Here is a 53,833-nt window from a genome sequence, read left to right as displayed (position 1 = left end):
ACTGGATCGCTTCATCATCGGGCAAAGGGATGCCAAGCGCGCCGTGGCCGTGGCCTTGCGCAACCGCTGGCGGCGCCGGCAGCTGGGCGACGACCTGCGCGACGAGGTCTATCCCAAGAACATCCTGATGATCGGCCCCACCGGCGTCGGCAAGACCGAGATCAGCCGGCGCCTGGCCAGGCTGGCCCGCGCGCCCTTCCTGAAGGTCGAGGCCACCAAGTTCACCGAGGTCGGCTATGTCGGCCGCGACGTCGAGCAGATCATCCGCGACCTGGCCGATGCCGCCGTCATCGAGACCCGCGAGCGCATGCGCGAGGAGGTCAAGGCGCGGGCGCATAAATCGGCCGAGGACCGCGTGGTCGCCGCCCTGGCCGGCGAGGGCGCGCGCGAGCAGACCCGCGAGATGTTCCGCGACAAGCTCAAGCGCGGCGAGCTGGACGACACGGTGATCGAGCTGGAGGTGCAGGACAATTCCAACCCCTTCGGCATGATGGAGATCCCCGGCCAGCCGGGGGCCATGGGCGGCATGATGGACCTGTCGGGGCTGATGAAGGCCTTTGGCGGCCGCCGGGTGCGGCGCAAGGTGACGGTGGCGGAAAGCTATGAGCTGCTGATCGCCGAGGAGGCCGACAAGCTTCTGGACGACGAGGCCGTCAAGGCTGCCGCGCTGGAGGCGGTGCAGGAAAACGGCATCGTCTTCATCGACGAGATCGACAAGGTGGCCGCGCGGACCGACGCCCGCGGCGGCGATGTCTCGCGCGAGGGGGTGCAGCGCGACCTCTTGCCGCTGATCGAGGGCACCACGGTTTCCACGAAATACGGGCCGGTCAGGACCGATCATATCCTGTTCATCGCCTCGGGCGCGTTCCACATCGCCAAGCCATCGGACCTCTTGCCGGAATTGCAGGGCCGGCTGCCGATCCGGGTCGAACTGCGCGCGCTGACCGAAGAGGACTTCGTCCGCATCCTGACCGAGACAGACAACGCCCTGACCCGGCAATATACCGCGCTGATGGCGACCGAGGGGGTGATGGTCCAGTTCACCGAGGACGGCATCCGGGCCTTGGCGCGCATCGCGGCCGAGGTGAACGGCTCGGTCGAGAATATCGGCGCGCGGCGGCTTTACACGGTGATGGAACGGGTGTTCGAGGAGCTGTCCTTCAGCGCGCCGGACCGTTCTGGCGAGACGGTGGTGGTGGACGGGGCCTTTGTCGAGAAGCACCTGGGCGACCTGGCGCGCTCGACCGACCTGTCGCGCTATGTGCTGTAGGGAACCCCGCCGCCTTCCCGCCGTTGTGGAATGACGCAACGGCGGGGGACGCGCATGAACTATCTTTTCGGCATCATCATCTTCGTGCTGGATGTCTGGGCCATCGCCTCGATCATCAACACCAACGAGACCATGACCACCAAGCTGATCTGGATCGCGCTGGTGGCGATCCTGCCGATCCTGGGCTTCATCATCTGGTGGTTCGCGGGGCCCAAGGCGAATTACGGCTGAGGGCTTTTCCCGCGCCTGCCGCGGTGGCATTGTCGCCCGCAAGACGAAGGGGCGGGGGACATGCCGGGGCGGATCCTTGTTTCGCTGTTGCTGCTGCTGGCGGCCTGCGCGCCGCGGGGCGAGATCACCATCGCCCGCGAGGCGGCGCGGCTTGGCCATGTCGAGCGCATCTATATCGCCACCAACCGCACCCCCGCGGGCAGCCGGCAGGAGGGGGTGAGCTTCGGCCGCGTCGATGTCTCGGTCCCGCCCGAGCGGCGGCCCGGCACCATCACCTATCCCCGCCAGGGCGCGGCACCCGATCCGCAGCGGGATTTCCTGGTCTCGGACTATGCCCGCTTCGCCCGGCCCGAGGATTTCCAGGCCGAGCTGCGCCGCGCCATTGCCGCCCGCCCGCCGGGCGACCGTGACGTGGTGCTGTTCGTGCATGGCTATAACAACACCTTCGCCGAGGGCTTGTATCGCTTTGCCCAGATCGAGCGCGACCTGCGCCTGCCCGGCGTGCCGCTGCATTTCTCGTGGCCGTCGCGCGGGCAGCCGCTGGCCTATGCCGCGGATCGCGACAGCGTGCTCTATTCCCGCGACGGGCTGGCGCGCAGCATCGAGATCGCCGCGCAGGCGGGGGGCGGCAGGGCGATCCTGGTCGCGCATTCCATGGGCGCGCTGCTGCTGATGGAAAGCCTGCGCCAGATGGCCATCGCCGGCGAGCGCCGCACCCTGGACCGGATCGGCGCGGTGGTGCTGCTGTCGCCCGACATCGACGTGGGCGTGTTTCGCACCCAGGTCCGGGCCATCGGCAGGCTGCCGCAGCCCTTCGTCATCTTCACATCGGGGCGGGACCGGGCGCTGAACCTGTCGGCGCTGATCTCGGCCGAGCCGGTGCGGCTGGGCAGCCTGACCGATGCCGGGCCGGTGGCGGACCTGCCGGTGATGCTGGTCGATGTCGGCGCCTTCTCGACCGGGGACGGGCATTTCAACGTGGCGACCTCGCCGGCGCTCTTGCGCATCCTGTCGCAGGCGCAGGAGCTGAACAGCGTGTTTTCCTCGGATGTGGGCGGCGGGGTCGGGCCGCTAACCCGCGCGGCCCTGCATGCCGAGCGGGCGGCGCAGATCGTGATCTCGCCGGCCTTCTAGCGGCGCAGGTAGACGTAATAGGCGCCCTCGCCGCCATGGCGGCGATGTGCGGGGCGGACCTGCAGCACCACGGCGTTCAGGGGCGGCATGTGCAGCCAATGCGGCACGTTGTGGCGCAGCGCGCCGGACCGCACCGGCAGCGGCGCGTCGGGCCCGCCCTCGCGTCCCTTGCCGGTGATGACCAGCACCAGCCGCCGCCCCTCGGCCTTGGCTTGCAGGATGAAGCGGGTCAGCACCGGCTGGGCCACGGCCAGGGTCATGCCGTGCAGGTCGATGCGCGCCTCGGGCGCCAGCTTGCCGCGCGTCATCTGGCGATGCGTCTTGTGGTCCATGCGCAGGGGCTGGGCATGCAGCGCCTCGCGCGGGGGCGGAGACAGGTCCAGGCGGGTCGAGCCCGAGCCGGGCTGCCCGCCGATGCGCAGCCCGGCCAAGGGCAGGGGCGCGGCCTGCGGCATGGCGGGCGGCTTTTTCAGCGGCTGGGGCGCAGGCGCGGGCTCGGCCTGCTTGCGGGCCGGGTGCATCGGCACCGCGGTCGCGGCGACGCGGGACCACAGGGCCTTGTCCTCGGCCGAGAGTCCCCGCCGCCGTGCCATGGTTCAGGCCGTGGCGACCAGCTGCCAGTTCGGGTCGTCCTGACCCATGCGGCGGGCGAAGGTCCAGGTGTCGCGCTGCTTGCGGGCGGCCTTGGGATCGCCCTCGACCACGTTGCCGTCAGCGTCGCGGGTGGCGATGATCATCTCGCCGACGAAGCGCACCGAAAGTTCGGCCATGCCGGTCGCCGGGGTGAACTCGGCGCCGGCCAGCGCGGTCTCGCGCGTGCCCAGGAACTGCGCCTCGGTGGTCAGGTTGCGGGCCTTGCGATCCTCGATCACCGATTCGAAGGCCTCGGCCACCGGCGGCGCCAGGAAGCCGCGCACCTCGGACAGGTCGCCGCGCTCGAAGGCCATCAGGATCATCTCATAGGCGGATTTCGCGCCGGACAGGAACGGGCCCACGGCGAAATCCGGCTCGACCCGCTTCATCTCGGCCAGGGCCTTGGCGGCGGGGCTGCCCGGTTCGGCATGGTCGGCGATGTCGCTGTCGCCCGCCTCGGCGGTGCCGTCGATCACGTCGAAGCGGCGGCGCTGCACCGGCTCCTCGGGGAGGCGCGGCGATTCGAAGCCGTCGCGGGTGCCAAGAACCCCGCGCAGGCGCAGGATCAGGAACACGGCGATCGCAGCGAGGACGAGCAGTTGCAGCAGGGGGTTGGACATCAACGGACCTAACGAGCTTTGTAACGGCGCTTTCGCATGCTTATGTAGGGTGGGGACCGGCCCAAGTCCAGTTTGGGTGCCGGAAATAGAAGTGCCGGAGGAAAAAGGCGTTATGTGGCTGTTGTTGCCCTTCGTGATCCTGCCGATCGTCGAGATCGCGCTGTTCATCCAGGTGGGGGGCGCGATCGGCGTTTTGCCCACCATCGCGCTGGTCCTGGCCTCGGCCGTGGCCGGCGTTGCGGTGATGCGCCACCAGGGTGCGCGGGCGGCGCTGGACGTGCAGCGCGCCATGCAGGATTTTCGCGATCCCGGCCGGCCGATGGCGCATGGCGCGCTGGTGATGATCGCCGGGCTGCTGATGGTGGTGCCGGGCCTGTTCACCAGCACGCTGGGGCTGTTGCTGCTGATCCCGGCGGTGCGCGGCCTGATCCTGCGGCAGATGGCCTCGCGCATGCGGGTGACGGGTACCGGCTTCAGCTATCGCCAAAGCTATGGCGCCGAGGGCGATTTCGGCGCCGATCCGGCGGGCTTTCGCCGCGGTCCGGGCTGGCGCCAAGGCGAGGACGGGGTGATCGACGGCGAATATTCGGTGCAGGACGACCCGCCCGGCCCGGTGCGCGAAGGGCTGACGGACCAGGGCGACACGACGCCTCCTCGGCGCGGCAATTCCGGCTGGACCCGGCATTGAGCGCCGGGCGGCGGGGTGCTAGAACCCCCTCAGATCCGAGGAGATTTCCATGAGCGACGAGAATAACAGCGACGCAGCCGCGCCCGAGGCCCAGAACGCCGCGCAGCCGGCCGTGCGGATGCAGATCCTGACGCAATATATCCGCGACCTGTCCTTTGAGAACGCGGTGGCGCAAAAGGGCCTGCCCTCGGGCGAGGTGCAGCCGGAAATCAGCGTGCAGGTCAGCCTGGATGCCCGCAAGCGCCCGACCGAGCACCAATACGAGGTGATCAGCAAGTTCCGCGTGCAATCCGCGAACGCCGCCGACAAGGCCCCCCTGTTCCTGTGCGAGCTGGATTACGGCGGCATCTTCCATGTCGAGGGCGTGCCCGAGGACCAGCTGCACCCCTTCCTGATGATCGAATGCCCGCGCATGATGTTCCCCTTCGTGCGGCGCATCGTGTCGGACATGACCCGCGACGGCGGCTTTCCGCCCTTCAACATGGACCCGGTGGATTTCGTGGCGCTGTACCGCCAGGAAATCGCGCGCCGGGCGCAGGCCCAGCGGCCGGCCGACCAGCCGCTGTCCTGAGCCGATCACTTCTGCGTGAGGCAGGCCGGTTTCGGCCCGCGGTCCCCCGGCCGCGGGCCTTTCGCTTGCCCGGCGCTGTCGCCCGTGCGGTGCTGGCGCGGCCGCCGGGATGGCGCTAGTTTCGCGCGGCACAAGACGGAGAGCGGCATGGCGAAAGGCGCGAAACGGGCCTGGCAGAGGATGCTGTCGGGGCGCAGGCTGGATCTTCTGGACCCGACGCCGATGGATGTCGAGATCGGCGACATCGCCCATGGGCTGGCCTTCGTCGCGCGCTGGAACGGCCAGACCCGCGGCGACTGGGCCTATAGCGTGGCCGAGCATTCACTGCTGGTCGAGGAGATCCACGCCCGCAGCAACCCCGATTGCGCGCCGCGCTGGCGGCTGGCGGCGCTGCTGCACGACGCGCCGGAATATGTCATTGGCGACATGATCTCGCCGGTGAAGGCGGCGCTTGGGCGGGAATACGGGGAAATGGATGCGCGGCTGGCGGCGGCGATCCACCGCCGCTTCGGCCTGCCCGCGCAATTGCCGGCGGCGGTCAAGCGCGCGATCAAGCGGGCCGACCGGATCTCGGCCTGGCTGGAGGCCGTGCAGATCGCCGGGTTTTCCAGGGCCGAGGCGGATCGCCTGTTTCCTGCGCCGCGGCCCGAATTGCTGCAGGGGCTGGAAATACGCCTGCGCCCGCCCCTGGAAACGCGCAATGCGTTTTTATCGCGCTTTTCCGAACTTATTGCGGAAATCGACCGCAAGCCGTGATCGCGATGGAAAAAGCCCCGCATCCGGGATACGGGGCTTTGGGTTCAGATTTCCATGGCGTCCAGTTTCTTGCCGGCATCCAGTGCCTCTTGCACCCAGCGCGGCTTGCGGCCGCGGCCGGTCCAGGTCTGCGAGGGATCGGCAGGATTGGCGTATTTCGGCGCCACCTTGCCGCGCGCCTGCTTGGCGACGGTCAGATCGGCAAGGTTGAAGCCATATTCGCGCGCCGCACTTTCGGCAGCCGCCAGCGCCTCGCGCTTGCGACGATCCTCGAAGGTGGAAATGGCGCGGTCGAGCTTGTTGCGCAGATCCCGAAGTTCCCGCAAGGACATTGCGTCCAGATCAATGCTCATATCGTTATCCCTGGTTTTGGCAGTATGTATTCTCACTATTTGCATTCCAATATGGATTGCAATCTTTTTTGAGAACCGGATTATTAACGCGGGCTGCGTTTGGCCAAAATCCGCTGGAGAGTCCGCCTGTGCATATGCAGGCGGCGCGCCGTTTCACTGACATTGCGGTCGCATTGCTCATAGACGCGCTGGATATGTTCCCAGCGTACCCGGTCGGCCGACATCGGCGTTTCGGGCGGAGGGGGCAAGGTCTCGCCCCGCGCCAGGAGCGCGTGGGTCACGTCGTCGGCATCCGCGGGTTTCGACAGGTAATCCGTCGCCCCCATCTTGACCGCAGCCACCGCCGTCGCGATGGCGCCATAGCCGGTCAGCACGACGATCCGGGCATCCGCGCGCGCCTCGCGCAGGGCATCCACCACATCAAGCCCGTTGCCATCCTCAAGCCGCAGATCGACCACCGCATAGGCCGGCGGGTGTTCGGCCACCGCCGTCCGCGCCTCGGCGACCGAGACGGCGCGGGCGACCGAGAAACCGCGTTTTTCCATCGCACGGGCCAAACGGTTCAGAAAGATCTCGTCGTCGTCGACCAGAAGCAGGCTGGGGTCGGGACCGATTTGGTAATCCTCTGCCATATTCACTTGCCCTTGAAAGTTCACTGTTGATTAGAGTGTTTTGTCCAGTCGGTCAAACCCCGTTGCCTGACGCTGCGTCAATGAAACAGGCGGTGCGTTCCGCCAGTTTCTGCGCGGAAAGCTCGCGGCCGAAGAGTTCGACAGTGCCGATACCGGGAATCACAAGATAGGTATTGGTCATGTGATCCACCAGATAGTTCTGCGGATCCTCCTGGTCATTCACCTTGTAATAGTTGCGCCAGGCTTTCGCGACCGCATCGATCTCGGCCGGGGTTCCGGTCAATCCGATCATGCGTTCATGCATGGTTTCGGCAAAATCGCCCAGAACCTCGGGGGTGTCGCGTTTGGGATCCACGGAAATGAAGACCGGCGTGACCATTATGCCCCGTTCCTCCAGCATCGCCACGGCCTCGGCATTGCGGGCGCTGTCCAGGGGGCAGACATCCGGGCAATAGGTATAGCCGAAATAAACCAGCGCCGGCTGCGCCAGCACCTGCCGGTCGCTGACCCGCCGCCCGTCCTGATCGGTCAACTCGAAAGGCGCGCCCAGGCTGTCCAGCCCGCCCTGGACGCCGCTCTGGCGGCAGGGGGCAAAGGGATCGGCCCCGCCGCGCGACAGCCACAGTCCGCCCGTCACCAGCATCAGGACTGCGGCCAGGCTGCCGAGGATCAGGATCGTTCCGTCTTTGCCCATCAGGCGCGTCTCCGTCCGCTTGGACGCATTGATCGCCCATCCGGCCATGGGTATCAATGCCAAAGCCCGTCCCCATCAGAAAGACCCCCGCGTGCCCTTCGGTCTTGTTTTCCGCCGCATCCACCCGCTGCCCGGCCAGCCCGCGCCCGAGCCGATCCGCCTGCGCACCCTGATCCTGCTGCGCTGGGTGGCGATCACCGGCCAGCTGGCCGCCGTGGGCGCGGCGCTGGCGATCGGGGCGGATTTCCCGCTGGCGGCGGTGCTGGCGGTGATCGGCCTGGCGGTGGCGCTGAACCTGGCGCTGACGACGCGGCCGGACCGGCGCATCTCGGCCCACGAGGCGGCCTGGCAGCTGGGCTTCGACCTGGGGCAGGTGGCGGCGCTGCTGGCGCTGACCGGCGGGCTTGCCAATCCCTTCGCGCTGCTTTTGCTGGCGCCGGTGACGGTCGCGGCCACCGCCCTGCCGCCGCGGCAGCTGCTGGCGCTGGGGGCCGCCACCTTCCTGATGGTCACGCTGTCGGCGATCTGTGCGCAGCCGCTGACCTTCGGCCCGGAGGGGCTGGTGGCGCTGCGCGAGCCGCTGCTGGTCGGGCATTGGTTCGCCATCGTGATCGGCGCGGTGTTCTTTGCCGGCTATGCCCGGCTGGTGGCGGCCCAGGTCAATGCCACCTCGGACGCGCTGTTCGCCGCCCGCCTTGCGCTTGAGCGCGAACAGAGGCTGCAACATCTGGGCGGGGTGGTCGCCGCCGCCGCGCATGAGCTGGGCACGCCGCTGGCCACGATCAAGCTGGTCGGCGCCGAGCTGGCCGACGAGCTGGCCGAGGCCCTGCCCGAACGCGAGGATCTGGCCGAGGATGTCGCCCTGCTGCGCCAATCCGCCGACCGCTGCCGCGACATCCTGAAATCCATGGGCAGCGCCGGGCGAGACGACCTGCTGATCCGCTCGGCCCCGCTGACCGAGGTGCTGGCCGAGGCCGCCGCCCCGCATCATGGCCGCGGCGCCGAGATCGTGGTCCAGCCCGCACCCGAGCCGCTGATCGTCCAGCGCGACGCCGCGGTGATCCACGGGCTGCGCAACCTGATCCAGAATGCCGTCGATTTCGCCGCCCGGCGCGTGACCATCGAAACCGGCGCGGACCGCCGCGACCTGTGGGTGCGGATCGCCGATGACGGGCCGGGCTTTCCGCCCGCGCTGCTGCCGCGCATCGGCAGCCCCTTCCTGACCACCCGCCCGCGGGCCGAGGATGGCCGCAGCTACGAAGGCATGGGGCTGGGCCTGTTCATCGCCAAGGCGCTGTTGGAACGCTCGGGCGCGCGGCTGCGCTTTGCCAATGGCGCCAAGGGCGGCGCCGAGATCCTGGTGACATGGCCGCGCGACATGATCGAGACCGGCAATCGCGCCGCCCTGGGGCCCAACCCCGAGATTCTGGCCTGATCCCCGGTTGCGTTAACCACTTCTTAAAACATCCCGTTATAGTTGTATCTGGCTGTATCGTTCGGGGATGCTTCGATGGTTGCGCAATTCCTTATCGCCTTTGCGGCGGCGGGGCTGGCGATCCTGCTGGCGCTGGCGGCGCTGCGCCTGGCGGACCGGCGTCTTGCCGCAGCGCCGGCGGCGCGCGGATTGGAGCGCGCGCTTGAACCCATCGCCTTCCTGTTCCGCAACGGGACGCTGGTCGATGCGACCGCGCCGGCGCGCACCCTGCTGGCCAGCCTGCCGGGCGACAGCGAATGGCAGCGGCTCAGCGCATGGCTGGGCATGCGCCTGCCGGAGTTCGGTGCGCTGCTGCCCGACCTGGGCGGAGCCGCGCGGGTCGAATTGCAAGAGCGCGGAGGCCACAGCCCGCTGCGGCTTCTGGCCGAGGATCTGGGCGAGGGGCTGCTGCGGCTGACGCTTGCCGACCCGGCGGCCGAGGATGCCGGCATCCTGGTCGATTCGCTGTCCCTGCATGCCATGGAGCAGGAGCTGGAAATCCTGCGCAGCGCCATGGACCATTCGCCGATGCTGGCCTGGCGGCAGGATGTGCAGGGCCAGGTCACCTGGGCCAATTCCGCCTATCTGAACCTGGCCGAGGCCAAGGCCCAGGGACAGACGGTCTGGCCCCTGCCGCGGATCATCGACCTCGCGGCCCGGCCGGCCCAGCCTGCCGCTCCCGGCGGGGCGCGGCGGATGCAGATCGAACATGACGGGCAGAGCCGCTGGTATGATTGCCACCTGCACGAGATCGGCGGGCAGACCGTCGCCATCGCCCTGCCCGCCGATGCGGCGGTGCGGGCCGAACGCTCGCTGCGCGAATTCGTCCAGACCCTGACCAAGACCTTTGCCGACCTGCCCATCGGGCTGGCGATCTTTGACCGCGAGCGCAACCTGCAGCTGTTCAACCCGGCGCTGATCGACCTGACCGGGCTTGCCACCGGCTTCCTGACCGCGCGGCCGACGCTTTACGCCTTCCTGGACCGGTTGCGCGAGGCGCGGATGGTGCCCGAGCCCAAGGACTATCGCAGCTGGCGCAACCAGATGAGCACGCTGGAGGCCGCGGCCTCCTCGGGGCACCATGTCGAGATGTGGTCGCTGCCCGGCGGGCAGACCTATCGCGTGACCGGCCGGCCGCATCCCGACGGCGCGGTGGCCTTCCTGTTCGAGGACATCACCTCGGAAATCTCGCTGACCCGCAAGTTCCGTGCCGACCTGTCGCTGGGCGCCGAGGTGCTGGACGCGCTTGAGGATGCGGTGGCGGTCTTTGCCGCCAATGGCGAGCTGCTGATCTCGAACCGCCGTTATGCCGAGCTTTGGGGCGCCGCCGCCCCCGGCACGCTGGAGGGCCATGTCCAGGTCTGGACCCAGGCCTGCGGTGCCAGCCCCGGCCTGGTCGCCCTGCGCGAGGCGCTGAACGCGGCGCTGCCGGAGGAACCGCTGCGCGGCGCCATGGCCGGGCCGGCGGGCGGGCTGTTGTCCTGGGGGCTGCGCGGACTGTCCGGCGCCCGCCTGCTGCTCAGCTTTGCCGCCCCGGTGCCCAGCCTGCCGGTCGGGCGCGAACTGCCCGGCGCGGCCGAGAAGCCCGAGCCGGCCGGAAATACGGCGATGCAGCGCGCCCTGACCGGCTGATCGGGTCTTGCCCCGCGGGCGCGGCTGCGCTTTTTTGGCCGAAACCTGTCGGAGAGGGGTCATGGCGGCAAGCGGGCGGATGGCGAATGCGGGGGAACGGCGGTGACTGCGGGGCCCGATCTTCTGGCCGGGCGGCGGGTGCTGTTCGTCATGGCCGTGGATGCCGAATACGGCCCGCAGCTGCGGGCGCGGATCTCGCCGCTGATGACCGGCGTCGGCCCGGTCGAGGCGGCGGTCGCGCTGACCGCGGCGCTCTCGGGCCTGGAGGCGCGGGGCGCGTTGCCGGATCTGGTGGTCTCGCTGGGCTCTGCCGGTTCGCGCCGGCTTGCGCAGCTGGGCGTCTACCAGGTCGCCTCGCTGGAATATCGCGACATGGATGCCTCGGCCCTGGGTTTCGCCAGGGGCGAGACGCCGCTTTCGGGCCTGCCGGTGCGCGTGGATTTGCCCTTGCAGATCCCCGGCCTCGCCTCGGCCAGCCTGGCGACCGGGGCCAGCATCGTCAGCGGTGCCGCCTATGACGCCATTGCCGCCGATATGGTCGATATGGAAAGCTTTGCGGTGCTGCGCGCCTGCCAGCGTTACGGCCTGCCGATGATCGGGTTGCGCGGCATTTCGGACGGGGCCGAGGAACTGGCGCAGCTCTCGGACTGGACACGCTATCTGCACCTGGTCGACGAGCGGCTGGCCGAAGCCGTGGACCGGCTGGCCGAGGCGCTGGAGCGGGGCGAACTGGCGCTGTAAGGCGCGCAGGCAGCCGTCGCATCGCGCCCCCGACATCCTCGCCGCGTCGCGGGGGCAATCATGGCGGGCGTCATCGGGGCAGGCCGGCTTGGGCCAAGATGCGCCGGCCGCCGCCCTGCAGGATGTCGCCATCGCCCGGCACCGGCGCGGCGATAGGGGCTATGGCATCGTCGCCGGCGATCCCGATCCCCGCCGGGCTGCGCATCATCGACCCGTCGACCGAAAGCGTGAAGGGTCTGAACAGCCTTCGCTGCCCCTGCCGGCGGGCAAGGCGCCTAGTCGCCGCCGATCAGCACCTGCCCCTCGGGCCAGCGCATCGTGGTGGTCAGGGTGATGTTGCGCTCCTCCCCCGCGCCGATCCGGCCGTTCCAGACCAGGAGCCCGCGCTTGCCGTCCGGGTCGGTTTCGTCGGGGTTGGGATCGGCGGACCAGTCGATGCGCAGGTTTTCCTGGGTCGAGACCGGCACGCGGTCGATCACCCGCAGCGGCCATTCTTCGCCCGTCAGGTTGCGCACCATCAGGATCGCGGTTTCCCGCCGCTCCGAGGATTTCGAGATCAGCCCGCGATTACCCTCGATCTCGTCGGGGACGCGGCGTTCCAGCTGGATGCCGGTCAGCGGGCCGAAACCCAGCTTCATGTCGTCCCCGGCGGCGGTCAGGTCCAGCGCGCCGCGCCCGACCATGGCGCCATCGGCATAGAAGCTCGCGTCGCCCGGCAGGATCACCGCCCCGGTGGAGTTCACCGTATCCGCCACCAGATAGGCGGTGTCGTCGCGTCGCGGCACCGCCTCGGCGACGATCTCGGGCGCCAGTTCGTGCCGATCCAGCGGCAGGCGCAGCGCATCGGCGCCGGTACGCATATCCACCGGCGTCGGATAGTCATAGACCACGGTTTCGCCCACCAGGCCGGTCAGGGCCGCGCCGGCCACGGGTGCCGGCGCGGCGGCGACGTGTTCCATCGAATCCATGGCGGCTTCGGCCATAGGCGCGGCTGAGCGGCTGTAAAGCTTGGCCTCGGGGTCGCCGATGCGCGGGAAATCCGGCTGCAACTCGCTGGGCGCCGACTGGTCCATCGGCCGGGCGGTGGACAGGACCAGATGCACGCCGCGCCAGTCCTCGCCGGTATCCTGCCGCACCAGCAAGCCGCGATCCAGCCGCAGCCTGCCCTCCTTGCGCTGCAGGGTGAGGTCGTAGACCGGCCTCCAGCTCGCCGCGCCGGTCAGGCTGGTGATGCGGATGCGGGCCGGCTGGCCCTGCCCCTGCACGGCGATCACCAGCGCGCCGCGATCCGCGTCCGGGCCGCGCAGCGCCGCGAGCCGGGCCTCGGCGCGGGCCAGGTCCTCGGCCAGTTCCTCGCGTCCCGCATCGGCGGCCTCGGCCTCGAGCCTGGCGCGGATGGCGGTCCGGCGCGCTTGCAGCAACTGCTCGCCCACCATGCGGGTCAGGGCGGCGATGTCGGTGGTGCTGGCGGCGTCGGATTCGGCCAGCTTCATCAGGAACGCGATGCTGTCCTCGGCCGCCTCGGCCCGTGCCTTGATCTCGGCCACGCCGGCATCGCGTTCGGCCAGCGCGGCCTTCAGGCGGCGGACCTCGTCCTCGGCGGCGCGCAGTTCGGGGGATTTCGCCGGGGTTTCCGGCAGGGCGCGTTCCTGCTGGAAGCCGGTTGCGCCGATCACCGCGCCCTCGGCCGAAATGCGCAGGCTGGCGGGGTCGAGACCCGCGGGCATGCCGGGGATCACCAGCTCATGCGCGCCGGCGGGCAGGTCCAGGTCGGCCTCGCGGGTGACGCCGGCGCCCCAGGGATAGACGGTGACCTCGGTGACGCGGGCCGTTGTCTCGATCCGGTCGGCCAGGGCGGGGCCGGCCAGCAGGATGGCGGTGGAAATCAGCAGATGGCGCATCGGACCCCCCTTGGCATGACCCGGCCAAGCTCTGCGAGGGGGCGCCGAAATGCAAGAGGGCGCCCCCGCGAAACCCGCGGGGGCGCCCTTGCATATTCCCTATCGGATCAACCCTTCTTCAGGCAGCGATTGCCCAGCAGCTCGGCGATTTGCACCGCGTTCAGCGCCGCGCCCTTGCGCAGGTTGTCGCTGACGATCCACATGTTCAGGCCGTTTTCCACCGTCACGTCCTGGCGGATGCGGCTGACGAAGGTGGCGAAATCGCCCACGCATTCCACCGGGGTCGAGTAGCCGCCCGGCTCGCGCTTGTCGATGACCAGCACGCCCGGCGCCTCGCGCAGGATGTCGCGGGCCTCGTCTTCGTCCAGGAAATCCTCGAACTCGATATTCACCGATTCCGAATGGCCGACGAAGACCGGCACGCGCACGCAGGTCGCCGTGACCTTGATCGCCGGATCAACGATCTTCTTGGTCTCGACCACCATCTTCCATTCTTCCTTGGTGTCGCCACTGTCCATGAACACGTCGATCTGCGGGATCACGTTGAAGGCGATCTGCTTCTGGAACTTCTTCGGCTCGACCTCCTGACCCGGGACATAGACGCCCTTGGTCTGGTTCCACAGCTCATCCATGCCCTCTTTGCCGGCGCCCGAGACCGACTGGTAGGTCGAGACGACGACGCGCTTGATCCGCGCCCGGTCATGCAGCGGCTTCAGCGCCACCACCATCTGCGCGGTCGAGCAGTTGGGATTGGCGATGATCATCTTGTTGCGGTAATCCTCGACCGCGTCGGGGTTCACTTCCGGCACGACCAGCGGGATCTCGGGGTCATAGCGGTAAAGCGACGAGTTGTCGATCACCACGCAGCCCTGCGAGGCGGCGATCGGCGCATAGGTCTTGGTCGCGTCCGAGCCGATGGCAAACAGCGCGATGTCGTAGCCGGTGAAGTCGAACCCCTCGATGTCCTTGCATTTCAGGGTCTTGTCGCCATAGCTGACCTCGGTGCCAATGCTCCGGCGCGAAGCCAGAGCGACAACCTCATCAGCAGGAAACTGGCGCTCGGCCAGGATGTTCAGCATTTCACGGCCCACGTTCCCCGTGGCGCCGGCGACAACGACCTTGTAGCCCATTGGGGTCTCCTTCAACAAAGGACGCCGCGATATAGGGGGTATCGCGGAAAAGGGAAAGCGAGATTTCGTCAAAACGCCTGCTGATCTGGCAGAATTTCGGCTTAATGCCGGAATATCCGGCGATCTGCCAGCATGATTTCCCGCACCCATGCGGATTCCCCTTGGAAATCATGGGGAACCTGCTCGGCGGTCCGCCGGCCGGAAAGCGAGAGCGAGGCGAAGAAATCGAAGCCGTAAAGGTCGAGCCGTGCCATTTTCGACCGCGCGATCAGGTCGATCATCATGGCGCCGGTGGTGGGCGGGGCGCCCAGCCGGGCCATCAGCGCCCGGTAATCCGCCAGCGGGTGCAGGTAGAAGCCGGGGCTGGTCACGGTCCGCCAGTCCAGCCGCTTGCGCTTGGGCGACATCCACAGGATGCGATCCGGCGCGATGCGGGCACGGTCGGCATCCGAAAGCCGCACGGCCAGCGCCAGCCAGTCGGTGCGGCTGCCGTGGCTTTCGGCCGAGGGCATCGGCGCGCGGTTGATGCGGATCACCAGGTCGGCCGCGTCGATCCGCGCGCCGTGATCGGTCTCGGCCAGCGCGCGGGCATTGCCGACCAGCGCGACGCGCATGCCGGCCAGATCGTCCAGAACCGCGGATTGCGGCGCCGAGAGGCGTTGCAGCGCGGATTCGTCCCGCAGGGTGCGGGCGACCAGGAAGCCCAGCCGATTCACGAAAGCAGCCTGCGATAGACCTCGGTGATGGCGCGGGCCTCGGTCTCGATGGCGTGGTTGGCCTCGACATGGGCGCGGGCCGCCTGCCCCGCCGCCTGCCGCGCGGCATCGTCGTCCAGCCAGCGCGCCAGCGCCGCGGCCAGTGCCTCGGCATCCTCGCGCGGGACCAGGCTGCCGGTCTCGCCGTCGCGGATCAGCGTCTCGTAGGCGCCGACACGGGCGGCGACGGTCGGCACGCCGCAGGCCGCGGCCTCCAGCGGGGTCAGGCCGAACCCTTCCCAGCGGGCCGGGGCCGCGAAAAGGTCGATGGCCTGATAGTTGCGCACCACCTGCTCCCAGGGCACTTCGCCAAGGAAGCGGATGCGGTCGGACAGGCCGGCGGCCTCGATCCGGGCCTTCAGGGCGTCGGCGAATGCCTGGTTGTCGGCGGTGATGCGGCCCGACAGGATCAGCCGGGCCCGCGGGCGCGAGGGAAACAGCCGCAGCGCCGCCTCGACCAGCAGGTCGATGCCTTTTTGCGCCCGGATGCGGCCGAAGCAGCCGATGACGATGTCGTCCGGGGCAAAGCCCAGTTCTGCCCGCAGCGCCGCGCGGTCGGATGCGGGGTGAAAGACCGACAGGTCCACGCCATGCAGGATCACGGTAGCGGGACGTTCCAGATAGCTGGCGGCCTGGGGCGAGGTCGCGATCAGCGCGTCCTGGCGACGGATCAGCCAGCGGGTAAAGCCGGTATGCCGCCGCTGCGCGGCCGAGGTGAAGAGCAGCCGATAGCGCCGCTGCAGCACATGCCGCAGGATCAGCCCCAGCGCCATCTCGGTATTGCGCCGGGCGTGCCAGACCCGCCAGCGGTCGCGCGGCAGGCTGGCGGCGCGGGCCAGCGAAATATGCGGCAGGCCGGGCGGCAGGCCGGGGCCGGTGGCGACGATGCCGATCATCCTGGCCTGCACCGGGATCAGCCGCACCACGGTCGCCGTCACGCCCGACAGGCGGCGTTTCAGGTTCGGGGCGACCACGTCGATCCGGTCGGGGGGTATCTCAGGCATCGGGCGTCTCGGGTGTCAGGAAATACAAAAGGAACCCCACCGTAAGCGGAATCAGGAAGAACAGGAACAGGGTCGAATAGGCCTCGGCCGGGCTGCCATGGGCACTGGCCCAACGATAGACCGGGCGCGAGGCGAATTGCAGCACCCCTGCCCCGCCGATCGAGAACAGGTTGAGGAAGGTGACGCCCCGCCCCACCAGATGCGGCGGCAGGAAGGCCCGGCCATGCGCCATCAGCACGGTATAGGTCGCGCCCGAGAGCCCGACCAGCGCCAGCAGCGCCACCGACAGCCCGATACCCTCGGCGGGAAACAGCCACAGCCCGGTCATCACCGCGACGCCCGCGCCATTGGCGATCAGCGCCAGCCGCCGGATCGAGCCGGCCAGCCGCGTCGCCGGCCCGACCAGGAAGCTGCCCACCACCATGGCCACCCCCATGGCCAGCGTCGCCCAGCCGATCAGCTGGTCCGAGGCGCCATGCACCTCGGCCATGTAGGGCCCGGCCCACAGCCCGCGGATCGCGGCCGAGGCGGCATAGTTCACGGAAAACAGCGGCAGGATGAACCACAGCGGCCGCAGCCGCAGGATCTCGGCCAGCGATCCGCGCGGCGCCGTGGCGGCCAGCCGCTCGGGGTCGCGGGTAAAGGCCAGGATCGCCAGCGCCACCGCCAGCGTGACCCCGGCCAGCGCCCAGAGCGTCTCGCGCCAGCCGAAGGCCTCGGTCGCCCAGACCAGCGGCGCGGCGCCCAGGATGTTGCCCATCGAGCCGAAACCGACCACCGCGCCCGCCAGGGTGCCGAACAGCGCCGCGGGATAGTTGCGGGCAAAGATGTAATAGCTGCCCATCAGCGCCGGCGCGCAGCCGACCCCCATCAGCGCCAGCGCGACATGCAGATGCCAGGGCGCCTGCGCCAGGGCAAAGACCGCCGCCCCGCCCGCGCCTCCCAGCGCCAGCAGCACGGCCACCGTGCGGCGCGGCCCGGCACGGTCCAGCGCCCCCCCGATGGGGATCTGCATCAGCGCGAAGGTCAGAAACCACATCCCCGAGGAGATCGCCAGATCCTCGGGCCCCGCCCCCAGCTCGGCTTGCAGCACCGGTGACAGCACCGCCAGGAAGGCGCGATAGAACTGGCTGAGCGTATAGGCCAGGATCAGGCTGATGATCCCCGCCGACAGCAATGCGCGCATGAACCGTCCCCCTCCGCTGCACCGGGCCGAGATTTGTCGATTGCCCGGCCGGAGGCAATGGCCCCCGCGGGCCGGATCAGGCGGTTTTCGCGGCGCTTTCCAACCGGGCCGGCGCCTCGCGCACCGGCAGGTGGATCAGCGCACTGAAGGCGCCGACGCCGACGCCGACCCACCACACCATCGTGTAGTCGCCATAGATGTCATAGAGCTTGCCGCCCAGCCACACGCCCAGGAACGAGCCGATCTGGTGGCTCAGGAACACGAAGCCGTAAAGCGTGCCCATGTAGCGCAGCCCGTAGATATAGGCGACGAGGCCGGAGGTCAGCGGCACCGTGGCCAGCCACAGCCCGCCCATCACCAGCGAGAAGATGATGACGCTGGCCGGCGTGATCGGCAGCAGGATGAAGGCGGCGGCGGCGATGGTGCGCAGCGTATAGATCCCGGCCAGCAGGTATTTCTTGGTATAGCGCTTGCCCAGCCAGCCGGCAAAGATCGAGCCGGCGATATTGGCCAGCCCGATCAGCGAGATGGCGGCCGCGCCCAGCGTCGAGGTGGTGGTGATGCCGATGCTGGCCAGCGTGCCCATCGGGCTGATCGGCCCGCACATCTCGGTCACCATGGCGGGGAAATGCGCGGTGATGAAGGCCAGTTGGTAGCCGCAGGAAAAGAAGCCGGCAAAGATCATCAGATAGGACGGGTCGGTGAAAGCGCGCTTGAGCACCGAGCCCATGCTCTCCTCCAGCTCGCTGCGGCTGGCGGGCTTGCCGCCGCCCAGCATGGGCAGGAAGAACAGGCAGGCCAGCACGATCACGCCGAAGATGACGAACACGCTCTGCCACGGGTAATGCATCAGCAGCACCTCGGCCAGGGGCGCGCCGAAGACCTGCCCGGCCGAGCCGGCGGCGGTGCCGATCCCCAGCGCCAGGCTGCGGTTCTCGTCGCTGGCGGCGCGGCCGATCACCGCCAGGATGACGCCGAAGCCGGTGCCGGCGATGCCGAAGCCGACCATGACCTCCAGAAGCTGCATGGCCAGCGGGTCGGTGGCATAGGCCGTCAGGATCAGCCCGGCGGAATAGAGCAAGGCGCCGATGATGACCGACCAGCGGTCGCCCCAGCGTTCGGCCAGGGCGCCGAAGATCGGCTGGCCGATGCCCCAGGCCAGGTTCTGGATGGCGATGGCCATGCTGAACTCGGCCCGCGGCCAGTCGAATTCCTGCGCGATCGGGATCTGGAAGACGCCGAAGCTGGCCCGCAGGGCAAAGTTGATCAGCAGGATGATCGAGCCGCCGATCAGCACCGGCGTGAACAGCGGCGCGCGCATTGCCTTGGTCATGTTGCCCTCCCTCTCGCGGCCCGCAATTCCTGCGCCCGGCCGGCGGCGGCGTCAATGGCGTCGATTGCCTGAATCGGGCGGCGGCGCTAGCCTTGGGTTTCAACGCCATGCGGGGAACTGGATGTATCAGGTGATCGGAACCGGCAAGAGCCGCGCCCTGCGCGTGCTCTGGATGCTCGAGGAACTCGGCCAGCCCTATGAACATGTCGCCGTCAACCCGCATAGCGAGGGCGTCCGGCCCTTCAACCCCGCGGGCAAGGTGCCGGTCCTGGTGGTGGACGGCGTGCCCATCACCGATTCCACCGCCATCCTGACCTATCTGGCCGACAAGCACGGCGCGCTGACCCATCCGGCCGGCACGCTGGACCGGGCGCGCCAGGACAGCCTGACCCAATTCGTGCTGGACGAATTCGACGCGGCGCTGTGGCTGGCGGCACGCCACAGCTTCGTGCTGCCCGAGGAGATGCGGCTGGCGGCGATCAAGAACACGCTGCGCTGGGAATTCGAGCGCAGCCAGCGCACCCTGGTGCATCGCATCGCCGAGGGCGGCTTCCTGATGGGCGACCGCATGACGGTGCCCGACATCATCCTGGCGCATTGCCTGACCTGGGCGCTGACGGCGCGCTTCCCGATCACCGAGCACCGGCTGACCGACTATCTCGAGATGATGCGCGCCCGCCCCGCCTATCTGCGCGCCGCGGCCAGATAGGCGGCGGCCCCCCGCCCGGCCAGCCGCCCGGTGGCCAGGCAGCCGGTCAGCAGGTAGCCGCCGGTCGGCGCCTCCCAGTCCAGCATCTCGCCGGCGGCAAAGACGCCGGGCAGCGCCTTCAGCTCCAGCGTATCGGCCAGGCCTTCGGCGGCGATCCCCCCGGCCGAGGAAATCGCCCGCTCGATGCCCATCGCGCCCTGGTGCTGCAGGTGCAGCGCCTTGGCGCGCGCGGCCAGCCGCTCGGGCTCGGCGGGCAGCGGCCGGCCCCATTCCATCAGCAGCGCCGCGCGGACCGGATCGCCCAGCACCCGCCGCAGCCGGTTGCCGACCGACAGCTTCGCCGGGGCCCTGGCAAAGCGCCGCGCCAGTTCCTCGGCGTCCAGGTCCGGCGCCAGGTCGACGAAAGCCTCGGCCCCGTCGCGTATCGCGGCCGAAACCTCGTAGATGCCGCCGCCCTCGACGCCTTCGGCGGTGACGACCCATTCGCCCCGGCTGACGCGGCCGGCGACATGCAGCGCGACGCCCTTGACCGCCTGGCCGAAATGCCGCGCCATCTGCGCCGACCAGGCGATGCGGAAGCCCATGTTCGCCGGCCGGAACGGCACCACCGCCACCCCGCGCCCGGCCAGCCAGGGCACCCAGGCCGCGTCCGAACCCAGCCGCGGCCAGCTCGCCCCACCCAGCGCCAGCACGGCCGCGCGAGGCGCCAGCACTTCGACCCCGCCCGGCATCTCGAAGCGCCAGCCTTCGCCCTGGAAACCCGTCCAGCGCCAGCGCGTCCGCAGCTCGATCCCCATCGCCGCAAGCCGCGCCAGCCAGGCCCGCAGCAGCGGCGAGGCCTTCATGCCGACCGGAAACACCCGCCCGGTCGAGCCGGTGAACAGCTCCACCCCCAGCCCGCGCGCCCAGGCCATCACCGCCTCGGGCCCGATTTCTTCGTTCTGCAAATACCCCGGGGGAGTCCGCAGGACGGGGGCAGAGCCCCCATAATGCGCGGCAAACTGCGTGAAGGGTTCGTCTTTGGTCAGGTTCAGCCCGGATTTCCCGGCCATAAGGAACTTGCGTGCCGGGGTCGGCATGGCCTCGGCCACCACCACCCGCGCGCCCTGCCCGGCCAGCACCTCGGCCGCCATCAGCCCGGCCGGCCCGGCGCCGATCACCAGGGCCTCGACCCTTTCGCTCACCGCCCGCCCCGCGGCATCATGCACAGCCGCAAGAGCATCCGCTCCATCAGCGCCATGGCCGGCGCGCGCGAGGAGGAGCGCAGCACCAGGTCGGTGTCGATCAGTTGGTGGATCGCATCCTCCAGCGCCCGCATGCCCCAGTCCTGCGCCTGCCGGATCATGCGGTCGCGGCGCGGGCCGAAGACCGGCGGCCGCAACCGCGAGAAACCCGCCCCGGGCCCGCCGGGGTCCGAGGCGCCGGCATGCAGCGCCCGGAAATGCCGCAGCGCCGCGATGCACAGCGTCACCGGGGCGATGCCCTGCCCCTCGATCCGCCGCATCAGCGCGCCGAATTCGCGCGCCCGGCCCTCGGCGACGCAGTCGATCAACTCATCGACCTCGGCCTCGATGGTGGCCGGCGCCAGCGCGGCGATCTCGGCGGGCGTCAGCGGTTCGGGGTCGCCATGCTTGTAAAGCCCGATCTTTTCCACCGTCTGCCGGAAATCGCCGGGATCCAGCGCGCGCGCCAGCGCCATCAGGTCGCGCATGGCGTCACGCGGCACCTCGCGCAGCCCGGCCTCATGCAGCCAGCGCCCGACCTCGTCCTCGCCCGGCGGGTCGTCATAGATCGGCGCGGTCACGGCGGCGGGATGCGGTTCGAAAAGCTTGCGCAGCGCCGAGGACTTGCCCAGGCTCCCCGCCGCGACCACGATCACCGCGTCGCCGGCCTTCCATTCCGCGATGGCCGCGGCGACGGCGGGTGTCGCCGCATCCGGCGCGTCATCGACCAGCACCACGCGCTGGCCGGGAAAGAACCCCACCGCCTTCACGGCATCCAGCAGCGCCGCCGGGTCCTTGCGCAGATCGGCGCCGGGGATGCGGGTCAGGCGCATCTCCTCCTCGGCGCCGGGGCCGACCAGCGCCTTGACCGCCTCGGCCCGCTTCAACGCCACCCGCATCGCGTCCTGGCCATGGATCAGCAGCGCCGGGCGCGTCGGATCGGGCCGCGCCAGATAGCGTCCGATCTCGGCGCCCTTCAGGATCATGGCACCGCGTCGGGCTGGACGGCCAAGAGCCGCGTCACCACCTGGTCGGCCAGCATCCGCGCCAGCCGCTCATGCGCGTCCTGCTCGGCGGCCATGGTGGCGATGGTGGTGCCGGTGGTCGAGTATGAGGTGAAGCTGCTGACCTGCCCGCGCGTGACCTCGCGGCCGGTGCCGGCCTCGGTCAGGGTGAAATCGGCAGTGCCGTTCAACGCATAGCGCGTCGTCACCTCGTCGGGGGTGATCGCCTGCGGCACCACCGCGATGCGCAGCCGGTAGTCGAGCAGGAAGCGCCCCCCGGCCTCGGAACCCAGCCGCTCGGCGATGCGGCCGGCAAAGCTGAAATCGTCGGGCGTACGCGGATCGGCGGCGCGGACCTGGCCGAAGAGCTTGCCGCCGGTGCCGCCCGGCCCGTAGACCGGGGAAAAGCCGCAGGCGGCCAGCGCCAGCGCGGCCAGGATCACGCTGCGCCTAGACCACGACATTGACGATCCGCCCCGGCACCACGATCAGCTTCTTGGGCGCCGCGCCTTCCATGAAACGCCGCACGGTCTCGTCGGCCAGCACGATGGCCTCGATCTGGTCCTTGGGCATGTCCTTGGGCACCTCGATCTCGGCCCGGCGCTTGCCGTTGATCTGGATCGGCAGCACCACGCTGTCGGAAACCAGCAGCGCCGGGTCCGCCTTGGGCCAGGCGGCATCGACCACCATGCCCTGCCCGCCGGCCTTCGCCCAGACCTCCTCGGCAAGATGCGGCACCATCGGCGCCATCAGCTGCGCCATGATGCGCAGCGCCTCGCGCCGGCTTTCGCCGCCAGCCTTCGATTTGCCGATGGCATTGGCCAGCTCATAGATCTTGGCCACCGCCTTGTTGAAGGCGAAGCCCTCGATGGATTTCGTCACCTCGTCGATGGCGCGATGCGCGGCGCGGGCCAGCTCGGGATCGGCCCCGCCCTCGGGGATCTCGTCGGCCAGCCGCCAGACGCGCGACAGGAAGCGGTTCGCGGCCTCGGCCCCGGCGGCGGTCCATTCCACGTCCCGCTCGGGCGGGCTGTCGGACAGCATGAACCAGCGCGCGGTATCGGCGCCGAAGCTTTCGACGATGTTCACCGGATCGACGACATTCTTCTTGGATTTCGACATCTTGGCCGAGGGGATCACCTCGACCTCGGTGCCGTCGGCCAGTTTGCCGTCGGTGACATCCTCGGGCAGGTGATAGACCGGGCGGCCGCGCTCGTCGCGGGTCATGTAGATCTCATGCGTGACCATGCCCTGGGTGAAGAGCGCGTCGAACGGCTCCTTGGCACTTTCGGACAGGTGGCCGGTCTTGACCATGGCGCGGGCGAAGAAGCGCGAATAGAGCAGGTGCAGGATCGCATGCTCGATGCCGCCGATATACTGGTCCACGTTCATCCAGTAGTCGGTCTCGGCGCGCTCGGTCGGCGTCGTCGCGTGCGGCGCGGTGAAGCGGGCGTAATACCAGGACGAATCGACGAAGGTGTCCATGGTGTCCGTCTCGCGCCGGGCCGGGCCGCCGCATTGCGGGCAGGCGGCGTCGCGCCAGGTCGGGTGCCGGTCCAGCGGGTTGCCGGGCACGTCGAATGTCACATCCTGCGGCAGCAGCACCGGCAGGTTCGCCTTGGCCTCGGGCACGGTGCCGCATGTCTCGCAATGCACCACCGGGATCGGGCAGCCCCAATACCGTTGGCGCGAGATGCCCCAGTCGCGCAGGCGGAACTTGGTCACGCCCTCGCCATAGCCGTTGGCCTCGGCGTGCAGGATGGCGGCATCCACCGCCGCCTCGCCGGTCTGGTCGGTCTCGCCGGCGAAGCCGCGCACATAGGTCACGGTTTCGGATTTCAGCGGCACATAGGGCGCTTTCGCCACCAGCGCGTCGGCCTGTTCCAGCGTCATGCCCTTTTCGCCGAAGGTGGCGCGGATCGGCAGGCCATATTTGCTGGCAAACTCGTGGTCGCGCTCGTCATGCGCCGGAGAGCCGAAGATCGCGCCGGTGCCGTAATCCATCAGCACGAAATTCGCGATCCAGATCGGCAATTGCCAATCCGGGTCCAGCGGGTGGCGCACGGTCAGCCCGGTGTCGAGGCCCATCTTGGGCGCGGTCTCGATCGCTTCCTCGGTGGTGCCGATCTTGCGGCATTCCTCGACGAAAGCCGCGACCTTGGGGTCCGACGCGGCCAGCGCCTTGACCAGCGGGTGATCCGGCGACAGCGCCACGAAGCTGGCGCCCAGCAGCGTGTCGGGCCGGGTGGTATAAACCTCGATCTGCGGGAAATCGGGCCGGTCGACGGTGTCGAAGCGGAACTGCAGCCCGCGCGACTTGCCGATCCAGTTGGCCTGCATCAGCCGCACCTTTTCCGGCCAGCCCTCCAGCCGGTCCAGCGCCGACAAAAGCTCGTCCGAATAGTCCGAGATCCTGAAGAACCACTGCGTCAGTTCCTTGCGCTCGACCACAGCGCCGGATCGCCAGCCCTTGCCGTCGATCACCTGCTCGTTGGCCAGCACCGTCATGTCGACCGGATCCCAGTTCACCTGCGCCGACTTGCGGGTGATCAGCCCGGCTTCCAGCATGTCCAGGAACAGCGCCTGCTGCTGGGCGACATAGGCGTCGTCGCAGGTGGCGAATTCGCGGCTCCAGTCGATGGACAAGCCCAAGGGCTTCAGCTGGCCGCGCATGGTGGCGATATTGCCATAGGTCCAGTCGCGCGGATGGCCGCCCTGCTCCATCGCCGCGTTCTCGGCCGGCATGCCGAAGGCGTCCCAGCCCATTGGGTGCAGCACGGAAAAGCCCTGCGCCCGCTTGAAGCGGGCCACCACGTCGCCCATCGTGTAGTTGCGCACATGGCCCATGTGGATGCGCCCCGAGGGATAGGGGAACATCTCCAGCACGTAATACTTGGGCCGCTCGTCCCGCACGGCGCGGAACGTGTCGGCCTGCTCCCACGCCTCTTGCCAGCGCGGTTCGCTGATTGCGGGATCATAGGGCATGGAAACCTCCGGGCGACAGATTGCCCGCAGGGTATTAGCCGCTTGCCCGATGCAGGTCCAGCGGGGTCGGGGGGATCAGAGGTTGCGGTCCTGCACCCGCAGCTGGCGGGCCCGCGTCAGGATCGCATCCTCGACCGCGCGCACGGTGTCGGGCGCCACGGCCGCCCCGCCCGCCCCCTGCAACGAGACCTTGAGCGCGCGCGCATCCAGCGCCGGGTCGCTGACCTTGATCGTGGCGCGATAGGACCGCCCGCCGCCCGGCGGCGTGCCGTAGCCGGTGACGATGACGCCGGTGAAGGGGTCGATGGACTGGATCGGCAGGAAGTTCAGCACGTCCAGGCTGGCGTTCCACAGGTATTTGTTCACCGCCACCGTGTCGTTCGGGTTGCGGCGGTCCGAGAACACGTCCCAGATCGTCTCGCGCCGTTCGGCGGCCTGCGGCTGGGCCTGGCGGTTCCCGCCGCCGCCCGGCAGCGAGGTGGCCGAACCGGCCGAGCCTGCCGAGCCCAAGCCCGAACCGCCCCCCGAACAGGCGGCAAGCCCGGCCGAGATCAGCAGGGCGGCGGTCAGCCGTGCGGCGCGTCTGGTCATCTGATGTCCCCCGGATCGTCCTTGCCGCGAGCCATAGCGCAATTCCGCCCCTTGCGACAAGAGAGGCCGCGCCCATGGCCCGCGATCCCCGTCGGGGTGATATGGCTCGCGCGCGCAAGGGCGCCTGCGCCGGGGGGTGCGGGCCGTTGCAACGGGGTGTGGCCCATGTGCATCACAGCAGGTCGGAATCGGGCTAAGCCGATGCGATTCCGTTGCAATGAGGGGGGGAAAGCGCGACACAACTGGCATACCCCAAACCGGCCCGCCGGGTGGGGCATACGAGAGAGACAAGAGGGAAACATCATGAAAAAGGCTCTTATCGCCTCCACCGCGCTGCTCCTGACCGCGGGCGTGGCCGCCGCCGAGGTTAGCATCTCGGGCTACGGCCGGACCGGTGTCGTGTACATCGAAGACCGTCCTGGCAACGAGACCCGCGTCGACTCGCGTCTGCGGATGAACATCGACGCCTCGACCTCGACCGATTCGGGTGTCGACTTCGGTGCCCGTTTCCGCCTCCAGTGGGATCAGGACGCCACCAATGGCCAGGGTGAAAGCGCTGCCACCAACGCGGGTAAGCTCTGGATCAGCGCCCAAGGCCTGACCGTCGAAGTGGGCAACGTCGATAACGCTTACGACAGCTCCACGCTGCTGTTCGCTCCCGAATTGGGCGTTTTTGATTTTAACGCCGGTGCGCGTAACGGCAGCTACTTCGCATACGAGTCGAACCCTTACGCTGACGTCAATCGTCAGGGCGTTGGCGTGCGGTACTCGTTCGACGCTCTGACCCTGCGCGCTTCGTACATCGATCCCGACCAGTCGGGCGTGAACGAAGTCCTGGAAGAAGAGTTCAGCATTCTGGCTCAGTACACCTGGAACGACCGTCTGGAACTGGAAGGCGCCTATACCGTCAATGGCGCAGGTGTGGACGAGAATGACATCTTCTTCGTCGGTGCCCGTTATGCCGTCATGGAGAATGCGCGTATCGGCCTGAACTATGTCGATGCCAGCAACGATTCCGCCGAAGATGATGGAAACACCATCACGCTCTACGGTGACTACACCCTGGCCGATGGCCGCACCAATCTGGAAGCCTTCATCGCCAACAACGATCATGACGCCAACGAAAGCGACAACGCTTTCGGTATCGGCGTGAACTACGATCTGGGCGGTGCCCGTCTGGGTGCGTCGATCCAGCGCGACTATGCAGAAAAGGTTCGCGCCGACATGGGCGTGCGCTTCGAGTTCTGATCCTTCGGGATACGGAAATCAGGAAGAGCGGGCCTTGCGCCCGCTCTTTTCTTTTGGAAATCATGCCGCCATGGGACTGGATGACATCAGGCGCCGCATTGCTGCGGCCGAGAAAGCCGCGGGCCGTGCCGAGGGCGCGGTCACGCTGATCGCCGTCAGCAAGGTGCAGCCCCCCGAACGGGTGGAATCGGTGCTGGCGGCCGGCCACCGTGTCTTCGGCGAAAACTACGTGCAGGAGGCGGCGGGAAAATGGCCCGGCTGGCGCGAGCGTTTCCCCGGCGTCGAGCTGCATATGATCGGCCCCCTGCAGACCAACAAGCTGAAGCCGGCGCTGGAGCTTTTCGACGCCATCCACACGCTCGACCGCCCCTCGCTGGCCGGCAAGCTGGCGCGGCAGGTGCAGGCGCGCGGGGCCTGCCCGCAGCTTTTCGTGCAGGTGAACACCGGGGCCGAGCCGCAGAAGGCCGGCGTTCTGCCCGACGAGGCCGATGCCTTCATCGCCCAGTGCCGGGCGCTGGACCTGGCGATTGCCGGGCTGATGTGCATCCCGCCCGAGGATCTGGACCCGGTGCCGCATTTTCGCGCCCTGCGCGATATGGCCGCACGCAACGGCCTGGCCGGCCTGTCCATGGGCATGAGCGCGGATTTCGAAACCGCCATCGCCGAGGGCGCGACCCATGTCCGCATCGGCAGCGCCATCTTTGGCGCGCGCGACTACGGCTGACCGCCGGATCGGCCGGGCCGTTAAGCCTTTATTAGCAATAAGGATGCGGGGCGGGCGGCGGCGGGATAAGGTGCTTTCGTGGGTTGCGTGATTCGCGTTGGGTTCCCGTCATGTTGTTGATCAGCAGTTTGCTCAGTTTGGTATTCGCCGGCCTTGCCGTGGATGCGACCGGCACCAGCCGCACGCCCGGCGGCGAGCATGACCCCGACGACCCGCAGCGCGAACCCTCAGATTCCGACCGGCCCAGGGGCGTGGCGACCGGGGGCAGCGAGGGTTCGGACTGGCTGGCCGGCGGCGATGGTGACGACCTGCTGACCGGCCATGGCGGCAATGACGACCTGCATGGCGGGCTGGGCAACGACACGCTGCTGGGCGGCGACGGCGACGACTGGATCTATGGCGACGGCGATTACGGGCCGGGCGGCGACGATTCCATCGAGGGCGGCGCGGGCGACGATTACCTGGCGGGGCAGGGCGGCAACGACACCCTGCATGGCGGCCCCGGCGACGACACGATCTTCGGCGGCGAGGGCGACGATCTGCTGACCGCCGGCGACGGCGACGACCTGCTCTGGGCCGGCTTCGGCAACGACACGCTGATCGCCGGCAGGGGCGAGGACGATCTGGACGGCGGCGATGGCGACGATCTGCTGATCGGCTCGGCCGAGCCCGGGCGGGCCTGGCTGCATGGCGGCGCCGGCCGCGACACGCTGCATCCCGGACCGGGCGATTTCGCCGAGGGCGGCGAGGGCGAGGATCTGTTCCTGCTCGACGCGCCGGGCGGCGACCTGGACGATCCGGGCGAGACGCTGCCGGTCATCGCCGATTTCGACCGGCAGCTGGACCGTATCGAGCTGCGCTATCACGGCGACGGCGCCGATCCCGTGGTCGCGCTGGAGCGCGAGGCCGACGGATCGGCGGTGATTCGCGTGGACGGGGTGGCCGTGGGCCGGGTGTTGCAGGCCGAAGGGCTGCGGGCGGCCGACATCGCCCTGACGCGGATCGCGCCGGGCGGCTGAGCCGCAGAAACCCCTTTCCTTTTCGGCCGATTTTGCCTATACGCCCGCATCCGACCGGGCGATTCCGGCGGATCTCTCCACGGGCCTGTGCTGGACGACATCCCGGCCTGCGCCATAACCCTTGATCCTGAAAGGAGACCCCGATGTCGATCACCGTCGAGGAAAAGAACCGCGTGATGACCGAATTCGCGACCAAGAAAGGCGACACCGGCTCGCCCGAAGTGCAGGTCGCCATCCTGTCGTCGCGCATCGCCACGCTGACCGAGCATTTCAAGACCCACAAGAAGGACAACCATTCGCGTCGGGGCCTGCTGAAGCTGGTCGCGCAGCGCCGCAAGCTGCTGGACTACCTGAAGCGCAAGGACGAAGCCCGCTATACCGACCTGATCGGCAAGCTGGGCCTGCGCCGCTGACCGTCCGGCTGCGACCCCGCGGCCCTTGGATTGCAGGAACGCCCGCGGCACAGGCCGCGGGCGTTTTGCGTTTCCCGCTTTCCGGCCGGCGCTGCGACAGCCATTAAAATCCAACGGATTGCTTTCTGGATTCCTAACGGATGGTCCTTATCCTGTGCCTGTCTTCAGACGGAGATCGCAAGATGGTAATCAGTTCACTTTTCAAGCCAATGTCCTCCTCTGCCCCTGCCGCCGCGTCGGGGGCCGGTTCGGCGCCCTTGCAGGCTGTCTCGAACGTTGTCGAGACGCTTGCCGGATTGCTGCCGGGCCGGGAGCCCGCAGGGAATGGCGGCGTCCGCTTCGACTTCTCGCCGCATGCGATGCAGGCCTCCGCCGGTGCCGCACATCCGGCCGCGGATGAGCCGGCGGCCCCTGTCATGCCGGTGGCCGAGGCGGCTGCCCCTGCCGCCGCCCCGACGCCGGTGCGGGTTCCGGTGGCGGCCGATGCCGCGGATCCGGCCGCCGCGGCTGGCGCTTCTGCCGCCGCGGTGCTGGCCCCGGCCAAGGCCGCGGGCGCGTCCGGCGGAGCCGATCCGGCCGCCCTGGACGAGGTCGCTGCCCCTGCCGCGCGCGCAGCCAGAAGCGCGGCCCGGCCTGCCGCCCCCGATGCCGAGGCGCAGGCCCGTGCCTGGGCGATCAAGGCCCAGGGCAGGGAAGGTGCGCAGACCATGGTCGAGCGCGTCGCGGCGCTCAGCAGCCGGCCCTGGCCGACCGATGCGGCCGCCGAAAGGACCGAGAAGGCCGTGCAGGCGCTCAAGACCGATCAGCAGGCCGCCGCGCCCAGGACGCTGGCCCTGGCCTGATCGCCGGATGCGCGGGACAGGACGGGCGGTTGCCGGCCGGCGCCGCCCGCCTTGTTTCGGGCAAGCGCGGGCGCCAAGCCACTTTCCATATGCCTTGATTTCCTGTATGGGGCGTCTCCATCTGTGACGTGACGCCAGGCCCCTGGGCACATGCGAAGGATAGGGGCGGCGGCAATGGGGCCGCCATTTGACACGGGACGCGACCGGAAGGGCCGGCGCGTCGCCAGAGGAAACCAGATGTTTGATGAAGTGAAGAAATCCATCCAGTGGGGCCAGGAAACGCTCACGCTGGAAACGGGCAAGGTTGCCCGTCAGGCCGACGGCTCGGTCATCGCCACCCTGGGCGAGACCAGCGTGATGGCCAACGTCACCTTCGCCAAGGAACCCAAGCCCGGCCAGGACTTCTTTCCCCTGACGGTGCATTACCAGGAAAAATACTATGCCGCCGGCAAGATTCCCGGCGGTTTCTTCAAGCGCGAGGCCCGGCCTTCGGAAAAGGAGACGCTGACCGCGCGCCTGATCGACCGCCCGATCCGCCCGCTTTTCGCCCCCGGCTTCAAGAACGAAGTGCTGGTCATGTGCACCGTGCTGTCGCATGATCTGGTCAACGATCCCGACATCGTCGCCATGATCGCCGCCTCGGCCGCGCTGACCATCTCGGGCGTGCCTTTCATGGGCCCGATCGGCGCCGCCCGCGTCGGCTTCGCCAATGGCGAATACGTGCTGAATCCCGAAGTGCAGGACATGGACCAGCTGCGCGGCAACCCCGAGCAGCGGCTGGACCTAGTCGTCGCCGGCACCCGCGACGCGGTGATGATGGTCGAATCGGAAGCCTATGAGCTGACCGAGGCCGAGATGCTGGGCGCGGTGAAATTCGGCCACGAAGCGATGCAGCCGGTGATCGACCTGATCATCGACCTGGCCGAGGCCGCCGCCAAGGAACCCTTCCAGTTCACCTCGCCCGATTACAGCGCCCTTTACGCCCGCGTGAAATCGCTGGGCGAGACCGAGATGCGCGCCGCTTATGCCATCCACGACAAGGGTGAGCGCCGCGATACCATCGAGGCCGTGAAGGTGAAGATCCTCGAAGGCCTGACCGAGGAAGAGCGGCTGGACCCGAACCTGGGCTCGGCGCTGAAGAAGCTGGAATCGGGTATCCTGCGCGGCGGCATCATCGACGGCCGCCCCCGCATCGATGGCCGCGACAACAAGACCGTGCGGCCCATCGACTGCGAAGTGGGCTTCCTGCCGCGCACCCACGGCTCGGCGCTGTTCACCCGCGGCGAGACGCAGGCGCTGGTCGTGACCACGCTGGGCACCGGCGACGACGAGCAGATCATCGACGCGCTGCACGGCAATTTCCGCTCGAACTTCCTGCTGCATTACAACTTCCCGCCCTATTCGGTGGGCGAGGTGGGCCGCGTCGGCAGCCCTGGCCGTCGCGAGATCGGCCATGGCAAGCTGGCCTGGCGGGCGCTGCAGGCGGTGCTGCCGGCGCCGACCGACTTCCCCTATACCATCCGCGTGGTCAGCGAGATCACCGAATCGAACGGCTCGTCCTCGATGGCCTCGGTCTGCGGCGGTTCGCTGTCGATGATGGATGCGGGCGTGCCGCTGAAGGCGCCGGTTGCCGGCGTCGCCATGGGCCTGATCCTGGAAGAGGACGGTCGCTGGGCGGTGCTGACCGACATCCTGGGCGACGAGGACCACCTGGGCGACATGGATTTCAAGGTCGCCGGGACGGAAAACGGCATCACCAGCCTGCAGATGGACATCAAGGTCGCGGGCATCACGCCCGAGATCATGGAACAGGCGCTGGCCCAGGCCAAGGACGGCCGGCTGCATATCCTGGGCGAGATGTCCAAGGCGCTGTCCGAGGGCCGGCGCGAGTTCAGCGCCCATGCTCCGCGCATCGAGACGATGACCATCCCGACCGACAAGATCCGCGAAGTGATCGGCTCGGGCGGCAAGGTGATCCGCGAGATCGTCGAGACCTCGGGTGCGAAAGTCGACATCAGCGACGACGGCACCATCAAGATCGCCTCGGCCAATGCCGATTCGATCAAGAAGGCCTATGACATGATCTATTCGATCGTGGCCGAGCCGGAAGAGGGCAAGGTCTATGTCGGCAAGGTGGTGAAGCTGGTCGATTTCGGCGCCTTCGTGAACTTCTTCGGCAAGCGCGACGGTCTGGTGCATGTCAGCCAGATCGCCAACAAGCGCCTGAACCACCCCAACGAGGTGCTGAAGGAGGGCCAGGAGGTCAAGGTCAAGCTGCTGGGCTTCGACGACCGCGGCAAGGTGCGCCTGGGCATGAAGATGGTCGACCAGGAAACCGGTGAAGAGATCACCGAGAAGAAAGAGGAATCGGCCGAGGGCTGAGGCTTTCGCTGCGATTCGACTGTTGGAGCCTCGGCGATGCCGGGGCTCTTCCATGTTCGGTGGAACGGGATATTAACGATGCGGGCAGATTGGCCGATTTTCATATTGACCCTGGAAGGCGATGAGGCGCGTCGTCAGCCATTGCTGGACCAACTTGCCGGAATGGGTTTGCAATGGCGCTTGATCTACGGAGTGGACGGGCGGCGGGGCTTGCCGGCTGAATATCTGTCGATGATCGACCGCGACGCCGCTCATGATCGACTGAAGCGGCCGATGACGGACTCGGAATTTGCCTGTGCCTTGTCGCATCGGCAGATTTACGAGACCATCATGGACGAAGGACTTGATGGGGCGCTCGTGCTTGAGGATGATGCAATCCTGACGCCGGACTTTCCCGACTTCATTCGTGCGGGGCATCATTTGACCGATACGTTGGCCTTGCTGGATCATTGTGGGGGTCGCGTACTGCCTTGGCAACGAAAGAAGGCCGGGCGGTGGTTAATGTATCGTCCGGCGCGACCGGCATGGCTTTGTACTGGTTACACGCTGTGCCGAAATACAGCGCAGGAACTCTTGCGTGCGACAATTCCGATCAATTTTGTGTCCGATTGGCCGGTGGATCTGTACCATCTGCGGGCTTGGCTAGTAGTCCCGCGCGTCGTGCATCACAATCCACAGGGGCAGGGACCGTCGCATTTAGCTCAGGATCGAGCCATCATGGAGATGCAGGTACCGTGCAAAAAGAAGAATTCAGCCCGCTTTCTCAAGGTAAACTATTACCGCGGACTTCTTCGGCGCAGGCTTGCGCGCCCCGTGGACTCTTAGCCTGACTTCTTCAGATTATATCATCGGTGCGAGCTTGCCCTTCCGGCCGGTGCCAGAGGCGCTGGCGGATACGCGGAGCAGGGTGATCCCCTCAAGGCGCGCCCTGGCATGAAGATGCTCGATCATGAAACCGATGACGAAATTACCAAGAAGAAAGAGGAATCAGCCAAGGCCTGAGATTTTCGTGCTCCTTTTCGAAACGCCCCCCAAAGGGGGGCTTCAGTTTCTGAGCCAATGCAGGATCGAGCGCAGCTGCCAGTCGAACTTGAGCAGTGCCCCGTGGCACGAGGCAAGTAGGCGGCGCTTCCGGTTCTTGCGTGCATCTTCCAGAGTCGAAACCGCATCGTTCATTTCGCAGATCAGTCGGGGTGCGGTGTATCGGACGGTCAATCCCAGTTCCCATGGATGAATGAAATCCTCATCCAGGGGACGAAAAACTTTCGATCTGGACAGCAACTTTCGTGCGCCATTCTGTGACAGCAGGTAGCCGACAGCGCCTGTCGCGCCGAAAAGATACTTCCGGAACGCAATTCCCTCATAGTAGAGGCTTCGGAACGGACCTTTGGCGCGGTGACTGCTGAGGCATATAATATCCCATGCCGGCAGTTGATCGACGGCTTGGGAAAATAGCGGGATCAAATCGGGTCGCGCAACTTTGAAGTCGTCCTCCAGAATCAATCGCGCGGGCTCCTTCCCTGCCGCAACAACCTGCCACGCTTGCCGGTGGCCATAGTAGCAGGCGATTTCTCCGGCAGTCATTGGGCGCTTACGCTTGCGCCGGTTCCACTTCGAATCATATAGTCGCGAGATTTCTGGGCTGGTCGTGTCGATGCTGCGTAGGAACAGAGGTGTCCAACCTTGTCGCTCTGCCTCTTGTCGGGCATGGTGCCGCCGCGGTCCGTTCTCATCCTCGATCGTGATGATCAGCGGTACTGAAATCATGGCCATGATGCCGAACCTTCTTCCTTCACTCTTGCATCGGATAACGGACTGTAGCGTATAAGCAAAACAATGTGCAGATACGGAGCCCCCTCTTGTCCCTACCCGTTTCCGCTTTCATCATCTGCCAAGACGAGGCACATGTGATAGAGAACTGCGTGCGCAGCGTCTCGTTCTGCACCGAAATTGTGGTCGTCGATTCTGGCTCTACTGATGGCACCTTGGAAATCCTGGAGCGATTGCAGGCCGAAGGCCTACCTTTGCGCGTCTTACGCGAACCTTGGCGCGGCTTCGGCGCGCAGAAGCAATTCGCGCTGGAGCAATGCACCCAACCCTGGTGCTTCAGCATCGACAGTGATGAAAGGGTCAGCCCAGCGCTCGGAGAGCGATTCCCCCAGCTTCTGGTTGATGAAGGCGTGAACGGTTGGAAAATCACGCGCTACGATTACCTGAATGGCTATGGCTATGTGCCGCCGTCGGCGCATGAACGCTACCACAACCGGCTGTTCCGCCGTGGCAAGGGCAGATTCAACACAACAGACCTGGTGCATGAAGGAATCGAAATCGACGGTGCTGTGAAAAAGGTGGCACCGGGCGGGCTTTTGCATTTCAGCCCCATCGTCCTGCATGACCAAATGCTGAAAGAAAACAAGTACTCCACCCTAAAAGCGAAGATGAAGACCGGACGTGGCAAGCCGCCTAGGCCTTGGAAGATGCTGGTCAGCCCTCCCGTGTTTTTCCTACGCTGGTATCTGGCACATGGTTTGTGGCGCTGCGGTTGGCCGGGTTTTATTCACTGTGCCAAAGGCGCGATCTATTCATTCCTCACCGAGGCGAAGCGTTACGAAAACGTGGCGATGGAGCGTATCCCGCCGGTTGAGCCTACTGATGTCCGTGGTTATTAGGCGGGGCAGAGCGCCCCGCCCGTGCTTGGTGATTTACGCCGGATCCTTGGCAAAGCGCAGATAGGGCAGGGCCTTGTTCAGTTGGCCGTATTCCGCCTCGGCCGCCGCGTCGTCCAGCGCCAGCGCCACGATCACGTCCTGGCCCGGCTCCCAGTTCGCCGGGGTGGCCAGCGGCACGCCGTCGGTCTTTTGCACCGCGTCCAGCGCGCGGATGATCTCGGCGAAGTTGCGGCCGACCGACATCGGATAGGTCATCGTCAGCCGCACCTTCTTGTCCGGCCCGATGATGAAGACGGTGCGCACCGTGGCCGAATGCTGCGGCGTGCGACCCTCGGTCGGCAGGTAGTAATCGGCCGGCAGCATGTCATAGGCCTTGGCGACCTTGAGGTCGGTGTCGTCGATGATGGCGAAATTCGCCGGGACGCCGGCCACCTTTTCGATGTCGGCCTTCCATTTGCCATGGTCTTCGGCCGAATCGACCGAGACGCCCAGAACCTTGGTGCCGCGCCTCTCGAATTCGGGAATCAGCTGCGCCACCACGCCGAACTCCGTGGTGCAGACGGGGGTGAAATCGCGCGGATGCGAGAACAGGATCGCATAGCTGTCGCCGATCCAGTCGTGGAAACTGATCTGGCCCTCGGTCGAATTGGCGGTGAAATCCGGGGCGGTGTCGTTGATGCGCAGGGACATTGCAGATCCTTTCGGTTGGCCTTTGGCGACAAGATAGGCATCTGCGGCAGATTGTCCAACTCGATCCGTTCAGTCGTGATAATTCGCGGGGCCGCTGCGGCTTGCAGCCCGGTCCCGCGGGTGCCAGTCTGCGGGCCAATCGCAGATCAAGGGAGGCTCTCATGAGCGGACTTGCCGACAAGCGGAAATTCTACATAGGCGGCCGATGGGTCGCGCCCAGCCAGCCCCATGACCTTGAGGTGATCGACCCCTCGACCGAAGAGCCGGTGGCGGTGATCAGCCTGGGCGGCCAGGCCGATACCGATGCGGCGGTGGCGGCGGCCAAGGCGGCCTTCCCGGCCTGGGCAGCGACGCCGCCGGCCGAGCGGCTGGCTTACGTCGAGAAGATCCTGGAGATCTACAAGCGCCGCGCCCCCGACATGGCCGCCGCCATCAGCGCCGAGATGGGCGCGCCGCAGGACATGGCGCTGAACGACCAGGCCGCCGCCGGCAGCTATCACATCGAGACCTTCATCGAGGCGTTCCGGGATTTCCAGTTCATCCGGCCCTTGGGTCCGCATGCGCCGACCAGCATGGTGGCATGGGAGCCGGTCGGCGTGGTCGGGCTGATCACGCCCTGGAACTGGCCGATGAACCAGGTCACGCTGAAGGTGATCCCGGCGCTGCTGGCCGGCGATACCGTGGTGCTGAAGCCCAGCGAGATCGCGCCGCTGTCCTCGGTCGTCTTTACCGAGATCGTGGACGAGGCCGGGTTGCCGCCGGGCGTCTACAACATGGTGAACGGCGACGGCGCGGGCGTGGGCACGCAGCTTTCGGTGCATCCCGACGTGGACATGATCAGCTTTACCGGCTCGACCCGCGCCGGCATCGCCATCACCAAGGCCGCGGCCGACACGCTGAAGAAGGTGGCGCTGGAACTGGGCGGCAAGGGCGCGAACCTGGTCTTTGCCGATGCCGACGAGAAGGCGGTGGTGCGCGGGGCGCGGCATTGCTTCTACAACAGCGGCCAAAGCTGCAACGCGCCGACGCGGATGCTGGTCGAGCGGTCCTTCTACGAGAACGCGGTCGAGCAGGCCCGCAAGGTGGCCGAGGAGACCGCGGTGGCGAGCGCGCACCAGCCCGGCCGCCATATCGGCCCGGTGGTCAGCAAGCCGCAATGGGACAAGATCCAGGACCTGATCCAGAAGGGCATCGACGAAGGCGCGCGCCTGGTCGCCGGCGGTCCCGGCCTGCCCGAGGGCGTCAATCGCGGCTATTTCGTGCGCCCGACGGTCTTTGCCGATGTCAGCAACGACATGACCATCGCCCGGCAGGAGATCTTTGGCCCGGTGCTGTCGATCATCCCCTTCGATAGCGAGGAGGAGGCGGTCGGGATCGCCAATGACACGATCTATGGCCTGACCAACTATGTCCAGACCCGGGACGGCGCGCGCCGCAACCGGCTGGCGCGGCAGCTGCGCGCGGGCATGGTCGAGATGAACGGGCAAGGCCGGGGCAGGGGCTCGGCCTTTGGCGGCGTCAAGGCGTCCGGCCGGGCGCGCGAGGGCGGCGTCTGGGGGCTGGAGGAGTTCATGGACAGCAAGCAGATCAGCGGCTGGGATCCGGAAGCCTGACACGCAGGGCCGCCTTGCGGGCGGCCCTTTTCCTTGCGGGGCCATGCCGCTAGCATCCGCGCCAGGAAAGGCGCGGGCGGAAAGGGCGAGGGGCGCGGAACATGAAGACGATCCTGATCACCGGCGGCGGCAGCGGCATCGGCCGGCTGACCGCGCGGCGGTTTCTTGACGCCGGCTGGCGCGTCGGGCTGATCGGCCGGCGCGAGGCGGCCCTGGCCGAGACTGCCGACGGCCATCCGCAGGCGCTGGTGCTGCCCTGCGACGTGACCGTGCCCGAGGCGGTGGATGCCGCCTTTGCCCGCGCGGTCGCGGAATGGGGCCGGCTGGACGTGCTGTTCAACAATGCCGGCGCCATCCTGATCTCGCGCCTGATCGACGAGATTTCCTGGGAGGAGTGGCAGGGCGTGGCGCGGGTGAATATCGACGGCATGTTCCTGTGCGCCCGCGCGGCCTTTCGCCAGATGCGGCGGCAGGATCCGATGGGCGGGCGGATCATCAACAACGGCTCGATCGCGGCCGAGGCGCCGCGGCCCGGCTCGGTGCCCTATACGGTCTCGAAACACGCGGTGACGGGGCTGACGCGCACGCTGGCGCTGGACGGGCGGCCCTATAACATCGCCTGCGGCCAGATCGACGCCGGCAATGCCGCGACCGAGATGATCGCCGCCGTGGCGATGCAGGGTGCGCCGCAGGCCGACGGTTCGATCCGGCCCGAGCCGGTGATGGACGCCGCGAACGTGGCCGAGGCGGTGCTGCACATGGCCAGCCTGCCCGAGGGCGCCAATGTGCTGCACATGACGGTGATGGCGACGAACATGCCCCTTGTCGGGCGCGGCTGAGCGGCCCGGCACATGCGAAAGGACAAGCGATGAAACTGCTGCGCTATGGCCCGCCGGGCCGGGAAAAGCCGGGGCTGCTGGACGGCGAGGGCCGCATCCGCGACCTGTCGGCCCATGTCGCCGATATTGCCGGCACGGTGCTGACCCCCGAGGGGCTGGCCGGGATCGCGGCGCTGGAGCTGGACGGGCTGCCCATCGTCTCGGGCCAGCCGCGGCTGGGGCCCTGCGTGGGCCATGTGCCGAAATTCGTCGCCATCGGGCTGAACTATGCCGACCATGCCGCCGAGGCCGGGCTGCCGGTGCCCTCCGAGCCGGTGGTGTTCAGCAAATGGACCAGCTGCATCATCGGCCCGGACGATGACGTGGTGATCCCGCCCGGCGCGCGGAAGACCGATTGGGAGGTCGAGCTGGGTGTGGTCATCGGTTCGCGCGCCAGCCAGGTGTCTGAAACGGCGGCGCTGGAGCATGTCGCCGGCTATTGCGTGGTCAACGACATCAGCGAGCGCGAATGGCAGGCCGAGCGCGGCGGCACCTGGGACAAGGGCAAGGGCTTCGACACTTTCGGCCCGATCGGTCCCTGGCTGGTGACGCGCGACGAGGTGCCCGACCCGCAGGCGCTGGATCTGTGGCTTGAGGTGGACGGTGTGCGCCGCCAGCAGGGCTCGACCGCGACGATGATCTTCGGCGTGGCCGAGATCGTCGCCTATTGCTCGCGGCTGATGACGCTGATGCCGGGGGACGTGATCACCACCGGCACGCCGCCCGGCGTCGGCATGGGGGCGACGCCGCCGGTCTTCCTGCGCGGGGGCGAGGTGATGCGGCTGGGCATCGAGGGGCTGGGCGAGCAGCGCCAGAGGGTGCGCAGCCGCGATTGACGGCGCGGGTGGACGAGTATTCCGGAAACGGTGAAGCGGAGAGGCCGCGCGCAAGCCGGCCAGGCCGCGCCGGGCGGCACGGGGGCATGGGTATTTGGAGAACGAAGAAGGCCGTCAGGCTTCGGCGGCCAGGGTTTCCGCCAGCGTGTCGGTCCTGGTGAAATAGTCCGGCGACAGCCGCAGCACGCCAGGCAGGTCCAGCAGCACGCGGCGCAGGTGCTGGCGGATGGCGGCCTCGGCCCGGTCGGGGTCGCGGGCGGCGATCGCCTCGGTCACGGCGCGGTGCTGGGACAGCATGATGTCCTTGGGCGTCATCGCCGTCAGCAGGTGGCGGGCGCGGTCGAGATGCATCTTCATCTGCTGCAGGTGGTTCCAGACCCTTGCCTTGCCGGCGATGCCGGCCAGGGTGGCGTGAAATTCCTCGTCCAGCTGGGCCAGGGCGGCGGGGTCGGCCTCGGCCTCTTGCCGGGCGATCTGGTCGAACAGGGCTTCGTGCTGCGCTTGCCGGGCGCAGGCGGCGGCCAGGCGCACGATGTCGGCCTCGACCGATTCGCGGATGAAGCGCGTGCACAGCACCCATTCCATGTCGATGCGGGTGACGAAGGTGCCGCGCTGCGGCCGCACCTCGAGCAGGCCCTCGCCGGCCAGGCGGATGAAGGCTTCGCGGACCGGCTGGCGCGACAGGGCGCATTGGTCGGCGATCTCCTGTTCGGAGAGGCGCGTGCCGGGCGGCAGCTCGCCGCGGATGATGCGCTGGCGCAGGCGGGCGTGCAATTGCGCCGCGAACGGGGGCGGGCCCCCGGCGGCGGAAAGGGTTTCGGTCGATGCGGGGTCCATGAATCCTCCCTGGAACCCGCATTAGTTCGGGACCGGACCTTGCGTCAACCTTTCGGGCGGCGGTGAAAGCTCATCACCGTGGTCTGGCGATAGAGCTGGCCCGGCTCCAGCCGCGCCGAGGGATAGCCGGCATGGTTGGGCGCGTCCGGCCAGAGCTGGGATTCCAGCGCGATGCCGGCATGGCGGCCATAGGGCCGGCCACAAAGGCCCGGTGCGCCGGGCGCCAGGTGGTCGCCGGCATAGATCTGGAGCCCCGGCTCGGTCGAGCGCAGGGTCATGGTCAGCCCGCCTGCCTGGAGCACCGCCACCTTGCGCGGCACGATGCGGCGCCGGTCCGAGAGGCAGAGGTTGTGGTCGATGCGCGGCCCGTCCAGCCGCTCGCCCAAGGGGACGGGATTGCGGAAATCCAGATGCGTGCCCTGGACCGTCGCGGGGCCGCCGCGCGGGATCATCTCCTCGTCCACCGGCAGGTAGGTCTCGGCCGGGACGGTCAGCCGGTGGCCGGCCACGGTCTCGGTGCCGTCCAGGTTGAAATAGCTGTGCTGGGCGAAGTTGCAGAAGGTGGTGTCGTCCGAGGTGGCCAGGATCGTCAGCATCAGGACCGGGCCGGGCAGGATGGACCAGGTCGCCCGGATCAGCATGGCGCCGGGAAAGCCCATGTGGCCCGCGGGCAGGTGGTCGGCCAGCGCCACCGAGCTTTCGTCCCAGTCGGCCAGCATCCAGTTGCGCGTGCCGCAGCCGTCATGGCCGCCATGCAGCATGTGGCGGCCGTCCTGGTTGCGGTCCAGTTGCAGCCTTTGCCCGTCCAGCACCGCGCGGCCGTGGGCGATGCGGTTGGCATGGCGCCCGATCACCGCGCCGAAATAGCGGCCCTCGTCCAGGTAGGGCGCGAGCCGCGGAAAGCCCAGCACCAGCGGATGCCCGACCCCGGCCAGCCGCAGATCCTGCAGCGAGGCCCCCAGCGTGATGACCGAGGCTGTCAGCCCATGGCCCGAGATCGTCGCCTGCATCACCGGCCGGCCGTCCGGCAGCAGGCCGAATGCACGTGGCATCATGCGCGGACCCGCGGTTCGGGCCGGCCCTGGGCGCCGGGGTCCAGCAGCCAGGTCCGGCCGTCCTGCGGCCCGTGCCTGCCCTCGGCGGCGCTGGTCACGATCAGCTGCGCAAGGCCGGGGCCGCCGAAGGCCGGGCAGCTGGGCTGGCTGGCGGGCAGGGACAGGCGGCGCAGCAGCCGGCCGTCCGGTGCATGGCAGACGACCGAGCCGTTGCCCCAGCGCGCGTTCCAGAACCGGCCCTGCGCATCGGTGACGGCGCCATCGGGGAATTGGTCGGTCCCGGCCAGGTCCAGGAAGACGCGGGCCTCGGCGCAGGGCCAGCCCTGTTCGTCCAAGTCTTGCGACCAGACGGTCTGGGCGGCGGTGTCGGCGAAATAGGCCAGGCGACCGTCGGGAGAAAAGCAGATCGCATTCGGGATGGACATGTTTCCCCGCAACAGGCGCAATTCTCCGTCAAGATACCGATAGATCGCGCCTGTTCCAGCCCTTCCGTTGCGTGCCATGGTACCGATCCAGAATCCGCCGAAAGGATCGGCCCGCCCGTCGTTCGAACGGTTGCCGGGCCGGTCGGCCTCCAGCGGTGCCAGCCGTTCCTGCCGGCCGTCGCGCAGGTCGAAGCGGATCAGCGCGGTTTCGCTGGCGATCAGCAGCCGGTCGCGGTCGATCCAGCCCGCGGCCGAGACCATTTCGCCGAACCGCCATTCCAGTTCGTTCCCGTCCTGCCGCGACAGCAGCCGGCGACCGAGGATGTCGAACCAGAAGGGCTGGGCGCGTTCGGGATGCCAGAAAGCGCCTTCGCCCAGTTCGCAGATGCGGGAGTCGAAGACCCGCGCGTTCATGCGCAGGCCCGCAGCGCCGCCACGATGTCGCGCGCGCGGGCGGCGACCGTCTCGGGCCCGTCGCCGGGGCGATAGAGCGCGCTGCCGATGCCGAAGCCCTGCGCCCCGGCATCCAGCCATTCGGCGAAATTCGCCGGGCCGGCGCCGCCCACGGCATAGACCGACAGGTCGGGCGGCAGCACGGCGCGCAGCGCCCTGAGCATGCCGGTGCCGGCCTGGTCGGCGGGAAACAGCTTCAGCCCGGTCGCGCCGGCACCGATGGCGGCGAAGCATTCGGTGGCGGTGAAGACGCCGGGCCAGGATTGCAGGCCGCGCGCCCGCGTCGCGCCGATCACCGCCGGATCGGTATTGGGCGAGACGATCAGCCGCCCGCCGGCATCGGCCACCTGCGCCACCTGATCCACCGTCAGCACGGTTCCGGCACCGATGGTCGCCTGCCCGGCCAGCGCCCCTGCCATCAGCCGGATGCTGTCCAGCGGGTCGGGCGAATTCAGCGGCACCTCGATGCGGTCGATGCCGGCATGGACCAGGGCGCGGGCGACGGGCAGGGCATCGGCCGGGGTCAGGCCGCGCAGGATGGCGATGATGGGCAAGGTCATGGATCCTCCGGCGAATCGAGGCGGGCGGCGGCAAGGCTCTCCGGGACCGGCGCCGTGCCGTTCTTGTGGCATGGCTGCGCGCCGGCCGCCAGCAGCGGGCTTTCGTGAAGCCGCGCCAGGTCGGGCGTGCCGACGATCATGGCCGGGCCGTCCTGCCGGAAGCCGCGCGCCGCGGCGCGTTCGGTGCCGATCAGTTCGTCCGGGATCAGCGGGTCGACCTTTTGCGACAGCGCCTTGGCGATCCCGATCGGCTGCCGCCCGCCCATGCCCGGGCCGCCGGCCTTGGTTTGCGGGCCCCGCGCAGCCCGGCCTGCGCCGGCAGGTCGGCGGGATGGCGGTTGGTCTTGCGGCGGTCGATGACGCCGCGCCGCGCGATCCCTTTGCCCGGGAGAATGTTCTCGGCCACCGACATCCGTCGCACCGGCGCCAGTTCCCCATGGGTGATGACGATGCCCGGTGCCTTGCCGTCCCTGATGGCGCGGAATGCCGTCGGCCGGCCGTCATGGAGGATCTCGCAGCGCCGGACGGCCATGTTGACCTCGTCCAGGGCCTTCACGCCGGGAAGTTCCTTGGCGATGCCCCGCATTTGCAGAATCGCGTCCATGGCCACCCCTGCGATGCCCGATGGCGCGGTCGCCACCGCCGGCGGCGGCGCATGGGAAGCTCGCTTCAACCGGTCCCCGGCGTAATGGCCCGAACCGATCAGCGCCTCGGCAAGGTATCTTTCGGTCACGGCCACCGGCTCCAGCAGGCATGAGGGCGCGGGCTCGAGGCTTTCGGTTTCGTTCACCTCGGGCATCTCGCCCTGCATCATGGCATCGACCATGGCGGCCGCCTTTGCGGTCGGGGCCGGCCGGCGCTTCCCCTTGCTGCATGGGATGCGGAAAATCCGGCTCCTGCCTCGATTTCGCGTGGCGGCGGTGGCCGACCGCCTGGCTCGCTGCGGGGGCCGTTCCGGCCGGCATGTCCGTCCATCCAGCGGAATGCGAATGTCCATACCATAGCTGGGATGCGGATGCCGGCCTGTATTGCCTCAGGCATCGGCGCAGAGGTCGGACCAATCGGGATGGCGCTCGAACTGGGCGCGCACATAGCTGCATGCCGGCACGATCAGCACGCCGCGCGCCCGCGCATCCGCAACCAGCCGCCGCACCATCGCGGCGGCCGCGCCCGAGCCGCGCATGGCGTCTGGCGCATAGGTGTGGTCGGCGACGATGATGCCGGGGCCCCCGGCATGCCAGGTCAGCTCGGCCTCGCCCTCGATTCCGGGCATGGCAACGGCATAGCGGCCGGAGCTGCCGTAATCCTCATGGGTGACATGGATGGTCGGTTGCACCATGGTTACCTCCGTCTCGTTGCCGCCATAACGCATGGCGCGCCCGATCCGGTCCATTCCCGGCGCTTGCGACGTTGCGGCAAGCGGCCTGCCGTCAGCCCGGCTGCGGGCGGGGCGATCCGTCCCGGTTCGGCGCCGGCCTGGGATCCAGCGTCAGGATGCGGCGCAATTCCGGCGAGAACGGCCCGGCAAGCTGTTCCAGCATGGCGATGTCGATCTGGATGCCGCCCATGCCGTCCTTGATGGCGCGCAGCCCGGTGCGGTGCCAACGCCCGCCCAGCCTGCGCTCGATTTCCAATGAGTTCGAGCCGCAGTCGAGCGGCAGGCGCAGATGCCGGTCAAGCCGCAGGTAAAGCGGCACCGGCCGGCCCTTTCGCGCGCTGCCGACCAGGCGCAGCCCCCGCTTGGCGCTGGGGTGCGCATGCAGAGGGGTTTCGCCCAGCCCGACGGCCAGCTCCACGAGCATGCGGCGCGAGATATAGCCGGGAACGGCGGCAGCTTCGGCCGTGCCGGTCCCGTCCTGCGGCCCGGCAGAGGTTTGCGATTCGGCGGTCGGCGGCGTATTGGCCAGGATCGCTGCCTGGGCGGCCGAGACCTCGGCCTCGGCGATGTCCTGCGGCGGGCCGGTGGCGATCAGGCCTTGGCCGCCGCCGACGGTGGGCGCGAGCCCGGCCCGGATCATCTCGCACATGACATCCTCGAGCCGGGAAAGTCGCTCGATCGCCTCGCCCATGGCGGCGCGAACCTCGTCCAGCCCGTCGGAAGGGCCGGAAACCTGACGCAGCGGAAGGGTCACGCCCTTACCGGGCCGGCCTTTCCCCGTCTTTCCGATTCCCTTTGCCATCGCGCTCCGCCGCCCTTCGACATTGCCTTGGCGGCAATCCTATGGCCCCGCGGCGCGCTTGGCCATATTTGTCTTGAGAGGCGGCGGGAACGGGCCGATGGCCCGGTCAGGCGCGTTCGGAATACTCGAAAAGCTCGGTATTGACGACGATGTCCTCGTCCACGCCGACAAAGGGCGGGATCATGACACGCAACCCGTTGTCCAGGATCGCCGGCTTGAAGCTTTTCGCGGCGGTCTGGCCGTTCAGCACCGGCTCGGTCTCGGCCACGCGGCAGATCACTTTCTGGGGAATGCGCACCGACAGCGCCTCGTCGCCGTAATATTCGACCGCTGCGATCATGCCGTCCTGCAGGAAGGGCCGCCGTTCACCCAGCAGGTCGGCGTCCAGTTCGGTCTGCTCGAAGGTCTCGCTGTCCATGAACACCAGCTTGCCGTCGGATTCGTACAGGAATTGCTGGTCCTTGGTTTCCAGCTGCACCTGTTCGACCTTGTCCTCGGAACGGAAGCGTTCGTTCAGCTTGCGCCCGTCGCGCAGGTTCTTCAGTTCGACCTGGGCAAAGGCGCCGCCCTTGCCGGGCTTGACGTGGTTCACCTTGACCGCCGCCCACAACCCGCCGTCATGGTCCAGCACGACACCGGGCTTGATTTCATTGCCATTGATCTTGGCCATTCAGGATCACCTTGAAAAATTTGGAAAATCGCCCAGGGTTCGGGGGTTGAACCGCGATTGCGCGCACCTATATCCATTGCCGTGCCTCATGGCAACCGAAACGCCTTTCAAGCGTTGTCAAGGGTGCCTTCGCATTTCTGCATGTCGCAAGATCGTTGCTTTTGGCGGCTATTCTGCGTATCTGCCGGGGCTTGCGCCCCGTGCATGGCGGTCATGCGGCTGGAGGCATACCGAATCACGGCGCGGATGGGCTAAGCCGGCCAGCGCCGCCTATGAGGCAAGATGATGCAGCAGCCTTGGCAAGGGCCGAGGTGCGGGGGCTCCGCAAGAAAAACAGGATAATGATGATGCGCGATTTCGTGGATGGCTCGGCTTTCAATTTCGAACAGGGACAGCGGGCCCGCAAGCTTTTTGCGGCCGTTGTGCTGGCTGCGCTGGACGATGCGATCGCCGATGACAAGAAATACGGCAACGGGCCCGATCAGATTGCACGTTGGGCACGCTCGCGCGATGGGCGCGAGGTGCTGTCCTGCGCCGGCATCGACCCGAACGAGCGTGTCGTGAAGGGGCTGATGGAATTCGTGGCCAAGGGCGTGCGCACCTCGGTCGCGCTGTCGCGCGAGGAAAGCGAACGCCGCCACGCCGCGGAAGAGGCCGACGCGGCGTAAGCGCGTCCGCCGCGCATTGGCTGGGCCGTCCCGAGGGGCGGCCTTTTCATGGGGCTGGGGGCGATGCGGCGGCAGCTTTGCGGGACGGAGCTGCCAATGATGGATATATCTCGTCCTCAGGGCCGGGAGGCGTGGAAAGCCTGTGCCACGCATCCCTAAACCGTGGCTGATCGTAGGCCTTGGGTTGGAGCCAGTATGACTGCACCCCGGCGCGGCTCTTTGCGGGATCGCTATGAAAACAAAGATCTATAACCTCCTGCCGGGTCATGATGAAGCAGGTCGGGGTGTCCGATTTCGCGTTGATCGTAATGATCCACCAATCCGACCGAAGGTTGCTTAGATTCGATCCCAGTCCAACCGGAGCTCTCTTAGACAGGCCCTTGCTTTGTACCCCGAAGATAATGGTCTCCGCATCGTTCGCGCAGTACAGGTCGCTTCCCTTCGCATTTCGCGTCGTCGGCATCACGTTCCAGCCCTTCTTCGAGAGCTGCCATGCGACATAATGCATGGCGGCATTTCCCGTTGCTTGCGATGATTTTACATCCACGTTGATGCCCTCCGCCTCTAATTGGCGGAAGATTAGTCTCAGCCTTTCCTATCGGACAAGTCCGACGCGGCTCGCGCTACGTCGCGCCCGAACAACGATTTGCAAGTATGTTGCACACCGACGAGATCTGTGCTTCATGGTCCACTTCGGGCCGCGCCTTCCTCTGCTCCAGAAAAGGCTGCGTCTTGCTGCTACCTGCCCGAATGTCTCTGATGGGCTCCCAACCACCCCTTACCCGAACAGATACAGCGCCAGCGGCGCGATGATCGAGGTCAGCACCGCGTTCAGCCCCATGCCGATGCCGGCGAAGGCGCCGGCGGTCTCGTTCACCTGGAAGGCGCGGGCCGTGCCGATGCCATGCGCGGCCACGCCCAGCGAAAAGCCGCGCGCCCGCCAGTCGCGGATCCCCAGCGCATTCAGCAGCGGCGTGGCGATGATCGCGCCGAAGATGCCGGTGATCAGCACCAGGACGGCGGTGATCGTGGGCTCTCCGCCCAACCCCTCGGCGATGCCGATGGCCACGGGCGCGGTGGTGGATTTCGGCGCCAGGCTGGCCAGCATCACCTCGGACAGCCCGAAAGCCTTGCCGATGGCCAGCGCCGAGACCACCGCCGTCGCCGAGCCCGCCAGCAGCGCCGCGACCAGCGGCAGCGCCGCTTTCCTGACCCGGCGCAGGTTGTCGTAAAGCGGCATTCCCAGTGCCACCGTGGCCGGGCCCAGCATGAAATGCACGAATTGCGCGCCCTCGAAATAGGTCTGGTAGCTGGTGCCGGTCAGCCCCAGCACGCAGGCCAGCAGGATCACCGCGCACAGCACCGGATTGGCCCAGCTTTGCCGGCCCATGGCGCGAAAGAAGCTGTCGCCCAGCCAATAGGCGATCAGCGTCGCCGTCAGCCACAGCAGCGGCCCTTGCGTCAGATAGCTCCAGATCAGCGCCGCGTCGGTCATTCCTCGGTCCCGCCCGTCCAGCGCACCACGGCGCGGAACACCAGCGCCCCCGCGGCGATGGCCAGCGCGGTCGAGACGGTCAGCGCCAGCGCCACCGCCAGCCCGTCGCTGCGAAACTGCCCCAGATGCGCCACCACGCCCACCCCCGCCGGCACGAAGAACAGCGACAGATGGCCCAGGATGCCGGTGATCACCGGGCGCAGCATCTCGGCCAGCGCCGGGCGCAGGCTGCAGGACAGCACCAGCAGCAGCAGGCCCAGCACCGGACCGGGCAGGGGCAGGCCAAGGCTGCGGGTGGCAACCTCGCCGATGAGCTGGAAGACCAGGATGATGGCAAGCGCGGGAATCATGCCGGCCAGATTAGCAGCGGATTTCTTGTGGTGAACCCTTAAATCTTGTGGATAACCGCCCAAGCCCCGCCATATCTTGGGGTTTGTGTTGACTTGAGCGCCCCGATGGCGAAAAATCCGGGGGATTTGAACGATCGTCGTGGACCCTTCGCATTGCGTTTCGACCGCCTGCGCCTCAATGGTTTCAAGAGCTTCGTGGACCCGACCGACCTGGTCATCCACGAGGGGCTGACCGGCGTGGTCGGCCCGAACGGCTGCGGCAAGTCGAACCTGCTCGAGGCGCTGCGCTGGGTCATGGGCGAAAACCGGCCTACCGCCATGCGCGGCGACGGGATGGAAGATGTGATCTTTGCCGGCACCGCGCGGCGTTCCGCCCGCGCCCATGCCGAGGTCACGCTGACCATCGACAACAAGGACCGCCTCGCCCCCGCCGGGCTGAACGATGCCGACGCGCTGGACATCACCCGCCGCATCACCCGCGACGCCGGTTCGGCCTATCGCATCAACGGCAAGGAAGTGCGGGCGCGCGACGTGCAGATGCTGTTCGCGGATGCCTCGACCGGGGCGCATTCGCCGGCGCTGGTGCGGCAAGGGCAGATTTCCGAGCTGATCAACGCCAAGCCCAAGGCAAGGCGGCGCGTGCTGGAGGAGGCGGCGGGGATTTCCGGCCTCTACCAGCGCCGGCACGAGGCCGAATTGCGGCTGAACGCGGCCGAGGCGAACCTGACCCGCGTCGACGACACGCTGGACCAGCTGTCCACGCAGGCGGCCAGCCTGGCGCGGCAGGCCCGCGCCGCCGCGCGCTATCGCGAGATCGGCGCCGCGCTGCGCCGGGCCGAGGGCGTGCTGCTGTATCGCCGCTGGGCCGAGGCCGACCAGGCCAAGGCCGCGACGGCCGAGGCGCTGCGGGCCGCGATCCGCGCCGCCACCGAGGCCGAGGCCCAGGCCCGCCACGCCATCGCCGCCCGCGAGGCGGCCGAGGCGAAGCTGCCGCCGCTGCGCGAGGAGGAGCAGGTCGCGAGCGCCATCCTGTCCCGCGCCACCGTGGAACGCGAGGCGCTGGACGAGGCCGAGGCCCGCGCCGCCCAGGCGATCCAGACGCTGCTGGCGCGCATCGCCCAGCTCGACCGCGACATCGAGCGCGAATCGGCGCTGAACCGCGATGCCGGCGAGGTGATCGAGCGGCTGGAATGGGAAAGGCGCGAGCTGGAAAAGGCCGGGCAGGGCCATGATGAGCGGCTGGAGGCCGCCGGCCATGCCGCCGAGGAGGCCACCGGGGCGCTGCGCGAGGTCGAGTCCAAGCTGGCCGAACTGACCGACGAATCCGCCCGCCTTGCCGCCCGTCACCAATCCGCCGAGCGGCTGGTCCACGACCTGCGGCAGATGCGGGACCGCGCCACCCGTGCCGCCGCCGAGGCCGAAGCCGCCGCCGCCCGCGCCGCCGATGCCGGCGCCGAGGCCGATGCCGCCCGCGAAGCTGCCGAGGAATCGCAGGAAGAGGCCCGCGAGCGCGTCGAGGCCGCCGAGGCGGCGCTGGCCGAGGCCGAGGAGGCCCGCGCCGCGCTGGAGGCCGAGGAATCCGCCGCCCGCGCGGCACGGGCCGAGGCGGAGGGCGAGGTTTCGGCGCTGAATGCCGAGATGGCGGCGCTGAAGCGGCTGGTGGAACGCGGGCAGGGCGGCGATTCGATCCTGGATCTGGTGCGGGTCGCACGCGGCTACGAGACGGCCTTCGGCGCGGCGCTGGGCGACGACCTGGGTGTCGGGCTGGCCGAGGACGGCTCGGGCTGGCACCGGCTGCCGGGCTACGGCTCGCCGCAGCCGCTGCCCGCGGGCGCCGAACCTTTGGCGCCGCATGTCGAGGCGCCAGAGGCGCTGGCGCGGCGGCTGTCGCAGGTCGGGCTGGTCGCGGATGCGGCCTTGGGCGCGGCGATGCAGCCTGCACTTGCCCCCGGCCAGCGGCTGGTCACGCGGGCGGGCGACCTGTTCCGCTGGGACGGCATGCGGGTGATGGCAGGCGAGGCGGCGTCCTCGGCCGCGCTGCATCTGCAAAAGGTCAACCAGCTGGCCGAGCTGGCCGAACAGGCCGAGGCGGCGCAGGCCCGCGCCGAGGATGCGCAGGCCGCGCATCAGGCGCTGCGCGACCGCCACCTGGCCGCGGCCGAGGCCGAGAAACGCGCCCGTGATGCCAGGCGCGAGGCCGAGCGCGGGCTGTCGGATGCCGTGCGCGCCGTCACCCGCGCCGAATCCGAGCTTTCCATGGCACAAAGCCGCGCCGAATCGGCCCGCGCCGAACTGGCCCGGCATCGCGAGGATGCGCTGGACGCCCGCGCCCGGCTGGCCGAGGCCGAGCAGGCGCTGGCCGAGCTGCCCGACCGCGGCGCGGCGGCCGCGGCGCTGGACCATGCCCGCATGGGCGTCGAGGCGGCGCGCATCGCCACCATGACCCGGCGCAGCGGGCTGGACGAGCTGCGGCGCGAGGCCAATGCGCGGGTCAAGCGCCTGCAAGAGATCGCCAAGGAGGAATCCGGCTGGCGGCTGCGGCTAGACCAGGCCGGCACCCGCGCCGCCGAACTGGCCGCCCGCCGCGATCAGGCCGCGGCCGATCTGGAGGAAGCCGAGGCCCAGCCCGAGATCCTGGCCGAGCGCCGCGGCGTGCTGACCGAGGCCGAGGCGCAGGCCGCCGCCCGCCTGGCCCGCGCCCGTGCCGCGCTGTCGGCCGCTGACCAGGCGCTGCGCATCGCCGCCGAGGCCGAGCGCGAGGCCGAGCGCGCCGCATCCGACGCGCGCGAGACCCGCGCCGCCCGCGAGGCCCGCGCCGAAGCCGCCATCGAGGCCGAATCCGCCGCCCGGTTGCGCATCCACGAAGAACTGGAGGCCACGCCCGAGGCGCTGCTGGACTCTCTGGGCGAGGTCGAGGAGATCGCCGCCGAGGCGCTGGAGGAGCAGATCGCCCGGCTGCGCCAGCAACGCGACGCGCTGGGGGCCGTGAACCTGCGCGCCGACGAGGACAAGCGCGAGCTGGAGACCGAGCGCGACCGGCTGGGCGCCGAGAAAGAGGATCTGACCGAGGCGATCCGCAAGCTGCGCCAGGGCATCGGCAGCCTGAACCGCGAGGGGCGCGAGCGGCTGCTCTCGGCCTTCGACACGGTGAACGCCAATTTCACCACCCTGTTCACGCATCTGTTCGGCGGCGGCGAGGCGCGGCTGGTGCTGGTCGAATCCGACGATCCGCTGGAGGCGGGGCTGGAGATCATGTGCCAGCCTCCGGGGAAAAAGCTCTCGACGCTCAGCCTGCTTTCGGGCGGCGAGCAGACGCTGACGGCGCTGGCGCTGATCTTTGCGGTGTTCCTGGCCAATCCGGCGCCGATCTGCGTGCTGGACGAGGTGGATGCGCCGCTGGACGACGCCAACGTCACCCGGTTCTGCGACCTGATGGACGAGATGACGCGGCGGACCGAGACCCGCTTTCTTGTGATCACGCACCACGCCGTCACCATGTCGCGCATGGACCGGCTGTTCGGCGTGACCATGGTGGAACAGGGCGTCAGCCAGCTGGTCAGCGTCGACCTGAAGCGCGCGGAGGCTCTGGTGGCCTGACGCGCAAAGCGGTAATCAGCGCGCGATTTCCGCAATGGAGAAGATGATGCGAACCCTGGTTCCCCTTGTGCTGGCGGCGCTGATCCAGGCGCCCGCGGCGCAGGCGCAGGTCATGGGCGATCCCGAGGTGATTCGCCTGCTGATGGCGGATTTCGGCCTGCCGGCCAAGCTGGTCACCGACGGCGCCGGCGATCCGCTGATCGAAAGCCGCATCGACGGCACCAGCTTTCAGGTCTATTTCTACCAATGCGAACAGACCTGCGCGGCGATCCAGTTCTCGGCCGGGTTCGACCTGGACGATGCGATGCCCGAGAGCATGGCGAATCGCTGGAACCGCGAGAAGCGTTTCGGCAAGGTCTGGCTGGACGAAACCGGCGATCCCTTCATCGAGATGGATATCGGGGTTGCGGGCGACGGCATCGGGCGCAAGAATTTCGACGACGCGCTGGACACCTGGCGCATCGTGCTGAGCGATTTCCGCGACTTCATCGACTGGTAGGAGGATAGCATGTCCATCGAGACGAAACTGGCAGAGCTGGGGATCACGCTGCCCGACGCGCCCGCGCCGGCGGCGAATTACGTGCCCTATGTGATGACGGGCAACCTGCTGTTCGTTTCCGGCCAGATCAGCCCGGCCAAGGGCCGCCTGGGCGCCGACCTGGCGGTCGAGGAGGGGGCCGAGGCGGCGCGCGGCTGCGGCCTGGCGCTCTTGGCGCAGGCGCGGGCGGCGCTGGGGTCGCTGGACCGGGTGGTGCGGGTGGTCAAGCTGACCGGCTTCGTCAACTCGACGCCCGAATTCACCGACCAGCCCGAGGTGATCAACGGCTGCTCGAACCTGATGGTCGAGGTCTTCGGCGACAAGGGCCGCCATGCCCGCGCCGCCGTCTCGGCCCCGGCGCTGCCGCGCGGCGTCGCGGTCGAGGTCGAGGCGATCTTCGAGTTCGCCTGATGGGTCTTCACCCGGATTTCCTGCGCCTGCCGATTGCCCATCGCGGGCTGCACGGGCCGGGCGTGCCGGAAAACAGCATGGCGGCGTTCCGCGCCGCCATTGCCGCGGGCTATGGCATCGAATGCGACATCCAGCGCGCCGCGGACGGCACGGCGCTGGTGTTTCACGACGACGACCTGCCGCGCCTGACCGGGGCCGAGGGGCTGGTCAGCGCCCTGGGCATCGACGCGCTGTCCATGTTGCGCATCATGGGCACCGAGGAGCATATCCCGACGCTCTCGGAACTGCTGGACGAGGTCGCGGGCCGGGTGCCCTTGCTGATCGAGATCAAGGACCAGAGCCTGCGCGTCTCGGCCGAGGTGGGTGATCTGCAGGCCGAGGTGGCGCGGCTGCTTTCCGGCTATGACGGCCCGGTCGCGGTCATGTCCTTCAACCCGCATGCGGTCGCGGCTTTCCACGCTGCCGCGCCGGGGGTGACGGTGGGGCTGACCACCTGCGGCTATGAGGCCGTGGACTGGCCGATGCTGGACGACGTCACCCGTGCGCATCTGGCGGCCATCGCCGATTTCGACCGGGTGGGGGCCGGCTTCATCTCGCATGACCGCCGCGACCTGGGCAATCCGGCGGTGGCGGCGCTGAAGGCGCGCGGCGTGCCGGTGCTGTGCTGGACCGTGCGCTCGGCCGCCATCGAGGCCGAGGCGCGCCGCGTCGCCGACAATATCACATTCGAGCATTACCTGCCTGCCAAGCCCTGACAATCGCCGCGCCCGCGCCTATGTTGCCCGCATGAGCGAGCTTGCCGTTTCCGTCCTGCCTGCGATTTCCGGGATCGACGCCGCCGAATGGGACGGCTGCGGGGCGGACGCCAACCCCTTCACCACGCATCGCTTCCTGTCGGCGCTGGAGCAATCGGGCTCGGTCGGCGAGGGGACGGGCTGGCACCCCAGCCACCTGGTCGCGCGGCTGGACGGGCAGGTGGCGGGCGCGGCACCCTGCTATGTCAAGACCGACAGCCAGGGCGAATACATCTTTGACCACGGTTGGGCGCAGGCCTATGCGCGGGCCGGCGGGCGCTATTACCCCAAGCTGCAATGCGCTGTGCCCTTTACCCCCGTCACCGGGCCGCGGCTGATCGCCTCCAGCCCGGCGGTGCAGCGCGCGCTGCTGGCGGCCATGGCGCAATTCGCGCAGCAATCGGGCCTGTCGGGCGCGCATGTCACCTTTTGCACCGAGGCCGAGGCGCGGCTGGGCGAGGCGGCCGGTTTCCTGCCCCGCGCCAGCGAGCAGTTCCACTGGCTGAACCGGGGCTATCGGACATTCGACGATTTCCTGGCCCAGCTGTCCTCGCGCAAGCGCAAGGCGATCCGCAGGGAGCGCGAGCGGGCGCAGGCTTTCGGCGGCAGCATCCACAGCCTGACCGGCGACCAGATCCGGCCCGGGCATTGGGACGCCTTCTGGCGCTTCTATCAGGATACCGGCGGGCGCAAATGGGGCCGGCCATACCTGACCCGGGCCTTCTTCGACATCCTGCACCACACCATGCGCGACGACTGCCTGCTGGTCCTGGCCGAGCGCGACGGCCGGCCCATCGCCGGTGCGCTGAACCTGATCGGCCGGGACGCGCTTTACGGCCGCTATTGGGGCTGTGTCGAGGACCACCCCTTCCTGCATTTCGAACTGTGCTATCACCAGGCCATCGACTGGGCCATCGCCCATGGCCTGTCCCGCGTCGAGGCGGGCGCGCAGGGCGAACACAAGCTGATGCGCGGCTATATGCCCAGCCAGACCCATTCGCTGCATTGGGTCGCCGACCGCGGCTTTCGCAAGGCCATCGCCGATTACCTGGAACGCGAACGCGAGGCGGTGGGCGAGGAAATGGCGATCCTGGCCGAGATGGGGCCGTTCCGCCGCGGCGCGGTCAGGGACGCTTGACCAGCCGGAACGCGGCCGAGGCGCCCCAGCCCGCCGCCACCGCGATGGCCAGCGACATGATGCCGTAGATGAAGGGTTGCTCCAGCGCCAGGCGATAG

General features: G+C 68.3%; 57 protein-coding genes (2 of these 57 cut by a window edge). 27 read left to right on the top strand and 30 right to left on the bottom strand.

Features of this window, described 5'->3' with window-relative positions; genetic code table 11:
* The 3 genes in view from hslU to ACNKFW_RS00525 are tightly spaced (at most 60 nt apart) and all read left to right on the top strand, a layout consistent with a single transcriptional unit that may run on beyond the window.
* Positions 1-1,270: the 3' portion of an ATP-dependent protease ATPase subunit HslU gene (hslU, locus tag ACNKFW_RS00535; RefSeq protein WP_147427422.1), read on the top strand. The gene continues 35 nt to the left of window position 1, outside the view; the window shows 1,270 of its 1,305 coding nt (coding positions 36-1,305); its start codon lies off the left edge, out of view; the stop codon is at positions 1,268-1,270.
* 54 nt (positions 1,271-1,324) lie between these two features.
* Positions 1,325-1,501: a PLD nuclease N-terminal domain-containing protein gene (locus ACNKFW_RS00530; RefSeq protein WP_074990552.1), complete on the top strand. Its 177-nt coding sequence runs from the start codon at positions 1,325-1,327 to the stop codon at positions 1,499-1,501.
* Positions 1,502-1,561: 60 nt separating this feature from the next.
* Entirely contained in the window at positions 1,562-2,635 is a 1,074-nt protein-coding gene (locus ACNKFW_RS00525) for an alpha/beta hydrolase (protein ID WP_147427421.1), read from the top strand.
* On the opposite strand, the gene ACNKFW_RS00520 is transcribed toward ACNKFW_RS00525, so the two are convergent.
* Positions 2,632-3,228, bottom strand: a complete 597-nt coding sequence (locus ACNKFW_RS00520; protein ID WP_024842779.1) for a Smr/MutS family protein — start codon at positions 3,226-3,228, stop codon at positions 2,632-2,634. The two genes, ACNKFW_RS00525 and ACNKFW_RS00520, sit on opposite strands and share 4 nt — an antisense overlap.
* A gap of 3 nt (positions 3,229-3,231) precedes the next feature.
* On the bottom strand, positions 3,232-3,888 hold the full coding sequence (locus ACNKFW_RS00515) for a Tim44/TimA family putative adaptor protein (RefSeq protein ID WP_024842778.1): 657 nt from the start codon (positions 3,886-3,888) through the stop codon (positions 3,232-3,234).
* Between the two features lie 112 nt (positions 3,889-4,000).
* Between ACNKFW_RS00515 and ACNKFW_RS00510 the strand changes: the two genes are divergently transcribed.
* The 3 genes from ACNKFW_RS00510 (at position 4,001) to ACNKFW_RS00500 (ending at position 5,903) form a co-directional block, all read left to right on the top strand.
* Positions 4,001-4,576 (top strand): FxsA family protein, encoded by a 576-nt coding sequence (locus ACNKFW_RS00510; protein WP_024842777.1) that lies wholly within the window; start codon positions 4,001-4,003, stop codon positions 4,574-4,576.
* 49 nt (positions 4,577-4,625) lie between these two features.
* Positions 4,626-5,147, top strand: coding sequence for a protein-export chaperone SecB (gene secB / locus ACNKFW_RS00505; RefSeq protein ID WP_024842776.1), 522 nt, complete (start codon positions 4,626-4,628; stop codon positions 5,145-5,147).
* Positions 5,148-5,294: 147 nt separating this feature from the next.
* Positions 5,295-5,903: an HD domain-containing protein gene (locus ACNKFW_RS00500; RefSeq protein ID WP_024842775.1), complete on the top strand. Its 609-nt coding sequence runs from the start codon at positions 5,295-5,297 to the stop codon at positions 5,901-5,903.
* 44 nt (positions 5,904-5,947) lie between these two features.
* Here the strand turns inward: ACNKFW_RS00500 and ACNKFW_RS00495 are convergent, their stop codons facing one another.
* The 3 genes from ACNKFW_RS00495 to ACNKFW_RS00485 form a co-directional block, all read right to left on the bottom strand.
* Positions 5,948-6,256 carry an H-NS family nucleoid-associated regulatory protein gene (locus ACNKFW_RS00495; RefSeq protein ID WP_024842774.1) on the bottom strand — a complete coding sequence of 103 codons (309 nt, stop codon included), beginning with the start codon at positions 6,254-6,256 and terminating at the stop codon, positions 5,948-5,950.
* An 83-nt stretch (positions 6,257-6,339) separates the two neighbouring features.
* On the bottom strand, positions 6,340-6,888 hold the full coding sequence (locus ACNKFW_RS00490) for an ActR/PrrA/RegA family redox response regulator transcription factor (protein ID WP_024842773.1): 549 nt from the start codon (positions 6,886-6,888) through the stop codon (positions 6,340-6,342).
* A gap of 52 nt (positions 6,889-6,940) precedes the next feature.
* Positions 6,941-7,582, bottom strand: coding sequence for an SCO family protein (locus tag ACNKFW_RS00485; protein ID WP_147427420.1), 642 nt, complete (start codon positions 7,580-7,582; stop codon positions 6,941-6,943).
* A 91-nt stretch (positions 7,583-7,673) separates the two neighbouring features.
* Between ACNKFW_RS00485 and ACNKFW_RS00480 the strand changes: the two genes are divergently transcribed.
* The 3 genes from ACNKFW_RS00480 to ACNKFW_RS00470 all read left to right on the top strand — a co-directional run bounded on the left by ACNKFW_RS00480 (position 7,674) and on the right by ACNKFW_RS00470 (position 11,429).
* On the top strand, positions 7,674-9,017 hold the full coding sequence (locus ACNKFW_RS00480; RefSeq protein WP_024842771.1) for an ActS/PrrB/RegB family redox-sensitive histidine kinase: 1,344 nt from the start codon (positions 7,674-7,676) through the stop codon (positions 9,015-9,017).
* A gap of 75 nt (positions 9,018-9,092) precedes the next feature.
* Positions 9,093-10,688 carry a PAS-domain containing protein gene (locus ACNKFW_RS00475; protein WP_024842770.1) on the top strand — a complete coding sequence of 532 codons (1,596 nt, stop codon included), beginning with the start codon at positions 9,093-9,095 and terminating at the stop codon, positions 10,686-10,688.
* A 102-nt stretch (positions 10,689-10,790) separates the two neighbouring features.
* Positions 10,791-11,429 (top strand): 5'-methylthioadenosine/S-adenosylhomocysteine nucleosidase, encoded by a 639-nt coding sequence (locus ACNKFW_RS00470; protein ID WP_147427419.1) that lies wholly within the window; start codon positions 10,791-10,793, stop codon positions 11,427-11,429.
* Positions 11,430-11,704: 275 nt separating this feature from the next.
* Here ACNKFW_RS00470 and ACNKFW_RS00465 read toward each other — a convergent pair whose 3' ends face one another.
* The 6 genes from ACNKFW_RS00465 to ACNKFW_RS00440 form a co-directional block, all read right to left on the bottom strand.
* Complete coding sequence (locus ACNKFW_RS00465; RefSeq protein ID WP_114668990.1) at positions 11,705-13,330, bottom strand: DUF4139 domain-containing protein; 1,626 nt, start codon at positions 13,328-13,330, stop codon at positions 11,705-11,707.
* Positions 13,331-13,437: 107 nt separating this feature from the next.
* Positions 13,438-14,460 (bottom strand): aspartate-semialdehyde dehydrogenase, encoded by a 1,023-nt coding sequence (locus tag ACNKFW_RS00460; RefSeq protein ID WP_024842767.1) that lies wholly within the window; start codon positions 14,458-14,460, stop codon positions 13,438-13,440.
* Between the two features lie 101 nt (positions 14,461-14,561).
* Positions 14,562-15,176: a glycosyltransferase family 29 protein gene (locus tag ACNKFW_RS00455; protein ID WP_147427418.1), complete on the bottom strand. Its 615-nt coding sequence runs from the start codon at positions 15,174-15,176 to the stop codon at positions 14,562-14,564.
* Positions 15,173-16,219 carry a glycosyltransferase family 4 protein gene (locus ACNKFW_RS00450; RefSeq protein ID WP_024842765.1) on the bottom strand — a complete coding sequence of 349 codons (1,047 nt, stop codon included), beginning with the start codon at positions 16,217-16,219 and terminating at the stop codon, positions 15,173-15,175. Before ACNKFW_RS00450 ends, ACNKFW_RS00455 begins: the two co-directional genes overlap by 4 nt.
* A complete protein-coding gene (locus tag ACNKFW_RS00445; RefSeq protein WP_036747083.1) occupies positions 16,212-17,405 on the bottom strand; it encodes an MFS transporter in 1,194 nt (397 codons plus the stop codon). Before ACNKFW_RS00445 ends, ACNKFW_RS00450 begins: the two co-directional genes overlap by 8 nt.
* 76 nt (positions 17,406-17,481) lie before the next feature.
* Entirely contained in the window at positions 17,482-18,738 is a 1,257-nt protein-coding gene (locus ACNKFW_RS00440; RefSeq protein WP_147427417.1) for an MFS transporter, read from the bottom strand.
* A gap of 121 nt (positions 18,739-18,859) precedes the next feature.
* Here ACNKFW_RS00440 and ACNKFW_RS00435 point away from each other — a divergent pair, with 121 nt between their 5' ends.
* Positions 18,860-19,447: a glutathione S-transferase family protein gene (locus ACNKFW_RS00435; protein WP_024842762.1), complete on the top strand. Its 588-nt coding sequence runs from the start codon at positions 18,860-18,862 to the stop codon at positions 19,445-19,447.
* Here ACNKFW_RS00435 and ACNKFW_RS00430 read toward each other — a convergent pair.
* The 5 genes from ACNKFW_RS00430 to ACNKFW_RS00410 form a co-directional block, all read right to left on the bottom strand.
* Positions 19,423-20,580, bottom strand: a complete 1,158-nt coding sequence (locus ACNKFW_RS00430) for a TIGR03862 family flavoprotein (protein WP_244314604.1) — start codon at positions 20,578-20,580, stop codon at positions 19,423-19,425. The two genes, ACNKFW_RS00435 and ACNKFW_RS00430, sit on opposite strands and share 25 nt — an antisense overlap.
* Before the next feature lie 47 nt (positions 20,581-20,627).
* Entirely contained in the window at positions 20,628-21,656 is a 1,029-nt protein-coding gene (gene holA / locus ACNKFW_RS00425) for a DNA polymerase III subunit delta (protein WP_024842760.1), read from the bottom strand.
* Positions 21,653-22,138 carry an LPS assembly lipoprotein LptE gene (gene lptE / locus ACNKFW_RS00420; protein ID WP_024842759.1) on the bottom strand — a complete coding sequence of 162 codons (486 nt, stop codon included), beginning with the start codon at positions 22,136-22,138 and terminating at the stop codon, positions 21,653-21,655. The genes holA and lptE overlap by 4 nt, the downstream gene beginning before the upstream one ends.
* Positions 22,125-24,659, bottom strand: a complete 2,535-nt coding sequence (gene leuS / locus ACNKFW_RS00415) for a leucine--tRNA ligase (protein WP_074990279.1) — start codon at positions 24,657-24,659, stop codon at positions 22,125-22,127. Before leuS ends, lptE begins: the two co-directional genes overlap by 14 nt.
* Positions 24,660-24,734: 75 nt before the next feature.
* Complete coding sequence (locus ACNKFW_RS00410) at positions 24,735-25,250, bottom strand: DUF3576 domain-containing protein (RefSeq protein ID WP_024842757.1); 516 nt, start codon at positions 25,248-25,250, stop codon at positions 24,735-24,737.
* 303 nt (positions 25,251-25,553) lie between these two features.
* Between ACNKFW_RS00410 and ACNKFW_RS00405 the strand changes: the two genes are divergently transcribed.
* From ACNKFW_RS00405 to ACNKFW_RS00375, 7 genes are all read left to right on the top strand, one after another.
* Complete coding sequence (locus ACNKFW_RS00405) at positions 25,554-26,498, top strand: porin (RefSeq protein ID WP_167521757.1); 945 nt, start codon at positions 25,554-25,556, stop codon at positions 26,496-26,498.
* A 70-nt stretch (positions 26,499-26,568) separates the two neighbouring features.
* Entirely contained in the window at positions 26,569-27,222 is a 654-nt protein-coding gene (locus tag ACNKFW_RS00400) for a YggS family pyridoxal phosphate-dependent enzyme (RefSeq protein ID WP_147427414.1), read from the top strand.
* Between the two features lie 128 nt (positions 27,223-27,350).
* Positions 27,351-28,241, top strand: a complete 891-nt coding sequence (locus ACNKFW_RS00395) for a calcium-binding protein (protein ID WP_244314564.1) — start codon at positions 27,351-27,353, stop codon at positions 28,239-28,241.
* 143 nt (positions 28,242-28,384) lie between these two features.
* Positions 28,385-28,654, top strand: a complete 270-nt coding sequence (gene rpsO, locus ACNKFW_RS00390) for a 30S ribosomal protein S15 (RefSeq protein WP_024842753.1) — start codon at positions 28,385-28,387, stop codon at positions 28,652-28,654.
* Between the two features lie 182 nt (positions 28,655-28,836).
* Entirely contained in the window at positions 28,837-29,496 is a 660-nt protein-coding gene (locus ACNKFW_RS00385) for a hypothetical protein (RefSeq protein ID WP_147427412.1), read from the top strand.
* A gap of 237 nt (positions 29,497-29,733) precedes the next feature.
* Positions 29,734-31,878 carry a polyribonucleotide nucleotidyltransferase gene (gene pnp / locus ACNKFW_RS00380; protein ID WP_024842751.1) on the top strand — a complete coding sequence of 715 codons (2,145 nt, stop codon included), beginning with the start codon at positions 29,734-29,736 and terminating at the stop codon, positions 31,876-31,878.
* A gap of 78 nt (positions 31,879-31,956) precedes the next feature.
* The gene (locus ACNKFW_RS00375; RefSeq protein ID WP_167521758.1) at positions 31,957-32,703 is read left to right on the top strand and encodes a glycosyltransferase family 25 protein; all 747 of its coding nucleotides are present in this window, start codon (positions 31,957-31,959) and stop codon (positions 32,701-32,703) included.
* A gap of 219 nt (positions 32,704-32,922) precedes the next feature.
* Here the strand turns inward: ACNKFW_RS00375 and ACNKFW_RS00370 are convergent, their stop codons facing one another.
* Positions 32,923-33,651 carry a glycosyltransferase family 25 protein gene (locus ACNKFW_RS00370; protein WP_074990271.1) on the bottom strand — a complete coding sequence of 243 codons (729 nt, stop codon included), beginning with the start codon at positions 33,649-33,651 and terminating at the stop codon, positions 32,923-32,925.
* Between the two features lie 86 nt (positions 33,652-33,737).
* Between ACNKFW_RS00370 and ACNKFW_RS00365 the strand changes: the two genes are divergently transcribed.
* Positions 33,738-34,547, top strand: coding sequence for a glycosyltransferase family 2 protein (locus ACNKFW_RS00365; RefSeq protein WP_143091226.1), 810 nt, complete (start codon positions 33,738-33,740; stop codon positions 34,545-34,547).
* A gap of 33 nt (positions 34,548-34,580) precedes the next feature.
* On the opposite strand, the gene ACNKFW_RS00360 is transcribed toward ACNKFW_RS00365, so the two are convergent.
* Entirely contained in the window at positions 34,581-35,237 is a 657-nt protein-coding gene (locus ACNKFW_RS00360; RefSeq protein WP_074990268.1) for a peroxiredoxin, read from the bottom strand.
* Between the two features lie 161 nt (positions 35,238-35,398).
* On the opposite strand from ACNKFW_RS00360, the gene ACNKFW_RS00355 reads away from it, so the two are divergent.
* The 3 genes from ACNKFW_RS00355 to ACNKFW_RS00345 all read left to right on the top strand — a co-directional run bounded on the left by ACNKFW_RS00355 (position 35,399) and on the right by ACNKFW_RS00345 (position 38,564).
* Positions 35,399-36,850 (top strand): aldehyde dehydrogenase family protein, encoded by a 1,452-nt coding sequence (locus ACNKFW_RS00355; RefSeq protein WP_147427410.1) that lies wholly within the window; start codon positions 35,399-35,401, stop codon positions 36,848-36,850.
* Between the two features lie 101 nt (positions 36,851-36,951).
* Positions 36,952-37,689 carry an SDR family oxidoreductase gene (locus ACNKFW_RS00350; RefSeq protein WP_024842744.1) on the top strand — a complete coding sequence of 246 codons (738 nt, stop codon included), beginning with the start codon at positions 36,952-36,954 and terminating at the stop codon, positions 37,687-37,689.
* A 29-nt stretch (positions 37,690-37,718) separates the two neighbouring features.
* Complete coding sequence (locus tag ACNKFW_RS00345; RefSeq protein WP_024842743.1) at positions 37,719-38,564, top strand: ureidoglycolate lyase; 846 nt, start codon at positions 37,719-37,721, stop codon at positions 38,562-38,564.
* Between the two features lie 114 nt (positions 38,565-38,678).
* Here ACNKFW_RS00345 and ACNKFW_RS00340 read toward each other — a convergent pair whose 3' ends face one another.
* The 9 genes from ACNKFW_RS00340 to efp form a co-directional block, all read right to left on the bottom strand.
* Positions 38,679-39,401 carry a GntR family transcriptional regulator gene (locus tag ACNKFW_RS00340; protein WP_074990264.1) on the bottom strand — a complete coding sequence of 241 codons (723 nt, stop codon included), beginning with the start codon at positions 39,399-39,401 and terminating at the stop codon, positions 38,679-38,681.
* 44 nt (positions 39,402-39,445) lie between these two features.
* On the bottom strand, positions 39,446-40,456 hold the full coding sequence (locus ACNKFW_RS00335; protein WP_024842741.1) for an aldose epimerase family protein: 1,011 nt from the start codon (positions 40,454-40,456) through the stop codon (positions 39,446-39,448).
* Positions 40,453-41,295 (bottom strand): SMP-30/gluconolactonase/LRE family protein, encoded by an 843-nt coding sequence (locus ACNKFW_RS00330; RefSeq protein ID WP_024842740.1) that lies wholly within the window; start codon positions 41,293-41,295, stop codon positions 40,453-40,455. Before ACNKFW_RS00330 ends, ACNKFW_RS00335 begins: the two co-directional genes overlap by 4 nt.
* Entirely contained in the window at positions 41,292-41,894 is a 603-nt protein-coding gene (locus ACNKFW_RS00325) for a 2-dehydro-3-deoxy-6-phosphogalactonate aldolase (RefSeq protein WP_147427409.1), read from the bottom strand. Before ACNKFW_RS00325 ends, ACNKFW_RS00330 begins: the two co-directional genes overlap by 4 nt.
* A complete protein-coding gene (locus ACNKFW_RS00320; RefSeq protein WP_147427408.1) occupies positions 41,891-42,160 on the bottom strand; it encodes a 2-dehydro-3-deoxygalactonokinase in 270 nt (89 codons plus the stop codon). Before ACNKFW_RS00320 ends, ACNKFW_RS00325 begins: the two co-directional genes overlap by 4 nt.
* The gene (locus tag ACNKFW_RS00315; protein WP_147427407.1) at positions 42,100-42,633 is read right to left on the bottom strand and encodes a hypothetical protein; all 534 of its coding nucleotides are present in this window, start codon (positions 42,631-42,633) and stop codon (positions 42,100-42,102) included. Before ACNKFW_RS00315 ends, ACNKFW_RS00320 begins: the two co-directional genes overlap by 61 nt.
* A 294-nt stretch (positions 42,634-42,927) precedes the next feature.
* Positions 42,928-43,287, bottom strand: a complete 360-nt coding sequence (locus tag ACNKFW_RS00310; protein ID WP_338068516.1) for a GNAT family N-acetyltransferase — start codon at positions 43,285-43,287, stop codon at positions 42,928-42,930.
* 37 nt (positions 43,288-43,324) lie between these two features.
* Positions 43,325-44,026, bottom strand: coding sequence for a hypothetical protein (locus tag ACNKFW_RS00305; RefSeq protein ID WP_147427406.1), 702 nt, complete (start codon positions 44,024-44,026; stop codon positions 43,325-43,327).
* 154 nt (positions 44,027-44,180) lie between these two features.
* On the bottom strand, positions 44,181-44,744 hold the full coding sequence (gene efp, locus ACNKFW_RS00300; RefSeq protein ID WP_024842735.1) for an elongation factor P: 564 nt from the start codon (positions 44,742-44,744) through the stop codon (positions 44,181-44,183).
* A 347-nt stretch (positions 44,745-45,091) separates the two neighbouring features.
* Between efp and ACNKFW_RS00295 the strand changes: the two genes are divergently transcribed.
* Positions 45,092-45,412, top strand: a complete 321-nt coding sequence (locus ACNKFW_RS00295) for a DUF6280 family protein (protein ID WP_024842734.1) — start codon at positions 45,092-45,094, stop codon at positions 45,410-45,412.
* A gap of 778 nt (positions 45,413-46,190) precedes the next feature.
* On the opposite strand, the gene ACNKFW_RS00290 is transcribed toward ACNKFW_RS00295, so the two are convergent.
* Both ACNKFW_RS00290 and ACNKFW_RS00285 read right to left on the bottom strand, forming a co-directional pair.
* Positions 46,191-46,907: an LrgB family protein gene (locus ACNKFW_RS00290; protein WP_024842732.1), complete on the bottom strand. Its 717-nt coding sequence runs from the start codon at positions 46,905-46,907 to the stop codon at positions 46,191-46,193.
* Positions 46,904-47,257, bottom strand: a complete 354-nt coding sequence (locus ACNKFW_RS00285) for a CidA/LrgA family protein (RefSeq protein ID WP_147427405.1) — start codon at positions 47,255-47,257, stop codon at positions 46,904-46,906. Before ACNKFW_RS00285 ends, ACNKFW_RS00290 begins: the two co-directional genes overlap by 4 nt.
* Positions 47,258-47,410: 153 nt before the next feature.
* Between ACNKFW_RS00285 and ACNKFW_RS00280 the strand changes: the two genes are divergently transcribed.
* From ACNKFW_RS00280 to ACNKFW_RS00260, 5 genes are read left to right on the top strand one after another with little or no spacing between them, the layout of a single operon-like run.
* Complete coding sequence (locus ACNKFW_RS00280) at positions 47,411-50,854, top strand: chromosome segregation SMC family protein (RefSeq protein ID WP_147427404.1); 3,444 nt, start codon at positions 47,411-47,413, stop codon at positions 50,852-50,854.
* A gap of 43 nt (positions 50,855-50,897) precedes the next feature.
* Positions 50,898-51,353 carry a YbjN domain-containing protein gene (locus ACNKFW_RS00275; RefSeq protein ID WP_244314565.1) on the top strand — a complete coding sequence of 152 codons (456 nt, stop codon included), beginning with the start codon at positions 50,898-50,900 and terminating at the stop codon, positions 51,351-51,353.
* Between the two features lie 9 nt (positions 51,354-51,362).
* A complete protein-coding gene (locus ACNKFW_RS00270; protein ID WP_024842728.1) occupies positions 51,363-51,803 on the top strand; it encodes a RidA family protein in 441 nt (146 codons plus the stop codon).
* Entirely contained in the window at positions 51,803-52,558 is a 756-nt protein-coding gene (locus ACNKFW_RS00265; RefSeq protein WP_147427403.1) for a glycerophosphodiester phosphodiesterase family protein, read from the top strand. The genes ACNKFW_RS00270 and ACNKFW_RS00265 overlap by 1 nt, the downstream gene beginning before the upstream one ends.
* A gap of 31 nt (positions 52,559-52,589) precedes the next feature.
* Positions 52,590-53,735 (top strand): GNAT family N-acetyltransferase, encoded by a 1,146-nt coding sequence (locus ACNKFW_RS00260; protein ID WP_147427402.1) that lies wholly within the window; start codon positions 52,590-52,592, stop codon positions 53,733-53,735.
* On the opposite strand, the gene ACNKFW_RS00255 is transcribed toward ACNKFW_RS00260, so the two are convergent.
* Positions 53,722-53,833 carry the final stretch of a TIGR02186 family protein gene (locus ACNKFW_RS00255; protein ID WP_024842725.1) on the bottom strand. Its footprint extends 686 nt past the window's final position, so 112 of the gene's 798 nt are visible here — the last part of the coding sequence; the start codon falls outside the window, past its right edge; its stop codon occupies positions 53,722-53,724. The genes ACNKFW_RS00260 and ACNKFW_RS00255 overlap by 14 nt on opposite strands.

Origin of the sequence: Paracoccus sp. TD-10, from assembly GCF_048270675.1 — a bacterium.
In the GTDB taxonomy this organism is placed as follows: Bacteria; Pseudomonadota; Alphaproteobacteria; order Rhodobacterales; family Rhodobacteraceae; genus Paracoccus; species Paracoccus pantotrophus.
This window is presented reverse-complemented; position numbering and strand designations above follow the sequence as displayed.

What these genes read in the sequence shown, in the direction of transcription:
- ACNKFW_RS00325 (WP_147427409.1), bottom strand. Translation starts at nt 41,894, where the DNA reads ATGACCTTGCCCATCATCGCCATCCTGCGCGGCCTGACCCCGGCCGAT.
- ACNKFW_RS00410 (WP_024842757.1), bottom strand. Translation starts at nt 25,250, where the DNA reads ATGACCAGACGCGCCGCACGGCTGACCGCCGCCCTGCTGATCTCGGCC.
- ACNKFW_RS00320 (WP_147427408.1), bottom strand. Translation starts at nt 42,160, where the DNA reads ATGGGCGGGCGGCAGCCGATCGGGATCGCCAAGGCGCTGTCGCAAAAG.
- ACNKFW_RS00440 (WP_147427417.1), bottom strand. Translation starts at nt 18,738, where the DNA reads ATGACCAAGGCAATGCGCGCGCCGCTGTTCACGCCGGTGCTGATCGGC.
- ACNKFW_RS00360 (WP_074990268.1), bottom strand. Translation starts at nt 35,237, where the DNA reads ATGTCCCTGCGCATCAACGACACCGCCCCGGATTTCACCGCCAATTCG.
- ACNKFW_RS00345 (WP_024842743.1), top strand. Translation starts at nt 37,719, where the DNA reads ATGAAACTGCTGCGCTATGGCCCGCCGGGCCGGGAAAAGCCGGGGCTG.
- ACNKFW_RS00310 (WP_338068516.1), bottom strand. Translation starts at nt 43,287, where the DNA reads ATGGACCGGATCGGGCGCGCCATGCGTTATGGCGGCAACGAGACGGAG.
- rpsO (WP_024842753.1), top strand. Translation starts at nt 28,385, where the DNA reads ATGTCGATCACCGTCGAGGAAAAGAACCGCGTGATGACCGAATTCGCG.
- ACNKFW_RS00490 (WP_024842773.1), bottom strand. Translation starts at nt 6,888, where the DNA reads ATGGCAGAGGATTACCAAATCGGTCCCGACCCCAGCCTGCTTCTGGTC.
- ACNKFW_RS00330 (WP_024842740.1), bottom strand. Translation starts at nt 41,295, where the DNA reads ATGAACGCGCGGGTCTTCGACTCCCGCATCTGCGAACTGGGCGAAGGC.
- ACNKFW_RS00290 (WP_024842732.1), bottom strand. Translation starts at nt 46,907, where the DNA reads ATGACCGACGCGGCGCTGATCTGGAGCTATCTGACGCAAGGGCCGCTG.
- ACNKFW_RS00485 (WP_147427420.1), bottom strand. Translation starts at nt 7,582, where the DNA reads ATGGGCAAAGACGGAACGATCCTGATCCTCGGCAGCCTGGCCGCAGTC.
- ACNKFW_RS00370 (WP_074990271.1), bottom strand. Translation starts at nt 33,651, where the DNA reads ATGGCCATGATTTCAGTACCGCTGATCATCACGATCGAGGATGAGAAC.
- ACNKFW_RS00515 (WP_024842778.1), bottom strand. Translation starts at nt 3,888, where the DNA reads ATGTCCAACCCCCTGCTGCAACTGCTCGTCCTCGCTGCGATCGCCGTG.
- ACNKFW_RS00260 (WP_147427402.1), top strand. Translation starts at nt 52,590, where the DNA reads ATGAGCGAGCTTGCCGTTTCCGTCCTGCCTGCGATTTCCGGGATCGAC.
- ACNKFW_RS00520 (WP_024842779.1), bottom strand. Translation starts at nt 3,228, where the DNA reads ATGGCACGGCGGCGGGGACTCTCGGCCGAGGACAAGGCCCTGTGGTCC.
- ACNKFW_RS00270 (WP_024842728.1), top strand. Translation starts at nt 51,363, where the DNA reads ATGTCCATCGAGACGAAACTGGCAGAGCTGGGGATCACGCTGCCCGAC.
- ACNKFW_RS00350 (WP_024842744.1), top strand. Translation starts at nt 36,952, where the DNA reads ATGAAGACGATCCTGATCACCGGCGGCGGCAGCGGCATCGGCCGGCTG.
- lptE (WP_024842759.1), bottom strand. Translation starts at nt 22,138, where the DNA reads ATGTCGTGGTCTAGGCGCAGCGTGATCCTGGCCGCGCTGGCGCTGGCC.
- ACNKFW_RS00375 (WP_167521758.1), top strand. Translation starts at nt 31,957, where the DNA reads ATGCGGGCAGATTGGCCGATTTTCATATTGACCCTGGAAGGCGATGAG.
- ACNKFW_RS00500 (WP_024842775.1), top strand. Translation starts at nt 5,295, where the DNA reads ATGGCGAAAGGCGCGAAACGGGCCTGGCAGAGGATGCTGTCGGGGCGC.
- ACNKFW_RS00460 (WP_024842767.1), bottom strand. Translation starts at nt 14,460, where the DNA reads ATGGGCTACAAGGTCGTTGTCGCCGGCGCCACGGGGAACGTGGGCCGT.
- ACNKFW_RS00430 (WP_244314604.1), bottom strand. Translation starts at nt 20,580, where the DNA reads ATGGCGGCCGAGGTGCTGGCCGGGCAGGGCGCGCGGGTGGTGGTGGCC.
- ACNKFW_RS00285 (WP_147427405.1), bottom strand. Translation starts at nt 47,257, where the DNA reads ATGATTCCCGCGCTTGCCATCATCCTGGTCTTCCAGCTCATCGGCGAG.
- pnp (WP_024842751.1), top strand. Translation starts at nt 29,734, where the DNA reads ATGTTTGATGAAGTGAAGAAATCCATCCAGTGGGGCCAGGAAACGCTC.
- ACNKFW_RS00275 (WP_244314565.1), top strand. Translation starts at nt 50,898, where the DNA reads ATGATGCGAACCCTGGTTCCCCTTGTGCTGGCGGCGCTGATCCAGGCG.
- ACNKFW_RS00530 (WP_074990552.1), top strand. Translation starts at nt 1,325, where the DNA reads ATGAACTATCTTTTCGGCATCATCATCTTCGTGCTGGATGTCTGGGCC.
- ACNKFW_RS00340 (WP_074990264.1), bottom strand. Translation starts at nt 39,401, where the DNA reads ATGGACCCCGCATCGACCGAAACCCTTTCCGCCGCCGGGGGCCCGCCC.
- ACNKFW_RS00525 (WP_147427421.1), top strand. Translation starts at nt 1,562, where the DNA reads ATGCCGGGGCGGATCCTTGTTTCGCTGTTGCTGCTGCTGGCGGCCTGC.
- ACNKFW_RS00385 (WP_147427412.1), top strand. Translation starts at nt 28,837, where the DNA reads ATGGTAATCAGTTCACTTTTCAAGCCAATGTCCTCCTCTGCCCCTGCC.
- ACNKFW_RS00355 (WP_147427410.1), top strand. Translation starts at nt 35,399, where the DNA reads ATGAGCGGACTTGCCGACAAGCGGAAATTCTACATAGGCGGCCGATGG.
- ACNKFW_RS00405 (WP_167521757.1), top strand. Translation starts at nt 25,554, where the DNA reads ATGAAAAAGGCTCTTATCGCCTCCACCGCGCTGCTCCTGACCGCGGGC.
- ACNKFW_RS00435 (WP_024842762.1), top strand. Translation starts at nt 18,860, where the DNA reads ATGTATCAGGTGATCGGAACCGGCAAGAGCCGCGCCCTGCGCGTGCTC.
- ACNKFW_RS00445 (WP_036747083.1), bottom strand. Translation starts at nt 17,405, where the DNA reads ATGCGCGCATTGCTGTCGGCGGGGATCATCAGCCTGATCCTGGCCTAT.
- efp (WP_024842735.1), bottom strand. Translation starts at nt 44,744, where the DNA reads ATGGCCAAGATCAATGGCAATGAAATCAAGCCCGGTGTCGTGCTGGAC.
- ACNKFW_RS00335 (WP_024842741.1), bottom strand. Translation starts at nt 40,456, where the DNA reads ATGATGCCACGTGCATTCGGCCTGCTGCCGGACGGCCGGCCGGTGATG.
- ACNKFW_RS00475 (WP_024842770.1), top strand. Translation starts at nt 9,093, where the DNA reads ATGGTTGCGCAATTCCTTATCGCCTTTGCGGCGGCGGGGCTGGCGATC.
- leuS (WP_074990279.1), bottom strand. Translation starts at nt 24,659, where the DNA reads ATGCCCTATGATCCCGCAATCAGCGAACCGCGCTGGCAAGAGGCGTGG.
- holA (WP_024842760.1), bottom strand. Translation starts at nt 21,656, where the DNA reads ATGATCCTGAAGGGCGCCGAGATCGGACGCTATCTGGCGCGGCCCGAT.
- ACNKFW_RS00400 (WP_147427414.1), top strand. Translation starts at nt 26,569, where the DNA reads ATGGGACTGGATGACATCAGGCGCCGCATTGCTGCGGCCGAGAAAGCC.
- ACNKFW_RS00450 (WP_024842765.1), bottom strand. Translation starts at nt 16,219, where the DNA reads ATGCCTGAGATACCCCCCGACCGGATCGACGTGGTCGCCCCGAACCTG.
- ACNKFW_RS00495 (WP_024842774.1), bottom strand. Translation starts at nt 6,256, where the DNA reads ATGAGCATTGATCTGGACGCAATGTCCTTGCGGGAACTTCGGGATCTG.
- ACNKFW_RS00465 (WP_114668990.1), bottom strand. Translation starts at nt 13,330, where the DNA reads ATGCGCCATCTGCTGATTTCCACCGCCATCCTGCTGGCCGGCCCCGCC.
- secB (WP_024842776.1), top strand. Translation starts at nt 4,626, where the DNA reads ATGAGCGACGAGAATAACAGCGACGCAGCCGCGCCCGAGGCCCAGAAC.
- ACNKFW_RS00510 (WP_024842777.1), top strand. Translation starts at nt 4,001, where the DNA reads ATGTGGCTGTTGTTGCCCTTCGTGATCCTGCCGATCGTCGAGATCGCG.
- ACNKFW_RS00295 (WP_024842734.1), top strand. Translation starts at nt 45,092, where the DNA reads ATGCGCGATTTCGTGGATGGCTCGGCTTTCAATTTCGAACAGGGACAG.
- ACNKFW_RS00265 (WP_147427403.1), top strand. Translation starts at nt 51,803, where the DNA reads ATGGGTCTTCACCCGGATTTCCTGCGCCTGCCGATTGCCCATCGCGGG.